The sequence below is a fragment of the Bacillus cereus group sp. TH152-1LC genome (genome assembly GCF_027710505.1).
Lineage (GTDB): Bacteria > Bacillota > Bacilli > Bacillales > Bacillaceae_G > Bacillus_A > Bacillus_A mobilis.
This window is the reverse complement of record NZ_JAQFNK010000005.1, coordinates 1-57,671: the sequence shown is the minus strand read 5'-3', so window position 1 is coordinate 57,671 and position 57,671 is coordinate 1. Positions and strand designations below refer to the sequence as shown.

Sequence of the window (57,671 nt, the reverse complement as noted above, 5' to 3'; positions counted from 1 at the left end):
TAATACGAATACCATCATGTATACCAAATGCAGCACCAGAACGAACAATGTAGCCTTTCTTCATTAATCGTTCGAAAGCCTCATTACCAGGAATACCGAGTTTTAAGAAAATGAAATTTGTTTGAGATGGATAATAGAATACGTTATATTCCTTACAAAATGCGTAATATTGATTTAATCCTTCTTCGTTCTTTTTCACACATTCTTGTAAAAATGCTTGATCTTCTAATGCAGCAAGTGCTACCGATTGGGCTACAGTCGATGTATTAAATGGTAACCTTGCTACTTCTAGCTGTCCGATTAACTTCGCATTACCAACCGCATACCCGATACGGAAAGCAGCTAAACCATATGCTTTTGAAAACGTACGTAAAACCATAAGATTTTCATATTTTTCAAGAAGTGATAATGTTTGTGGATAGTCTTCTGCTCCCGCATATTCATAATATGCTTCGTCCATAATAACGAGCGTTGACTTAGGAACTGATTCTAAAAATGAAAGTAACTTTTGCTTCTCTACATATGTACCTGTTGGATTATTCGGGTTACAAATCCATACAATCTTCGTTTTATCATCTACTTGCTGTAACATCGCATCTAAATCATGAATGCCATCTTTAAGTGGTACTTCACGAACTTCTGCTCCTTCAATAACAGCATGGTGATGGTATTGAGAGAATGTTGGATTCGCCATTACAACATTTGTTCCTTCGTGTAGTAATGCACGGCTAATCATTTGAATGACTTCATCTAATCCACTACCAAATAACAGTTGTTCCGCTTTAACACCTAACTGCTCTGCTACTTTTGTCCGAAGTTCAAATGCATATCCATCTGGATAAAGAGCATATTGACTCGCTAAAGAAGTTAATGCTTCTGTTACGCGTGCTGAGCAACCGAATGGATTTTCGTTCGATGCTAATTTCACAATTTTTGATAATCCATATTCCCTTTTTACTTCTTCAATGTTTTTCCCAGGTACATATGCTCTCAAAGTTAACAATTGCTCTTTCACTCTCATTTTTCTTCCCCCAGTCATTTTATTCAATTCGATTACACTACGGTTGTAATCCCGCACTGTAATCGTTTATCTTAACCGCCACTATTACGAGAATACCTCAAAACAAGCACTTCACACTTCTTAAGCCATATCCTTTTGAAATGCCTCTAACGCAATATGAACAGTCTCATCTGGAATAGATACGACATTCACTACCCCATATTCCTGCATTAACACCATATGAATTGCTCCAGCATTCGCTTTCTTATCTTGTTTCATCAACTGGACGAGGCGCTCTACATTCAAATCACTTGGCATTTTTGGATAACCGTACTTTAAGAACCACTGCTTCATCTCTTCATAGGAAAGATCAACCTTGTACACCTGTTCACTTAAAAACAAGGCAAATAACATTCCAACCGCTACTCCGTCACCGTGAGTAATATTTCCATATCCTAGCTCTTTTTCAAGAGCATGGCCTAACGTATGTCCAAAGTTCAAATGAGCACGTACGCCTTGTTCTGTTTCATCTTGCGCTACAATATTTGCCTTTACAGGAATCGCCTTCGTTAATATATGAATTAACTTTTCATCACGAAGGTCTGCTAATGTTTGCACTTCTTCTCTTAGCCAATGATACAGCTCTACATCACCAATAAGAGCATGTTTTATCACTTCTGCATAACCTGAACGCCATTCTTTTTCAGGAAGAGACTGTAAAAACGGCGTATGATATACAACTGCTTCCGGTTGATGGAATGCACCGATCATATTTTTACCTAACGGATGATTGATCGCTACTTTCCCACCTACTGCACTATCGTGAGCTAATAAAGTCGTTGGAACTTGAATAAAGCGAATTCCACGCATAAACGACGCAGCAACAAAACCAGCTAAATCCCCAATCATTCCGCCTCCAAGTGCAATAATTAAAGAATTTCTATCTAATTTATTTTCAAGAGCTGACGTATGAGCCGCATAGAAGTTTTCAAAAGACTTCTCTTTTTCACCACTCGGTACAACGAATGAAAATACTTTTTGCTCTATTTGCAATGCATCTACAACTGTCTGTAAATGGAAAGATGCAACAGCTTCATCTGAAATGATCATAACGTTTGATACAGATGGTTGCATATTTTGAACGATTGTTTTCAAATGTGACAACGATTCTTGTCCTACGTGTACATCATATTCTTTTGATTTCGTTTGAATATGTATGTTTCCCATTAAAATCCCCTCGCATATTCATTATGTTTCTCAATATTTTCACGAATAAGGTCCATACGATCTAATCCGTATTGTTCTATTAAAGCTGTCGCTAATTCCCAAGCCACAACCGCTTCTGCAACGACACTAGCTGCTGGAACGGCGCAACTGTCTGAGCGTTCAATGCTCGCTGTAAAAGGCTCTTTCGTATCAATATCTACACTTTGAAGAGGTTTATATAGTGTAGGTATCGGTTTCATCACACCGCGCACAACAATTGGCATTCCAGTCGTCATTCCGCCTTCTAAACCACCTGCGTTATTTGTTCTTCGTGTATATCCATGCTCTTCATTCCAAAGAATTTCATCATGAACTTCACTTCCTGGTCTATGCGCTGCTTCAAAACCAATTCCGATCTCGACACCTTTGAAGGCATTAATGCTCATAATTGCGGCTGCTAATTTTGCATCCAGTTTTCGGTCATAATGCACATAGCTACCAACCCCAATTGGCATTCCTTCCACAATCACTTCAACAATCCCACCGATTGAATCACCATTTGCTTTCGCATCATCAATTGCTTTCATCATTTTGTTACCTGCATCTTCATCTAAGCAACGTACAGGTGATGCTTCTGTAATACTTTTTAATTCTTCAATTGAACGATACGTAACTTCCTTAGCCTCAACACCGCCAATTTCAATTACATGGCCCGCCACTTTAATACCAAGTTCTGCTAACACTTTTTTAGCAACCGCACCAGCAGCAACACGCACTGTCGTTTCGCGTGCTGAAGAACGTTCTAGTACATTTCTCATATCTCTATGTCCATATTTAATCGCACCATTTAAATCAGCATGTCCAGGTCTTGGCTTTGTTACTTTTCTTTTCATTTCTTTTTCTTCTTGTTCTGTTAAAGGCTCTGCGCCCATAATTTTTGTCCAATGCGCAAAATCACGATTTTCAACAACAAGTGCAATTGGAGAACCTAATGTCTCTCCGTGTCTAACACCACTTACAATTTGCACTTGATCTGTTTCAATTTGCATGCGTCTACCACGCCCATAACCCTTTTGCCTTCTAGCTAACTCTTCATTTATATCATCCGCTACTAAAGGCAGTCCTGCCGGAACACCTTCTATAATCGTTGTAAGTTGTGGACCATGAGACTCACCAGCTGTAATATATCGCATACGTTATTCCTCTTTTCGTATATGTATTTATCTCGCTATATTAAGCAATGATATTATCTTTCCTTACTCTAAAAATATGAAAGAAATTATATAATACATCAGCCATTCGTTTATTATCCGATAGGCCTTTTACTTTACATATCAATATATCATAACCGCCCTAACTTCGTAACTAAATGAAATAAAAAAAGTGCAAGAAGAATACCCCTATTCTCCTTACACTTTCTACTATTATCACAGTGATTAAAGCGTTTACAAATTATTTCAAAATAATTAGTAAATCCATTCATTCATTAATTTTGAGTAGTCAACTAATTCTTCTTCCTTAAAGAAAATAGCAATCTCACGCTCTGCACTTTCTAACGAATCAGAACCATGGATAATGTTTTTCGCAACAGTTACACCGAAATCTCCACGAATTGTTCCAGGAGCTGCTTCATGTGGTCTTGTTTTACCCATCATGTTACGAGCTGTATCTACTACACCTTCACCTTGCCATACCATTGCGAATACAGGGCCAGATGTAATAAAATCTACTAATTCACCAAAGAAAGGTTTCTCTGTGTGCTCAGCATAGTGTTGTCCAGCAATTTCCGGAGTGACTTGCATTAATTTTGCACCAACTAATTGAAAGCCTTTTTTCTCAAAACGAGCTACGATTTCCCCAATGAAGGCACGTTGTACACCGTCTGGTTTTACCATTAGAAATGTTTTTTCCATAAAAAATCTCTCCACTTCTGAATTATGTATGTAATTGTATATCCCCACACACATATTAACACCCTTATCACAATTGTGCAATAGTTTTGAAATAGAGAGATTATTTTATTTTTTAGAAAAAACACTAAAATTTTCGTTTTCCAATATACTTTGCTACATTTTGTAATGCATACTTCGCTTGTCCACGTGGGAGCGGTTTTATAATTTCTAATGCTTTATGTAAATAACGTTCACTAAATGCAAATGCTTTATCAATAGCGGCACTATTCTTTACAGCCTCAATAATTTCTTTCATTTCATCCGCTGTTGTATTTTCATGTACAGATGTGATTTTCTTACGAAGTACTGGATCTTCCATAGCGTATAGAGCAGGAAGCGTAATATTTCCTTGTAGTAAATCTCCGCCAGCAGGTTTTCCAAGCTTCTCTTCTGTGGACACGAAATCTAAAATATCATCAATAATTTGATACGACATGCCTACAAAATACCCATACCAAAATAGTCGATTTACCGTATCACGATTAGCGCCAGCAGCAATTGCTCCTAGTTGACAACTCGCCGCAATTAATAATGCTGTTTTTCGCTTTATTCTTCTTAAATACGTTCGTAAATTTTGGTCATAATTGTATTTATCTTTAATTTGTTCAATTTCACCTTTACAAACTTCTAAAATGGTATGCGATAGCGCCTGATGCGCCTCTGGAATTTCGATATTTGTTATACATTCAAGAGACTTAGCAAATAGATAGTCCCCTGTATACATTGCAATACGATCTCCCCATTTCGCATTCACAGTTGCACTACCACGTCGTAAAAATGCAGCATCAATAACATCATCGTGAACAAGAGAAGCCATATGAATAAGTTCTAACGCAACAGCTACATGCTTAATTGCATCTAACTTATAATCTCCAAACTTTCCCGCAAGCAATACAAATACAGGACGAATTCGCTTCCCACCAGCTTCAATAAGTTGTAATGCCGCCTCTTCTACTAATGGCTGTTCAGAAGCAACTGTCTTTTTTAATTCTTTTTCTATCACATTAATATCCGATCGTAAAAAAGAGTACATAAGTTGTAACTTCATATTGTTCACCTTAACCTAAAACTTCTTTTTTCTATTTTGATTCTGGTTTTATACCTAAATGCATCGCAGCTACCCCAAAAGTAAACGGCTTCACTTGTACACGTTCAAGTCCAGCTTCTTCAAACATACTAGCCAATTCTTTCATACCTGGGAATGAACTAGCAGATTCTTGCAGCCATGAATATTCTTTATAGCTTTTCGCAAATAACTTTCCAAATAACGGCATGATATATTTAAAGTATAAAATATACCCTTGTCGAAAACCAATCATTGTTGGTTGAGATGTTTCTAAACAAATTACTTTTCCACCTGGTTTGACTACACGCGTCATTTCTTTTAATACGTGCATATAATCCGGTACGTTACGTAAACCAAATCCAATCGTTACATAATCAAATGTGTTATCTTCAAATGGAAGCTCCATTGCATTCCCGTGTAGAAGTTCTACTTGTTTTAATTGTAACGCCTCTACCTTTTGCTTACCAACAGATAACATATTTTCACTGAAGTCTAAACCAACAACCTTACCCTGTTCACCTACCGCTCCAGCTAGCGCAATTGTCCAGTCCGCTGTCCCGCAGCATACATCAAGAGCCTTGTTACCTGGTTTTACATCCATAATGCGCATCGTCTCTTTACGCCACGCTTTATGTCTTTGAAAACTAATTACAGAATTCATCACATCGTATTTATCAGAGATTTTCTCAAATACATCATGTACTCTTTCTTCTTTTGATTGTTGCATGCTCGTACCTTCTTCCAATGTAAAATAGCTTATGTCTTCGATTTATCTCTTAACACAGAGTTTATTTCACTTATATCTGTGTGGTTTTCTAAAAATTGATTTTCTTTCTTTCTGAGTTCCATCATCCATCCATGTATTACTGTTTCTACCTCTGCTTGATCCTTCACAATTCCTTGAACTGCTTGGAAAACAGGTGAATGTCTTTTATCAGCATGCAGTTCACATTCTTTTTGAAGACGGTTCTTTCCTAGTACATACGTTATAAACGGCTTCCAATGCGATAACTGAAAATGATCACATGTTTTTTGCAAGAGTGCAGACTCAATCGTAACTACACTTTCCATTATGTCATCCATCGTTTCATGCGCTTTTTGATATAACATTATTTTGTGTTCATTAATTTCTTTAATTCCTTCAGCAAGCGCACGAATTAAAACAATATCACGATTCATAGACAATAAATAATAATATAACCCGCTATAGTAATCACCAGCAAGTACTGTTAGCTGACGACGTTTATGCGATTCATTTGCTTCTTCCCCTGCTTTATTTGATACTCTTTCATGTGTATCAAGCGCAATTTGCACAAGCATAATGGTTACTACATAATGCTCAATTTGTTCTATATGTAAATTTGCACTTTTTAAAGCACCATATAACAATGCTATTTTTTCTTCATCAATAAATGGTTCTTCAATATAGTTTATAAAATAAGGATGGCGTAATTTCTCCATCAATTTCTCTCTTATACCCGCATACCCTCCGTAGATGTCACACACAAAAATCACCCTTGTTTTCTAATTCATAAAACTTATTATAACACATACATACTATTTTCTATAACCAAAACTTGGCTACTCTTTCCAAACTTCCACCGAACGAAATAACATCTTCCACTCTTTTTAGTAGTCTTTCTATTCTCACTCTGCCTTACTAAAACTATATCATTTATTTACATAAAAAAAAAAAGAAAAGCAGTTTCCTACTTTTCTTTACTTCGATTTAATAAAAGATAAAATTTCACTGCGTGCTGCAGCATCATTTTCTAGCACACCACGTACTGCTGTTGTTACTGTTTTCGCGCCTGGCTTTTTCACACCGCGCATCGTCATGCACATATGTTCCGCTTCTACTACTACCATTACACCATGCGGCTCTAGTACTTCCATAATAGAGTTCGCTACTGTTGATGTAATACGTTCTTGCAGTTGTGGACGACGTGCAATTGTATCTACAGTACGAGCTAATTTACTTAACCCTGTCACTTTTCCGCCTTGCGGAATATATGCAACGTGAGCAACTCCATAGAATGGAACTAAATGATGCTCACACATCGAATAAAACGGTATATCTTTTACTAGTACAAGCTCCTCGTGATCTTCTCCGAACACTTTATGCAAATGTTCTTTCGGATCTTCATGCATTCCTGCGAACACTTCTGCGTACATTTTTGCAACACGCTTTGGTGTATCAAGCACTCCCTCACGATTTGGGTCATCTCCGATTGCCTCTAAAATAAGGCGTACTGCATGTTCAATTTGTTCTAAATTAACTTTTGCCATCCGCTAGCCCTCCCGAAAACCTAAAAGTGATACGAACACATTCTAGCATATTTATGTTTTTAAAAGCAAAAAGAAGAGTTCCCAAAAAGGAAACTCTTCTTCCCTGTTAATATGTAAGGATTATTTAACCGCATCTTTTAACGCTTTACCAGGTTTGAATGCAGGTACTTTACTTGCAGCGATTTCAATCTCCTCACCTGTTTGTGGGTTACGACCTTTACGAGCCGCACGCTCACGAACTTCGAAGTTACCGAATCCGATCAGTTGTACTTTATCACCTTGTTTTAAAGCTTCTAAGATAGAATCAAAAACAGCGTCTACTGCTTTTGTTGCGTCCTTTTTAGAAAGGGAACTTGCTTCTGCAACAGCATTGATTAAATCTGTCTTGTTCATGCCATTCACCTCCTCCCAAAGATAAGACTGTATAATGATCATAAAATGAGTCTTACTTTCATTTGTAGGCAATTTTTGCAAATTCTATACTACAAAGATGTAGATAAATCATTATCAACGCCTATATTATACGATTCTCCTTTATAATTCAATATTTTTAAGGAAATTGTTACTCTTAAAATGTGAAAATCTGATGAAACTTGACAATTTACAACAATATATTAGATAATGACTGTTTATTTTTCTATTCTATACGCGAAAATCAAAAAAATCCCTCTGCGATGAGAGGGATTTTTTTCTTATAATATAATCGCAATTAATCCGCCAGATCCTTCGTTAATAATTCTTTCTAGCGTTTCTTTTAATTTATATCTCGCATTTTCTGGCATTAAAGATAGTTTTGCTTGTATGCCTTCTCGAACAATAGAGCTAAGCGAACGTCCGAATATATCAGAATTCCAAATTGATAATGGGTCATCTTCAAAATCCTGCATTAAATAACGAACTAATTCTTCACTTTGCTTTTCAGTACCAATGATTGGCTCAAACGTTGACTCCACATCTACTTTAATCATATGAATAGATGGCGCTACAGCTTTTAATTTCACACCAAACCTTGAACCGTGACGAATAATTTCTGGCTCATCTAAGCTCATGTCAGCTAGCGCAGGCGCTGCTACACCATATCCTGTTTGCTTTACCATACGCAGGGCATCCGCCACTTGATCGTATTCTATTTTTGCATGAGATAAATCGAGCATAAGCTTCAACAAATGATCTTTCCCTCTAATTTCTACTCCTACTACTTCTTTTAAAATTTGATCATATAATTCATCTGGTGCATATAAATCAATCTCTGCTACGCCTTGCCCCATATCAATGCCAGCTAGGCTTGCTCGATCAATAAATTCATACTGACTAAACTGCCAAACGACGCGGTCCACATCACGAAGACGTTTTATATCCTTTACAGTCTCTTGAACAGCTTCTTGATAGCTTTGGCGTAACCAATGCCCTTCATTTAGCACCATCACCCAGCTCGGAAGGTTAACATTCACTTCTAAAACCGGGAACTCAAATAACGCTTCTCGAAGCACATTATACACATCTGTTTCCCTTAAACTCTCTACACTCATCGCAATGACTGGGATATCATATTCTTCAGATAAACTTTGGCGCAATTGCTCTGTATCTGGATGATACGGCTGTACAGTGTTGATGATCATAATGAAAGGTTTTCCGACTTCTTTTAACTCATTTACTACGCGTTCTTCTGCCTCTATATAATCTCTTCTTGGAATTTCACCAATCGTTCCATCTGTTGTAATGACAACACCAATCGTTGAATGCTCTTGAATTACTTTACGTGTGCCGATTTCTGCAGCTTCATGGAATGGAATAGGCTCTTCATACCAAGGAGTATTAATCATGCGCGGGCCATTCTCATCTTCATAGCCTTTTGCTCCTGGAACCGTATATCCGACGCAATCTACTAATCGAATATTCACTTCAAGACCTTCATCTACTTCGATAGAAACCGCTTGGTTTGGAACAAACTTCGGTTCCGTCGTCATGATTGTACGACCAGCAGCACTTTGAGGCAGTTCATCCTGCGCCCTTTGACGGTCAGACTCATTCTCAATATTAGGAATAACTACAAGTTCCATAAATTTTTTAATGAATGTTGATTTCCCTGTTCGAACAGCTCCTACAACTCCAAAATAAATATCACCGCCTGTGCGTTCCGCAATATCTTTAAAAATATCTACCTTTTCCAAGTGATTCCCTCCCTCAATATTTTTGGGAATAATTCCACGTTTATAGTCAACTAATACCTTCTCTAACGTTGCCTATAATATCTGATATAATATAATGGTATTCTAGAAGTTCGGACAATATATCATATAATTTTGTCCAATTTCATATGACTATTAAAAAATACCTTTTGTTTGCATCGCAAGTTGTGTAACATAAAAAACCTTTCTTCTAGAACTTATTCACTAAAAGAAAGGTTCATGACTTATGATTTTAAAAAAATTGGTTCTCCATTCTTTACCGTATACGGTAAAGAATACGCAGGTACAAATGGAGAATCGTTCGAAAGTATATTCCGAATATCTTCCCCCTCCTTAAATTGACCTTCATTTTTTTTCAACGCTTCATATAAGTCGATTCGATAATCAACATAAATTTCTCCCTTTTCATTGATTACAAAAGGAAGCCCCTTACCAGAATATGGACTTGTCACTTGTGGCACATCTTTATATCCTAGTTTTTTGAAATCTAATTCATACACACCATCTGAAATTACCTTTTTAAAAGGTGGATATTGATGTTCATCCCGATACATCCTAAGCTTTAATGCTAATTCCTGGATTTGTTCAGCCATCCTAACATCAATTAACTTTACTGTCGGGTTTGTTTCAACGTCTATTAATACGTATTGGTACACTCCTCCGCTTTCATACGCATTTCCCGGCGCTTCTTGTATGTAACGCGGCGCAATCTTTTGAAAATCGATTGGATACTTTTGATAAATAGGCGTACTCATATCCCGCGTCTTAATTGGCAATATCCCATCATTTTGCTCCTTAAATGTCGCTACCGCTTTTTGAACAACCTGTAGTTGATCTTCATAAGGAACAGCATTTTGTCTCATATTTTCTTTCGGATACAGACACCCTGTTAAAAGGCTCATACAACAAAATATTAAAATAATATGGACTTTTTTCACTAGCAATCACCTTTTCATACTAATATAACTTGCTCCGTATGTAGCATTTTCGAGACCATCCCCTTTACTGCTGTACAGGTCCACTAAATACAACAAGAAAAATAACAATTCCTGACACAATCATAAGGGTGTACGCTACTAATGCTGTAATCCCTTTCAAAAATTTATTCTTTATTTTGTATCTACTTAATAAAATAAAACTTACTGCAAAAAACATAAATCCAATTGCCCCTAAAGCAAACCACATTTTTAAAAGCCCTTCTGACATATACACACCCCATTTTATTAATCTATTTTTATACTATTTTAACAAATTAAAATCTTTAAACAAATACAAAAAAGAACATTTCACTACAAATTGCAAATATGTAACTTTAATCAACTGGTTTTTTCACAACTTTCACTAATCTAGATAAAAATAAAACCGAAGCGAGTGTATCTCTCGCTTCGGTTGACCAAATATGCCCAAAACAGCTCTATTCCCATACTTTCATGGCTATCATATGCAATCTACAAACTCTTTGTTTCTCATATATTTTATTTTTTAAACATTTTGCTTAACGAGCCAAAATCAGCGGGCATATTATTGTTAATGATCGCTTTTACAATTTGATCCTCTTGTTCTTTCGGCACTTCACGTCCTGCCATAAGAGCCACTTGATGAATCAATTGACGAAGCACAGTCTCATCACGTAAATTCGCGTTTTGCACAGATGATGCTAATTTAAAAATATCTTCTTTATTCACTTTCGCTTCTTTTTCAATGTTATTAAAAATATTATTATCCATTCTTTTCACCCTCTCCTCAAGTTACTCTTCATCCTATGCAAAAATAAAAAAATGGTGAAAATACCCAAAAAAATAAAAAGCGACAGAAGTACAAATGTACTTCTGTCGCTTTTCTTTAAAGTAAGTCTGGTATAGCTTCCACTTCATGTTTTCGAACACGCCCCATCAATGAGCCTACTGCATCTTTCACATTATTCCCATTGAATAGCACATCATATAAAGCAGCTGTAATCGGCATTTCAACTTCCATTTTCTCAGCTAATTCGTGAGCAGCTTTCGTTGTTCTCACACCTTCTACAACCATACCCATACTTTCTAACACTTCTTCTAAAGAGTGCCCTTTTCCAAGCATATTTCCAGCGCGCCAATTTCGGCTATGAACGCTTGTACAAGTTACGATTAAGTCTCCCATTCCAGTTAGACCAGCAAACGTTAACGGATTTCCGCCCATTTTTCTACCTAAACGAGCAATCTCTGTTAAACCACGTGTCATTAATGCTGCTTTCGCATTATCACCTAATCCAAGACCATCAGTTATTCCAGCAGCTAATGCGATAATATTTTTTAACGCACCACCAAGCTCAACTCCAACGATATCTGGATTTGTGTATACACGGAAGTAGCTATTCATAAACAAGTCTTGTACTTCCTCAGCCGCTTCCATACGCTTTGCTGCAGACGTAACCGTCGTCTCTTGACGTAAACCGACTTCTTCAGCATGACTCGGTCCAGACAGCACAACAACGTCTTTAATCAAGTTCTCTGGAATTTCTTCCTCAATCACTTCCGAAATACGTTTTGACGTACCAGGTTCAATTCCTTTACTTGCATGAACCCAAGTAATCGGACCCGCTACATATTTCTTCATATCTTGCAATACTTCTCTATACGCTTTCGTTGGCACTACAAGAAGTACTACATTTACATCTACTAATGCTTCTTCTAAAGAAGAGTAGGCTACGATTGTGCTTGGCAATGTAATTCCTGGAAGGTATCGACTATTCTCATGTTTCGTATTAATCTCATCCATAAGTTCAGATCGATTTCCCCAAATTCGTACATCATGTCCATTGTCAGCCAATACCATCGCTAACGCTGTTCCCCAGCTACCTGCTCCTACTACTGTGATTTTTGTCATAAAATCACATCCTCTCCATTAGTCTCTTGCTCTAGCGATAATGTGAATCGGCGTTCCTACAAAACCGAACGCTTCACGTAAACGATTCTTTAAGAAGCGCTCATATGAGAAGTGCATTAACTCTGTATCGTTTACAAATATAACAAATGTTGGTGGTTTTACCGCAACCTGTGTCGCATAGAAGATTTTCAGACGGCTACCATTATGAGTTGGTGTTGGATTCATCGCTACCGCATCCATAATTACATCATTTAATACGTTCGTTTGAATACGAATGCTATGGCTTTCATTTACTTCATTAATAACTGGTAATAATGTTTGTGTACGTTTTTTCGTTTTTGCAGATAAGAATACAATCGGTGCGTACTCTAAAAATTGGAAATGAGCACGGATGTTTTCTTCAAATGCTTTCATTGTTTTTTCATCTTTTTTCACTGCATCCCATTTGTTTACGACGATAATAACAGCACGTCCTGAATCATGAGCATATCCAGCAATTTTTTTATCCTGTTCAATAATTCCTTCTTCTCCGTCTAAAACGACTAAAACAACGTCAGAACGTTCAATCGCTCTAAGTGCACGAAGTACACTATACTTTTCTGTACTTTCGTATACTTTCCCTTTTTTACGCATACCAGCTGTATCGATGATTACATAATCTTGACCATCTTTACTATATGGCGTATCAACAGCATCACGTGTCGTTCCCGCTATATTACTTACAATTACACGTTCTTGACCAAGAAGTGCATTTACAAGTGATGATTTCCCTACATTTGGACGTCCAATTAAAGAGAAACGGATTGTTTCATCATCGTACGCTTCTTCTTCAATCTTTGGAAAATGATTTGCAGCTTCATCTAACAAATCACCAAGTCCTAAACCGTGTGTACCTGAAATCGGGAATGGCTCGCCAAATCCTAATGCATAAAAATCATAAATATCACTACGCATCTCTGGATTATCAACCTTATTTACCGCAAGTACAATTGGTTTTTTAGAACGATATAAAATTTTAGCAACTTCTTCATCCGCTGCAGTTACACCATCGCGACCATTCGTCATAAAAATGATAACATCTGCTTCATCAATCGCTACTTCCGCTTGTTGACGAATTTGTGTCAAGAACGGCTCGTCTCCAATATCAATTCCACCTGTGTCAATAATGTTAAACTCATGATTTAACCATTCTCCCGCACTATAAATACGGTCTCGCGTTATACCTGGTATATCTTCTACGATTGAAACTCTTTCTCCAACAATTCTATTGAAAATAGTAGATTTTCCTACGTTCGGGCGGCCTACTATTGCTATTACTGGTTTCGGCATATACTTTCATCCTTTCAACTTGCTTCTGTTTATTATGTAAAAAACCCTTCTTTGTGCAAGAAGGGATTTGCATTCCAGAATATTTCTCAACGTATCAAAACACCTCACATTATAACACACGTTGCTAATGTTTCACAATAATATATACATTCTCTTGTAAGCGATGCGCAATACCATCTAAAATTGCCTCTAAATTATTTGCAACAAATTCTAATTCCTCTGTCGATTCACAAGTAAACAAAGGGGCACCACCAGCAAATTTCTCTGGCGCTGTTGTAATAACTGCGAGAATTACACTTTCTAACATCATCCCTTATCTCCCCTTCCTTTCGGGGCTTCCGATGACATATGAACAGCACTTTCTAACGTCGGCACATTTCCTATGACACCTATCGCTTTCTCTGCATCTTGATCTTGTGGCAAGACAAAGATTCCAACCCTACCATCTTCTAAATCACGCTTTGCTAACGGCACAAGCGCCGGCGTACCAGAATCTCTATAAATCCCTAAAGCGACAGAAACATCATGTAAAATAGCTTGTCGTTGTCCTAAGTTTGAGATTGTCACCATCGCATCAATTGATTTCGGCCTTAAAATAAAGCCCATTCCATACTTCATAATTTCCTCTTGCCTCGCTGGCAATCCAATATTCATAATGTAAATATTATCAATATACAGCCCCGCTCCTTCAAAACGAAGTGGAACATGCTCGATATCAACAAGATCATGTAACCTTTTGCCCGACATTAATTTTTTTGCGATAATAAATGCGATGATAGCCATAATTACTCCAGCAATCCATGAACGGAACCCTATATATGCAAACGTCGTTGCAAACGACGTTAACATCGCCAAATAGTTCCGACTTTCAAAAACTAATGCAATCCCTTCAATATATGTATTTCCACGCGGTACGAGCTCATATCCATCTAATTGTTGAAGTGTATTTCTTTCCATATTACGCACATCACGAAACTGCGTTGCTGCCAATGTAAGAAACGTAATAGCAGAAAAATCTTTTTTCAAAATTGACGGAATCGCAATTGCTCCTAAAGCCGCTGCAATTAACCCCATCGCAACGTGAATAATTTTCCCGTGGAGTCTCGTCGGATATTGTCGCGTATCTGTCCGGAGCATTAGCACTCTCGTTACTGTCCCCGCTATTACTCCGCATAAAATGGCCGGTGTATATTCAGTCATGTATTACCCTCGCCTTTCTTTTACGTGTTTTCCCTTTGAACTGTTCCATATATACTGATGCTTTTGCAATCCAAAACAAAATTGCCATAAACAATGTAGAAACGGCGACGATATCAAAAAACGCTAAGCTACCGTAATCGTAAGGGAAGTGTAGTTTCCGAAAAATAAGTGTCACAAACAATTCTCCCTGTAACATTCCTACATAAAGAGAACATAATCGTAATATGCGATCTTCGTGTAGTAAAACCGATGCATACACAAGAGCACTACTTAACAAAAACAGCCTATCCACCACAATCCAAATTGGATCATATACTTCTAACAAATGAAAACTTGTATATAACATTGCAATAATAAGTGCCGAAAGTAAGGTATATAATTTTTTCCAAATAGAATAGAGCGTGATTCCTATAAAAGCAACAATACAAAGCAAAAGCGCATTTACTGATACCGCGAATGAAGCAATCGTTACATGCAACGGAGAGCAAATAATAAAAATCAATATACAGGCGCTTAGCTTCCACCGAATAGAATCCTTTTTCATAAAAAAAGTTACGACAATCCACCCTATCCAAGCTATAAAATAAAAAGTACTCCCTTCCATCATTTCACCTCCTATGTTTTCCATTATGGGAACTTTTTATGAAAGTTAATCCACTTTCTTCGCGCATAGTTTTTTCATATAACAGCAACACTTTTAATAAGGAGGTGCTATTCATTATGGGTAAAGATCGTCAAGAACGAAAACTAAGAGAATCACGCCGCGTTGAATCTGATCGTGACCAATCACTACAATATCCAGGTGCAACTGGACTAGATACACCAGAACAAGCTCGCAAGCAGAATCAGCACTAATGAATACAAAAAGACGGTTTCGATATTGTACGAAACCGTCTTTTACATTTTACTTATATCGAAATAATATTTCATATATAAATCTTTCTAGGATTTTTTACCTCCACCTATTTCCTTTGACAAAATCAAACAATTTCCAATCATTCAGCCGTACAATACCTACAATTTCCAACCTCTATTTCAGTCGAAATTTTCACAAAATAATGTTTATATACATAATAATAATTTTTTTATTTTTATAGAATATTAATTCATCACTCACTTTATATTACTAAAAAAGAGCAGAAAACAAAAAAATCAACCAAACGGTTGATTTTTTATCTTCTACTATAATGCGTCGTATCAATACCACGCTGCGTTAACCAATGATATGTTTCACCCTTTACAACAAGAGGCACAGCCTGTAACTCTTCTATCGTCTTCGCACCAAGAGCTGTCATAATAAATTTCAAATCTGTATGTAAAAGATCAATTTCATCCACTAACTTCTCAATACCATCTTGCATTAAAATACGTAAAAAGTAACCAGCAAACGCAGTTGTATTCGCCCCTAATGCGATTGCTTTCGCTACGTCGAGCGCTGTTTGTATACCCCCAGATGCAATAAAAGAGAGGTTATTATTTGTAGAGGTTGCTTCAATAATCGAGGTTGCTGTTTGTATGCCCCAGTTATTAAAATAAGAAAGCATTCGCTGTCTTCTTTCATTTTCAACAGCAGCAAAATTCGTACCACCTTGTCCGCCAATATCAATTGCCGTTACACCTACGCTCGCTAACTGCTGCACGGTTTCCTTACTCATCCCAAATCCAACTTCTTTTACAATGACAGGAACTTTACTATTTAAAACAATTTTCTCAATGCGCTGAAGTACACCAGTAAAGTCACGGTCTCCTTCTGGCATTGTTAACTCTTGTATGACATTTAAATGAATTTGCAATGCATTCGCTTCAATCATATCAACGGCACGCTCTGCCTGTTCGCTAGTTGCCTCACTACCTAAATTAGCAAAGAAAATACCATTTGGGTTTACTTTTCTAATAATCTTATAAGAAGCAGCTTCACTTTCATCTTTTAACGCCGCCATTTGCGAACCTACAGCCATAGCAAGATTATGATGTTTCGCTACATATGCTAATTGCTCATTAATATGTAACGTTTTCTCTCCTCCACCACCAGTCATCGCATTGATAAAAATCGGCGAACTTAGTGAAAGTTCGCCGATTTTTGTTTCACATGTTATTGTGTCATAACTTGAATTTGGCAAACCTTGATGCACAAAATCAATATCATGAAAGCCATGCGTACGAGACTGACCAGTAGAAAGAGCGTATTCAATATGATCTAATTTACGTTTTGCCCTTACCACTTGTACCCCTCTTTATTTCTTTAATTTTTTCAGTTGTTCACCAATAATATCACTTAATTGGAAAGTAGCAGAATCAGCATTTGGTTCATACTGACTGTAATCTTCAATTACATTATTTTCCTCAAGCGCTTCTTTTATACTTAAAGAAATACGTTTCTCTGCTACATGGACTTCAAGCACTTTCACTTTTACTTCTTGTCCCATTTCCAATACTTCACTTGGATTTTTCACGTGACGATTTGCAATTTGAGATACGTGCACAAGACCTTCAACGCCAGGTAAAACTTCAACGAATGCACCGAATGTAACAAGACGTTTTACTACTCCCTCACGAATATCTCCAGCCTTTAGTTCGCCAGCCACATTTTCCCAAGGTCCTGGTTGAGCTGCTTTAATTGATAAAGAAATACGTTGTGTATCAGCATCAACAGATAACACCTTTACCTTTACCTTTTGCCCTTGCTCTAATACTTCAGAAGGTTGCTCTACACGTTCGTGTGAAATTTGTGAAATATGAACTAAACCGTCCACACCACCAACATTTACGAAAGCACCAAAATCAGTTAATCGTTGTACTGTTCCTTCAACAACGTCGCCTTCTTTTAATGAAGAGATTGCTTCTTTTTTCTTAGAATCTAGCTCTAACTCTACTACTGCTTTATGCGAAAGGATTACACGATTTTTTTCGCGGTCTAATTCAACAATTTTCACGGCTAATTTTTTGCCTTTATAGTCAGTAAAATCTTCTACATAATGTACTTCTACAAGTGAAGCTGGGATAAAACCACGAACACCAAGGTCCACAACTAATCCACCATTCACGATATCTTTTACAGTCACATCAAATACATGACCAGAAGTAAATTTCTCTTGTAATTCTACCCATGCCTTTTCTGCATCAACTGCACGTTTAGATAAGACAAGATCATCCTCTTCTAATTTAATAACCTTTAATTCTAGTGTTTGATCTAATTCTACTACATCGCTTGCTTTTTCAATATGAACGTTAGCTAATTCACTAATTGGAATTACGCCATCTGTTTTGTATCCAACATTTACAAGCACTTGTTTCTCTTCAACCTTCGTTACAGAACCTGTAACAACGTCACCAACTTGTAATTCTTTTGAATCCATAACTTCTTCATTCATTTTCTCTACCATGGAAATACCTCCCTACAGAATTGACAAAGCATTTTTTATGTATATACGAAATGAAAACGAATGTTTTCATTTGCATGTTTAAGAATTTATCATCACATACTCAGTTTTCATACATTTCACTAGAAAATATATTAAACCTATATAAATAGTATACAGCAAAATCATCTTGAAGAAAGTATGTTTTGAAATATAATAGCGAATATATTCTGAAAGTTTTATCCCTCTTTTACTAACTTCTTACAAATCCGATCATTTGTCAAGGAAAGAGGTTCACAATTCACGTATCCTTTACATTTCTATACAAACAAAAAAAGAAAGAGGCTATCCCCTTTCTTTATTTCGCAAACACTCCTGAAACAATACTCATAATTTTTCGGACAACTTCTTCAATTGATAAAGAAGTTGTATCTAATTCCAATGCATCATCAGCTTTTTTTAGAGGAGAAACTTCGCGTTCTGAATCTAATTTATCACGCTGAGCAATTTCTTCTTTTAACTGCTCTAAATTAGAATCGAAACCTTTATTCATATTTTCTAAATGTCTTCTTTCTGCTCTTTCTTCAACAGAAGCAAGCATAAAGATCTTCACTTCAGCATCTGATAACACATGTGTACCAATATCACGGCCATCCATTACAACGCCGCCTTTTTCCGCTAACTCTTGTTGACGACGTACCATTTCTTCACGAACAAGGCGATGTTTCGCTACAATAGATACTCGATTCGTCACATCAGGTGTACGAATTACTTCAGAAACATCTTGTCCATTTAAAAATACAAGTTGTGTATTTTCTCCTTGTTGAAACTCAATATTCACATTTTTTACAACTTCCATTAACTGCTCTTCATTTTCAATGTCCACTTTTTGCTCAAGGGCTGCATATGTAATCGCACGATACATTGCGCCTGTATCAATATAAACGTAAGAAAGTTTCTTCGCTACTACTTTCGCAACTGTACTTTTTCCAGCAGCTGCTGGACCATCTATAGCAATTGAAATTCGTTTATCCATTGTAACACCTCATTTTTTCACTTATAAAACAAAACGAAAAGCAGGCATTCTCCTGCTTCTTCTCATTTGCTTCACGTCATTAAATCCTCAATTATTGTAGCATAATCCTTCATAGAAGAAAATGAAAACTACCTATTCACCTGTAAGGTTTCTACTTTGTTTTTTACCATGACACCTTCATAATAAACAATTTTAGATAAATATTTCACTGATGACTTATGTATAAATAACAATTGCACAACCGAAAGACAAATGAATTGTATTACTAATATACGAATAATAATTTGCTCCACCTTTTTCAACGTAATTGCTCCCTCCTATCCTATATTTACACTTTCCGTTTCGTGGTTTTACACATCGTACATATAGCAGCTAACTTTATTGTCATTTTCGAGGCATACTTTTATACATTTCCATTGTCGAATTTACTCAAAACATGTTATGTTCTAAATGTATTTTTTTACTTGAAAGGGGTATAAGCATTGAAAAGAATCCTAGTTTTACACACAGGTGGAACAATTGCAATGGAGGAAGATAAAGAAACTGGGGTCGTACAACCAGGTGAAAAAAATCCTCTTTTAAAATTTATTCCTGATTTAGAAGGCGATGTTGATTTGATCGTTGAAGACGTGTTCCATCTACCATCTCCTCATATGACACCGAGCGAAATGTTACAATTACAAGTCATCATCGATGAAAGAGTAAAACAAGACAACATTCATGGCGTAGTCATTACGCATGGTACGGATACATTAGAAGAAACAGCCTATTTCTTAGATTTAACAGTACAGGCAACTATTCCAATCGTTGTAACAGGCGCAATGCGTTCTAGTAATGAATTAGGTGCTGATGGTCTATATAACTTCTTATCGGCTGTAAAAGTCGCTAGCTGTAGTGAAGCAGCTGAAAAAGGTGTTCTAGTCGTATTAAACGACGAAATTCATTGCGCTACAAATGTAACGAAAACACATACTAGTAATGTAGCAACATTCCAGAGTCCACAGTATGGACCAATTGGTATGGTAACAAAGCGCGGCGTTGTATTCCATCACGCTTTAGTACATCATGAAACATATTCAGTAAATAAAGTTTCTAAAAACGTAGTTGTTCTAAAAGCATACGCTGGTATGGACGATACATTGTTAGCAGCAATTGAAAACCTTCCAGTAGATGGGATTGTTATTGAAGCACTTGGACAAGGTAATTTACCTCCAAGAACACTTCCTAGTCTAGAACGATTAATAAACAAAGGAATTCCTGTCGTATTAGTTTCTCGTTGTTTCAACGGCATCGTTCAAGATGTATATTCATATGAAGGTGGCGGCAAGCAATTAAAAGATATGGGTATTGTATTCACATACGGTTTAAATGCTCAAAAAGCACGCATTAAATTATTAGTTGCATTAGAGAATACAACTTCTCATGAATCAATCCAAAATATGTTTATGCACGATTAAAAAAGAAGCTGTCGAAGTTTATTTCGACAGCTTCTTTTTACATTTCTCTCGTTGCAATGGTTTGCGCAATCGCATCCCCATGAAATCGACCGTTCTCAATAAATATTTCATTTGCATTATTTCCAGCAGCAATTACACCTGCAATGAAAATATTTTCAGCGTTCGTTTCCATTGTATCCTCTGTATAAATCGGGCGTCCTGTTTCCTCATCAATCCGAACACCCATCCTCGTTAAGAAACTATGATCAGGATGGTAACCAGTCATCGCAAATACAAAATCATTTTGGATTGTATATGCCTCATCATCAACTGTAAACGTTAATGTATGTTCAGTAACTTCTTTCACGTGAGCCCCGAAATGCATTTGAATTGTGCCGCTTCGTACTAATGCCTCAAACTCCGGCAAAATCCACGGCTTAATGCTCGGAGAGTACTCACTTCCGCGATATAAAACTGTTACACGCGCACCGGCTTTAACAAGTTCTAACGCCGCATCTACACTCGAGTTTTTCCCACCTATAACTACTACATCTCGATCAAAATAAGGATGTCCCTCTTTAAAATAGTGAGCTACTTTCTTCAATTCCTCACCTGGAACATTCATATAATTTGGATTGTCATAATATCCAGTTGCTACAACAATATATTTCGCTATATATATTTCTTTACTTCCGTCACGCTTTGTCGTTTCAACTTGAAAAACATCTCCATCCTTTTGAACTTTCTCCACTCGTTCAAAAGCATTTACACGTACAGATTTACGCTTTACTACTTCACGATAATACGCAAGCGCTTGATTTCGAACAGGCTTACGATTTTCTGTAATAAAAGCTACATCACCAATTTCTAATTTTTCACTAGAAGAGAAAAATGTTTGATGTGTTGGATAATTATAAATCGCATTTACAATGTTTCCTTTTTCAATTACTAACGGGTTTATCCCTACCTTTTGCAACGAAATTGCTGCTGCTAATCCGCACGGACCGCCTCCAATTATGATAGCTGTTTCTTTCTCCATACTCAGCTCACTCCTAGTCTTCTACCAATACGCTATTTATAAAAACAAGAAAAAACCTACTTACAGCAGTAGGCACCTATCTTTATTGTATTCATTTTTCATATATTTGTCATCTAAACGAAACGTACATCCGATAGACATCTGCTAAAAACTGCTGAAATTTAATACCTTGTTTCCCTAATACATTTTCAGGATCAATCTTTCTAGCTGGGTCAAGTGTTTTATGTGATACGATATCTTTTTTCGGATTCAAGCCGAAGTTTTGACATAAATACGCATGATACCACGTAAAACGGGTATATGCTTCCCAAAAGTTAACATCACCGCCATAACAAAGTTCCACTCCAATGGCAGCCTTATTGGCATCATAACCATATAAGTCATTATCTGTCGACACACCATATCGAACATGATAGGCTACTTCATTTATAGGAACAATTTCCAATATTGTTTTATCATCTATAAATGTATGTGCCGAAGCTTTCGGTTGTATTTCATTAAAGTAATCCCGATTCCCTATCGCATTGCTACCAGGGTTCCCCGTATCATGACTTACAATAAATCTTACTTTAGAAAGAGGAATTCCCGGTCGTGAACTTCCATACCCAATATAGTTACGCTCTATAGGAAACATCGCCATTACTACCAACTCCCACTTCAGAAGATTACCTTACTTCTTTATATATGTATTCGGTAGCAATGTCCTTATCGCATATTTCTTATGCGAAGAGAAAATCGAAAATATTTGATGTGAACACCATAAATAATAAAATACTTACAGCAACTCCATAAAAACCGTAAAACCAAACACAATCTTCTTTCGTATCTAAACCGAAAAATTTATTTACTGATTGTAATAATGTGCCACGCTTACTTTGTTTGTTTCTTAATACTTCCACTCGTTCTACAACATCTGCTGGCATCATAAATCTTTGGTCTACTGTCATTTTCATCATTTATCTCTCCTTAAAATCATTTCCGTTTTGTTTATCTAAGGAAAGTATAGCACGTTTGTTCGTACAGAACAAGAGTTCTTTTGATTTTTTATTTTATTTTTCAACAAACCAAGTAAGTATTGAGATTACAAAGGCGATAATAGGCCCTACTACAACCACACCAAATATTAAAAACAGCAGTCCTTCCCCGAACACCCGAACGATACTTGTTTTTAAGGCTTTCATCGTTCTTGCGAGTTCTCCCTCTAACCTCTTAACTTTCTCTTCTAATTGTTCTACTCGTTCCATCATTTCATTTTCCATATACACCACCTCATCCTTATACTTCAACAAAAAAACGTGATTCCCTCGAAAGGAATCACGTTTTCTCATAATATAATATTATACCCAACCTCTGAAGCGACTTGCTTCAGCCATTTTACGAACACCAACCATATACGCCGCTAAGCGCATGTTCACTTTACGAACTTGTGCTGTTTCATAAATAGAATCAAATGATCTTACCATTACTTTTTCTAAACGTTGTTCTACTTCTTCTTCAGTCCAGTAGTAACCTTGGTTATTTTGTACCCACTCAAAGTACGATACTGTTACACCACCAGCACTTGCTAATACGTCCGGAACAAGTAAAATGCCGCGATCTGTTAAAATTTTAGTTGCTTCTAATGTTGTTGGACCATTTGCAGCTTCAACAACGATTTTCGCTTTAATATTGTTAGCATTTTCTTCTGTAATTTGGTTCTCAATTGCAGCTGGAACTAAAATGTCGCAATCCAGTTCTAACAATTCTTTGTTTGAAATTGTATTATTAAATAGTTTTGTTACTGTACCGAAGCTATCACGACGGTCTAATAAATAATCAATATCTAATCCGTTTGGATCATGCAATGCACCGTAAGCATCCGAGATTGCAATAACTTTCGCGCCTGCATCATGCATAAATTTAGCTAAGAAGCTTCCAGCATTACCGAATCCTTGAACAACAACGCGCGCACCTTTAATATCAATGTCGCGTTTTTTTGCAGCTTCACGAATACAAATTGTTACACCTTTCGCTGTTGCTGTTTCACGTCCATGTGATCCACCTAATACAAGTGGCTTACCTGTAATAAATCCTGGTGAATTAAATTCATCGATACGGCTATACTCATCCATCATCCATGCCATAATCTGAGAGTTTGTGAATACATCTGGAGCTGGAATGTCTTTTGTCGGTCCTACGATTTGGCTAATTGCTCGTACATAACCGCGGCTTAATCTTTCTAACTCACGGAATGACATTTCACGTGGGTCACAAATAATTCCACCTTTACCTCCACCGTATGGTAAATCAACAATACCACACTTTAAACTCATCCAGATTGAAAGTGCTTTCACTTCATTTTCTGTCACATTCGGATGGAAGCGAATTCCACCTTTCGTTGGACCAACAGCATCATTATGTTGTGCACGATATCCAGTAAATATTTTAACAGTCCCATCATCCATACGAACTGGTATTTTCACTGTCATCATACGAATTGGTTCTTTTAATAATTCATATACTTCGTTTGGATAACCCAATTTTTCTAATGCTTCACTAATAACAATTTGTGTCGAATTCAATAATTCAAAATGTTGTTCCCTTTGTTGTTGTGTTTTTGTTTGAGTTCCCTTTTCGGCTACCATAGTAAGTAAACCCCCTGTAATTTCACTTGTTTAGTAAACCTTCATTGCCTAGTATACACCGTTAAATTTGGAATGCAATAGAAAACGCTAACAAATATATACAAACTATTTTCTGTTGCAAGCGTTTTCACTATCATTATAGTCCTTTTATCACTTTTAGAAAAGTAAAATACTTAAATATTTAAATATTTTTTATTTTACTTATATATAACACCTTAAGAAGATACTTTTAAGTAAAGTAAAGAACGCCTAAGTATTTATGACTCCCGCTATACCATCGATCGTTTTGACATTTCCAGACCAATATTTTAGATTTTTCCAAATAAAAAACAAAACCTAAGCTTTGTTATATTAGCTAAGGTTTTGTTTTTTCACAAAGTAATTGTGTATTTGTTCAATTGCTTGCGAAGCCATTAATTCTTTACCATACTCCATTAGACGATAAATAGTTGCTGTAGACGGATTACCATATTCCGCTAAAATAGCTATAAAATCTGCCTTCAGTAATTGAATTTGCTCCTCTTCTTCTATCCAAAGATAGAAACGACCATCCCACGTATATAGTTTTCCGCCAGTTACATCAAGGTTATATAAACGATTCGACAGGTTAATTACGTCATCTAGTGTAGCAAACTCATAAAGTATATGCTCGCTTTCATCTAGAGTCACTTGCATTTCAATAAACTCGTCACGGAACTCATCATCTGTATCCACATCTTGATGTTCTTTCGTTACAATTACGACCATTCCTTGCGCTTGTAGAGAAAATACTTCAACTGCAATCGGACCATCCGCTTCAAATCCTAGTTCCTTGTTTGCTTCCTGCATCATATCACGAAATAATTGCTGTACTTTCGGTGCATTTCTCCACAAATCTTCTTTCGTTAATCCTCGTTCAGATAAATCATCAAATGTTAAGAAAATTTTTATCTTATTGTAATTTAATCGTTCCAGCCTCATCTCATACCCTCCCTACGTAACCAATGAATATAATTTTTATTATATGAAATAGAAAATAGATGGTTCTTTTCGAACAACTATTCTAACATTTTTAACCAATCATCCCATTCTTCTTTCGTATCACCAATTAGGCGTGTTTGAATGTTCAACTGATCTCGAGCACCTATTTCTCCTATAAAACCAACCGAAAGGTTCTCACTTTTTTCTTGCAACAAATTCATGTCGTTCATCGCGTTCTTAAATTCTCGTCCGTCATCAAAAGAGACTACTACATATGTAGGTTGTATTTGCTCAACAGCTAACAAAATACCTTCTTCCGCTAAACTTGACCTAATATATATCACCTCATATCCCTTTAAGCGTAAATACGTTGAGAAAACAAACCCTTTCAACATATTATTTTCTAACACGACAACTTTGTGTATAGAAGAAAATGTCGATGCATTATGATACACCATTCCTAGACGAGTTTGTAAAAATGATACGACATATTGGAATTGCACCAATGTAACTTCATTATTATTTTTTAACGTTAACAATTTATTTGACACTTGAAGAACAATACTTGCTATAACTTTTTCTGTTGCATAAATACTAAAAGCCTCGTTTAACAATGCAGAAGTTGTAATTTCATCAAATTTTAACAAAGCATGTAGTAAGTCGTCCACTAAAACAACTTCTCTATCGTAATGTATTTCTTTTTGAACACTATGCTGCAAACGATTCCCTTCTAATAATTGAACTGCTTGTCCAATCATCATGCCGGAAGAAACTTTGTCCATTAACCATTTCAAAATTTGAATATGCTCTTCTGTATATAATCGATGCCCCGCATGATTCCGCTTTGGGGCAATAATTTGATATCGTCTCTCCCATGCACGAAGCGTACTCGGCTGAATTCCAATTATATTCGAAACAGCTTTTATGTTATATTTCCCGTTTAGAGTTGGCATCATTTCCCTCCGCATAACGTAATAATATGTGTTTGAGCAGGTGCTCGGAAGCGAAGTGGAATCAACGTTGTTCCATATCCATTACTAACAAAAAGAGTCATATTTGAATGCTTATATACGCCACCTTTTAAATGTTTTTTAGATGGGAATAATCGAATCTGTCCCCCATGTGTATGTCCACTTAAAACAAGTGAAATTTGTTCTTCTCCAGACATGTTACTTATGATATCAGGGTTATGGCTAATTAATATGCGAAAACCATCTTCTTTGCAATCAGCCAACGCCAAATCTAAACGATCACGTTTCAAACCAACATCATCTACACCAAGTAAACAAATTTTTTCTCCTCGTTCAGACTCAAATACAACTCTTGTATTATCTAAAACTTTCACATTATTTTCTAATAACAAAGCATCTAATTCATGATATTCAATCTCATAATCATTATTTCCCCATACAAAATATACAGGAGCTATCGCTCTTAACTTTTGTATATTCGCAGAGATTTTCGATAAAGGGACGCCTCTTTCCGCTAAATCACCACCAATAATTACAAGGTCTACCTTTCCTTTTACTTGTTCAATTAACGAACTTGAAATGACCCTTCTATGAATATCAGAAATAAAAAACACCTTTACTTCTTGAAAACTTTCCGGAAATTCTTCAAATATTAAAGTATGTTCTAACACAGTATTACGCATCGCTTCTGTATACATTACAAGAAGAAATATAATACCAATACATATGAGAGTACTTAATAAGATAATCCATATCATATATTTTTGACTCCCCTCCTCATAAAGAGAATCCTCAATTTTTATAGTAGGTATGTTACTAGCTATCCTGCTTTGCGGAATTATCTTTTATCGGAATTTTTAATTCTTGACCTATTTTCACTTCATCTTTTTGTAAATCATTATACTTTTTAATCACTTCGATCCCAGTTTCATCTGAAAAATATTGCTTCGCTATACTTTCTAAAGTTTCTCCCTCTTTCACCGTATGCGTTACTACTTTCTCAGATGGTGCCCCGGATTCAGATTTAGCTGAATCAAAGAAAATGACCTCAAACGCACTTTTCCCAGCGTTATTACCATCACTTTTCACCTGAATATATTTATCTGTATACCATAAGATACTAATTGGTAGTAATATGAATAGAAATGTTAAAACTCGGACGAAAATATGATTCATTTTAAACTTTTCTTTTTTCTCTTTATTTCTATGAATTTCACTACGCGGCGGTAAACCTTCTTTTTCTTCCACTCGCTCAACTTCTAATTCCTCTTCAAAATCAGGAATTCGTTTTCTCATGTTGTTCACCACCACCTTCCATTTATTTTCTTAATTGGAGTCCCATTATAAAATCAACAAGAAAGTGTGCAAAGATTGTTATAAACAAATTTCCTGTCCATTGAAATACATAACCAAAGACAAAACTAATGAAACAGACGAAACAAAACAAAAATGGTTTTTTTATATACCGAATATGTAACACTGCAAATACTAAACTCGCTATTACAATTCCAAAGTGCGTCTGCACTACACCTCTAAATAGAAATTCTTCTGCAAAACCGATAATGAACGTAATAACGAGTAGATGCATAACTGACATTCCTTGGAACATTCTATCGTTAATACCACCATCATCAAACCAAGACTCTGGAAATACTCGCATTGCAACATAATCTAATAACACAATACCAATTGCTAATAAGCCACCTATTATAAGTATAGACACCGGTTCCCATTTCCACAGACTATACACCGATTTTATATCTCGGAATAATATATATGCTAGTAAACAACCGATACCGATAATAATGAACTGTGTGATATACAGGTTCAGCCTTATTTCTTTCGGACTCATATCTTCAATATTATGCCTTTGAATGTTCATCATTCCCCCATCTTTTCTAGACCGAAAAGCTTTTGTAACTCTGTTTCCCAATTATAGTCGAAATCCGATTGTTGCGCTTGTCTTTTTTTATAATCTGTTTTTGTAATACCACAATAGTCACAGCAATTTTTTAACTCGTTCTCTTTTCTATAACCGAATTGTTGCAGCAAATATTCACGTCTACATCCTTTCACTTGTATCCATGATTTCATGTTTTCTAGCTCACTATATTTATTACGCAGCCTTATTTCTACTTCAGCTATTAATCTGTTCATAATTCCATCTGACAAGCTCTCTAATTTTAATTTTCGCTGTTGTATGATTCCAAGCTGCTCAAGATGATAACGGATGAAACGCCAATATTGTTCATTAAATCTTGCTGCATTATAACAAATTTCTTCTACCTCTTCTATTGGTAATTCTTTCGTTTGAAACATTCTTTCTTGTAGTAAAGAAAATAAAAACTGTATTTGCGACTGACTTGGCAATTCATCCTCAATTATTGAAATTGGCAAATCGTGATCTAACGGACTACATAGTAAGATAGCTATACTCGGTTCACCATCTCTTCCAGCTCTTCCGATTTCTTGTAAATAGGAAGCTATATTAGTCGGATAATGGAAATGAATAATATAGCTCGTATTCGACTTATTTACTCCCATACCAAAAGCACTTGTACATATTACAAGCTGCAACTGGTCATTCATAAACTGTTGTTGAATTAACATACGCTCTTCATGTTCCATACCACCATGATAAAATGCGACACCAGTCACGCCTTTTCCTCTTAAATATTCCGTTAAACGTTCTGTCCACGCTCTACTTGAACAATATACAATTCCTGGCCCTTGTAAATACATCACCTGGTCCAAAAGCGCTTCTTTCTTCTCCTCTATCGTCTCCACAAATTGTACTTCCATTGCAATATTTGGACGATCAATAGAGTATACATGCTGCGTCACTTTCTTCAAATCTAAACTCTCCGCTATATCTCGTAGCACATCTTTCGTCGCTGTTGCCGTTAATGCTAGCACCGTAGGAGACCCGATATTCCCAATGACTACATTTAGTTTTTTATAGTCTGGTCTAAAATCATAACCCCATTGCGAAATACAATGAGCCTCATCCACAACAAATAATGAAATATGAACTCTCTTCAATTCTCTTATTAACACTTCCGACTGCAACATCTCTGGTGATACAAAAATAAATTTATATGAAGCTAATTTTTTCATCGCTTCTCTTTTTTCATGTAATGTCCGAAAACTATTAAATGCAATCACTCGGTTTTTCACAACATATTTTAATTGTGTAACCTGATCTTCCATCAAAGATAATAATGGTGATACAACAAGTACTGTTCCTTCTTGCATTAGCCCTGGAAGTTGATAGCACATAGACTTCCCTCTTCCAGTCGGGAGCATTGCTATAACATCTTTTCCTTCTAATAAATCTGTAATTACCCCTTTTTGCCCTGGACGAAATTCAGAATATCCAAACCATCTATATAAATATTCCTCAAGCTTCATTCATACCCTCCATCTGCGCCAATACAAGACGGACCTCAAAATAAGAAATCCCCTCTCCAACCGCTTGTTTCAACTCACGCAACTTACGTGTTTGTAATGCCTCAATTACTTTTGTTACTTTATCTATTTTATCTTTTTCCATAAACATCTCGATTGAAAACTCTTTTTCCCGTAAAGCAATTTCAACAAAATGATCTTCTATCGTTGCAACCTTTAAATTTCTAATTGTCGCTATTTCTTCTAAAGAACGTCCTTGTCTCCAAAAATTATATGTTTTTTTCGTTGATAAACTAAATAATTCAGCTCTCTCATTTGGGTAAGATATAATTTCAGCTAACAGCGGAAATTCATTTTCTTTATCGCGAACTTCTTGTATAAAGAAGTGAATTGTACCCCAAAATAAAAAGTACACCCGAAATATATCTTGTTTCGTAATTTCCGCTAATTGCTGCAATGTACAACCGATACGTTCATATCCTGTTAATCGATATGTTACAATTGTCGCTTCTACCACATCACCTTTTCCTAAAAGATTATGTATTTCTTTCCATAATCTTTTCGCCAATTCCCTTCTCCTATACGGTATACCTGTTAAAAAACGTTTCACCCACACCGTTATTTCTGTATCTTGTTGAATGGGAATAAACTTCGTATTATTCTGTTGTAAATTAGATATAGTTTGAATAATTAATGATACTCTTTTCCAAAATGTTTCACCTAATTCTCCATAGTGCAAACCATGTAAATGCGCGGGAAAAGCATACACTTCCTCCCATGTTTGCAACTGCATTTTACCTTTAGATGTTAACAAATATGTATTTTCATGTATTTCTTGAATCAAATCCGCTTGCAACAACTTTGCAACTTCACGATCATAATCTGTTCTATTTAACGATTTATATATTGCAAACAAAAAAGAAATTCGGAACATATTTCCATCTTGTAACGTTTGTGAAGATCGTTTTCCTTTTAATAAATAATAAATAGAAGAAACGGTCCTTTCACCATTCAATTGTTTTAAACAATACAACACAGTATATTGTAGTTGCATTACCGCTTCCACCTTTCAATCTAACTTAGTTACTTTTTAATATGATTGCACAATTAAACTTATCATATCGGCACTATGTACTTGTATATAGTATATTGTACCAAACGAAATAACATTTACGTATTTTGAAAATCTTGTGACATAATGCAAAAATTAGTTGACACTCTAATTGATAAGGATTATCATTATAATTTTATGTTGAAAAGTTTTAAAAACCGTTTTACAATAAGGTTATAATTTTTATGGCGAGCTTTTCACATACATATTATCAGGAGGGAAAAAAGATGGCAAAATATACAATCGTTGATAAAGATACTTGTATCGCATGTGGTGCTTGCGGCGCTGCTGCACCAGACATTTATGATTATGATGATGAAGGTATTGCATTTGTAACGTTAGACGATAACCAAGGTATCGTTGAAATTCCAGATGTATTAATTGAAGATATGATGGATGCATTCGAAGGTTGTCCAACTGACTCAATTAAAGTTGCTGACGAATCATTTGACGGCGACTCTTTAAAATTCGAATAGTCTTTTATTAACTTCAAAAAATATCCCTCATTAATATGAGGGATATTTTTTGTTTTCTATTTTCATTCTACTTAAAAAACCATTAGTAGTTCCATACTACTAATGGTTTTTTTATATTTTATGCATTTTTCATTTTTGCAAACACCCATACTTTCAGGCGTGAGAATAATGCTACAAATACAATTGTCACAACAATTCCTTTAATCAAATTAAATGGTAAGATTGCCGTTACAACCGTTGTTCTTATAGCCTCGCTAGACATAGCTGGTGAATTTAAAAACCAAGTGTAAGCTGGGAATATAATGATGTAATTTAATACACTCATGATGAGCGCCATTGTAATTGTCCCGAGCATTAATCCTGTCGTTAAACTCTTAACAGTACGATACTTTCTAAATAAGAAAGCTGCCGGTCCAATAAATAAACATCCTGCAATAAAGTTAGCAATTTCTCCAACTGGTACTCCCGTTAAACTCCCTTGAATCCCGTAATGTAAAATATTCTTTATCGCCTCTACAATTATTCCTGCAACTGGCCCGAAAATAATCGCAGCAATTAAAGCAGGTACATCACTAAAATCAATTTTCAAAAATGGCGGAAGCCCTGGAAACGGGAAATCCAACATCATCAGTAAATATGCAATACTACTTAGCATCGCTACACTCACCATCTGCACTACACTGTTTTTTTGTTTCATCTTTCTCTCTCCTTTTCCATCGATCTTCTCATGGAAAGTGGAAAGGTTCTGCTATGCCTACTTTTTCATAGAACGAAAAAACCCTTTGTGTTTTACACAAAGGGAGAATTTAAGGCACATCAAACAGACGTTCAAATCCATATCTTTTTTGAACGCTTGAACCTCCATCTTCTCCCATCCAGACTGTACTGTCGGCTTTGGAATCACACCAAATCCTGCCTTAGCGGCTCGCGGGCTTAGAACAAAATCACATATAGTTCATCACCGCCGGTCGGGATTTTCACCCTGCCCCGAAGATAGACCGATATTCTATTTTCCACTTCATTATACAACAACATGATCGTGTTGTGAACAAAAAAAGTGTAACTTATTAAAAATAAGTTATTAATTTTATATAACCGAAAGCAATCACTTTATTTTACAATACACTCCATATTTTTTAGTATTAGGCATTTCTCCTATGAATCCACTAGTCATATATAGTTAAAAGTGATAAGATGTTGAATTGTTAAGATAAGAACATTTTCTGGATTATGGAGGAAATGTCATGAAGAAAGAAAAGAGACACTCTATTCGAGAAGCAATGAAAAAAAACTTAAGAAAAGAATACTTTTACTTAAAAAAAGAATTACTTTTCCACTGTCCAATTGATTTAGGCACATTCTCAAGCGAGACATACTATGCTGCTTTTGATGAAGATGGCATCAGCATTTATCAGTATGATAAAAAAACAGAGAGTAAATTAAAATTATGTGAGCGTCATCCGTGGAAGAGTTGGAATAAAGTGAAGATTGATCACTACTTGACAACTTCACAATTTATTTTTCAAGGGGAGCGAAACTGGATATTATCCCTTTTCCAAAAAGGGAAAGAAGCTCAAAAAATAATTGAAGAGCATACATCTTTGCAAACTGAAGTTGTTTCCCGCTCTTTCTTAAAAAAGCTTCCAGGGTTCCGTTCTAATGCACCGCTGAATAAATACATCGGCAGCATTTGCTACACTGCACTTATTGCATTTTTATTAAAATGGATGATTCCATTTCAAGCACCACAAATTGCCCTGTACTCCATTTCAATCGGTTGTATGCTTCTTGGTCTACTTTGTTTGACAATCGGTTTAATTGAACCAACAATTGTACTGTTTCGGACAAACGAAAAAACAAGAACAAAAGTATTTTACTTATATAGCTACTTAGCTATTTCTGGATTTATATGTGTCTTTATTTTTTGGTAAAAGAAGAGCTAGTTAAACTAGCTCTTCTTTACTTTACGTATAATTGTTGATTTGGATAAATCTGATCTTGCTGCAGTCCATTTTTTTCTTTAACTTCCTTAACTGACATACTAAATTTCCGTGCAATACTAACCAAAGTGTCCCCTTTTTGGACGACATATAAGGATGAGGAAACGACTTCATTTCTCTGTTCATGTAAAACAAGTAATGGGTTCATCGCATTCTTTTTCGCCATCGTCCATCTTCCTTGATGAACTTCTAAATGTAAGTGTGCACCTCTCGATTCTCCTGTATTTCCTACTTCTCCAATTATTTCTCCTTTTGAAATATAATCCCCTTGAACTACATATCTCTTATTTAAATGTGCATACACGGCCTCATATTCTCCATGTTTAATAAATACAACGTTTCCATAACTACTTGAATAATAAGACTTTGTTACCTTACCTTCTTGAATAGCTGCCACAGGCGTACCAATCGGTGCCGCTATATCTATACCGTAGTGTTTTCCATGCCTTGTCCCAAAATAATCACTTATCTGCCCTTCAACAGGCCATGTCCATTGTTTTCCCTCTGCGTACACATGTAATTGAGATAAAAACAATACTGTCAATAACATGACGCCACATTTTAACACTTTCATATACATCCTCCGTTTTCTAATTAACACCATACCTTCTCTATTTTGGTATATTACAGAAAAAAGTATACAAAAAAAAGAAAGTGAATCACTCCACTTCCTTCTCTTTTTTATCACGAAAAACGATTGCACTGCGATTATACTCCACATCTTTTACTTGTAATCGAGCATTTATTACTCTAGCTACCGCAAACAAATAATCAGATAATCTATTTACATACTTTAGAACAACTTCATTTGTTTCCCCTTCTTTTTGCAAGGACACTATACAGCGTTCTGCTCGCCTTACAACTGTACGTGCCATATGAATAGCAGCTGCCGCTTCGCTTCCACCTGGTAAAATAAAACGCTCTAACGGCGGTGCTTCTTCTATATACAAATCAATCCTTCTTTCTAAACTTTCAACCATTTCAATCGTTACTTTATAAGGAATTTTCCCCTCTACTATCGCCAAGTCTCCCCCGCAATCAAATAGTTCATGTTGAATATTTTCAAGTTCATTGTAAATATCTCCGAAAGTCCCGCCTTGTAGCTTCGTCATTACATATCCAATATGAGAATTCGCCTCATCTATCGTGCCATATGCTTCCACTCTGATATTATCTTTATCCACTCTGCCGCCTATTACACTTGTTGTCCCTTTATCTCCTGTTTTCGTGTATAATTTCATCACTTTACGACACCCCTCTTATTATTCTTCATTCAACTAAGATAGAAAAAAAGTTCTACTATTATTTATTTAATTGATTTTACAAAAAAATAAAAAACAGTAGAACTTTATTCATTATCAACTTTAAAAACACATATCTAAATTATACGATTCGGTAAATATACAGAGAATGTAGTTCCCTCTCCAACAACACTTGAAACAGCAATTTTGCCATCATGGCCTTGTACAATATTTTTTGCAATCGCAAGCCCGAGCCCTGTTCCAACTTTTTTTCCACGTGTTCTTGCTTTATCAGCTTTGTAGAAACGATCGAATAAAAATGGAATATCTTCTTCTGGAATGCCAGCACCCGAATCTTGTACTTCAAAAATAAGACCATTATTTTTCGTATCAATTACAAGCGTTACATGTCCACCTGCATTCGTATGACGAATTGCGTTATCAATTAAATTCGTCAATACTTGTTCCATACGATCTGCATCAAACGGGTATTGCTCAATTGGATTTTGGAAATCAACCGTTAATGCGACTTCTTTATCCTTTGCAATCCCTTGGAATTTACGACCTATTTTTTCAACGAAAGGATGAATATCAACTTCACCTATATGTAACTCTACATTACCACTTTCCATACGCGCTAAATCTAATAATTCATTTACAAGTTTACCTAAACGAACGGATTCATCATAAATGATTTGAACAAACTCATTAATTTCTTCTTTCGTTTGCACAATATCATCTAAAATCGCTTCACTATACCCTTGAAGCATGACCATCGGTGTACGGAGTTCATGTGATACGTTCGCAATAAAGTCTTGACGCATCTTCTCAAGACGGCGTTCTTCCGTCATATCACGTAATACAGCTACCGCCCCGCGAATTTTCGTTTGGTTGTAAAGCGGCGTCATAAGAACTACATAGTTCCCTTTTTGTAAGTTAATTTCAACCACTTGTTGTTGTTCACTTTCTACAACGAGATGGAATAGTTTAACAAGTTCAGAAGGTAGCTTTTTACTTAGTTCTACTTCTTTTTCTTCTTGCCAAACTTGTAAGAAATGTTCAGCCGGTGGATTGATTACAACAACTTCTCCTTCTTGATTTAACGTAATAACACCATCAGCCATACTACTCAAAATGCTAGTTAACTGCTCTTTTTCTTGCTGCAGAGCATTCATATTAAACTTCAACTGTTTTCCCATTTGATTTAAGGCTGTTGCAAGCTCACCAATCTCGTCCTGAGATACCATAGGAGCTTTCGCATCAAACTTCCCACGCGCCACCTCAAAAGCAACCTCACGCATTTTACGTAGCGGTGCTGTAATTCGAGTAGATAAGAAAAATGCAAAGAAAGTTGTTAAAACAATCGCAATCCCTGCTGATAAGAAAATAAAATCAGTCGTTCTCTCCATACCTTGTTGTGGAACTTGTAAAGATTCATATACAAACACAGCACTTTGATTTTTGGACTGCACTGGTTTCCCAACAATCATAATATCATTTTCAGTGTTTATATTTTTCCTACTATTAGAAGCTTTTCTAATATTATTCTTAATTTCCTTTTTATCTGTAAAAACAGCTGCTAACTCTTTATCATTTTTTAAATCATCTATTGTAAGAGTGACTAATCCTTCTTGCTTAGGAGAAGAAGAAATTTCCTTACCATCTTCTACAATAATAATTCTTGAGAGTTTATCAGAGAATTTGTAAGCAACATTCTCAATCGTTTTTACATCGGCACCCTCTTCAATTAATTGCGTAACACTTGTTGCAACTTTTTGAAGCTTATCTTGACTCATATCAACATAATATGTTCTAAAGTACTGTGAAAGTAAAATCGCAACAAATCCAAGTACAAACGAAACGAGAAGTAATATGGTCATCCATAACTTCCCTACTACACTTCTCCAAAGCATCAGTCGCTCACAACCTCAAACTTGTAACCTACACCCCAAACAGTAACAATCATCTTCGCAGCATCTGGTGATTTTTTGCTTAACTTCTCACGTAAACGCTTTACATGCGTATCAACTGTACGTAAATCTCCGAAGAATTCATATTGCCATACTTCTTTTAGCAATTGCTCACGATCAAATACTTTATCAGGCGCTTTTGCCAAGAATAATAGTAGTTCATACTCTTTCGGTGTTAAGTTCACTTCATTACCATCTGCTGTAACACGGTGTGCATCATTATCAATTGTTAAATGAGGGAACACAGTAACATCTTTTGTCGTTGTATCTTGTGTAAAGAATGTTGTTGGTACAGAACGGCGTAAGACCGCTTTCACACGAAGCACTACTTCACGTGGGCTAAATGGTTTCACAATATAATCATCAGTTCCTACCTCAAACCCTTGTACTCGATTTACCTCTTCACCTTTTGCTGTCAACATAATAATTGGCGTCGCTTTCTTCTCACGAACCCCTTTACAAACTTCAATACCATCTTTACCAGGCATCATAAGGTCTAATAGGATCAAATCGTAATCATTTTGTAACGCCATTTCTAAAGCTGTATCACCATTGTCTGCTTCTTCAATTGTGTATTGTTCTCTTTCTAAATACATTTTCAACAAACGACGAATACGATCCTCATCGTCTACAATTAAAATTCTTGATTCATTTTCCATTTCTACCCGTTGCGTATTTTTACCACAACGGTTTACACCTACCCTTCTACACTAGTATGTTGCGCTATTCTCGTTTATTTAAGCAATCTTCTAAATGTTTCACTTCCCATATTATGCTTCACAAGAATAATAAAGTTTGTTCAATTTTTTTCCAAAACTATGTATTTTTTTTGAACAGTATATAATGTCCTCGACATCATTTTACAAAATCAACCGCTACTTTGTCATGTTTTTCTCAAAAAAGAAGAAAAGTTGACAAAAATAAAATAGGAAAGTGACATTCACTCTCCTATTTTATTTCTCTATGCGTATGAATGTAAACCCGCGATAATTAAGTTTACTACAATAAAGTTAAACATAATGATTGCAAAACCAATTACCGCTAACCACGCTGACTTCTCTCCATGCCACCCTTTTGATAAACGTAAATGTAATACCGCCGCATAAAAGAGCCAAGTAATAAGCGCCCAAACTTCTTTTGGATCCCAGCCCCAAAAACGCGTCCACGCTATTTGTGCCCAAATCATCGCAAAAATTAATGCACCTAATGTGAAAACTGGGAATCCAATTGCAATAGATCGATATCCGATTTCATCTAGTAAATCACTATTCGTATTCTTCACTAACGGCTGAAGCGCCGCTGATACTCGTTTCCGTAAAACAAGTCTTAATACGATATAAAGTAACGCTCCTACTAACACAGACCAAATTACAGTATTTAATTTTTTCGCATTTACAATCGCTGGAACTTCAACTGTCGGTTCCAATTTATTTTCTGTCAATAACTTTCCTTCATGCGGTCCAACTAAAGCAGGAAGATTGTACTTCATCTCCACTTGTTGTTCATTTTTATCAATCCATTGAAACTTCGCTTCATATTTCATACTAGAAAATACCGTTGTTACTCCAATAAATCCAACTGTACAAACAAGTGTGAACACGACCGCTTCTAACCAAAATGTTCGTTTACTTCTCGTTGATTGATCTACATTCTTCAATAAATACATAACGCCCGTAATAAAACTAATTGCTAATATTGCTTGTCCTGCTGCTGCAGTTGTCACGTGAATATGTAACCAATTACTTTTTAAAGAAGGAATAAGCGGAGATATTTCCCGTGGAAACATACTTGCATAGGCAATTAATAAAAGTGCCACTGGTAATGCAAAGAGTCCGATTATACTGACGCGATACATAAAATACATGACAATAAATGCTCCGACAAGCATCATGCCGAAAAATGTACCGAATTCAAAAAAGTTACTAACTGGTGCATGTCCTGATGCAATCCATCTTGTAACAAAATATACCGTTTGCGCAATAAACCCTAAAATTGTAATCGTTATTCCTATATTTGCCCATTTATGACCTTTTTCTTTAATTGCTCCCCCGAAAAATAAAGTTGCAATTAAATATAAAATAAATGCGGTAAAGAGAAAGTTACTACTTATTTGCACCATATCGTTTCCCCACCTTAACTAGTTTTTTTATCTACTACTTTATCGCTTGGCTGCGGAATTGCTGTACCTTCTAGTACTCTTTCAATATCTTTCTTTAAACCGAACCAATTTTTATTCGTATGTCCTGCAATCCACCATTCATCATTAACGCGTTGTATCCAAATACGGCGATGATTCCAATACATCCCTTGAATGACACCAACCATAAATATAAATCCTCCAATACCGAGAATCCAAAGCGTTAAATCTTTCCTTACAGTAAGTGCTGTTGCATTTTGCATTTCCACACCTGCAAACGACATTTTATATTTGTTATTCCCATCAGGTTCTATATTTTGCTGAATACCAACAAAACTCACTTCACCATCTGGTGTTTCAGGCGTAAACATTTTAAACACAAATGCAGGGTTATTTGGTAATTTCGTTTTTGTATTTGGTCTTCCACTCTCATCAAAATAAAAATCAGGGAAATAGCTTAATAGTTCTAAAGAATAACCGTTTCCTAAATCATATTTTTCTGTAGGATTCGTTAAATCGACTTTAATCGGTCCCCACTTTTGATTATTTTCTTTGTTTTGCAAATGGAATGACATGCTTTTAAATTCACTTTCTTTGTAATCCACTTGATAAACAGCAAATTGATCAAATTTCATTGGCTCATTTACTCGAATTTCCGCTTCTTTTACTTTTTCTAATTTTGGTTTTTGTCCTGCTATATTTTCACCGACCGCTTTATACAATACAGCATTTGTTTGGAAGTTTTTCGCAATCATCTTATCGCCTACACGATCAATCGCTTCATCAAAAACTTCCTTGTCCTTACTTTTATCATAAACTTCCTTTATAAACTTCTCGTTTTTTAAATAGTATTGCCCATCCGTTCCAGGTATTTCTTTCGTTTCACCATCACGTAACCAAAGCGCTTCATCTACGTACATACTCGGTAAAAAACGGAGCATTGCACCGAATAAAAAGATAATGAGACCGATATGATTCACATATGGACCCCAGCGTGAAAACCGTCCCTTTTCAGCTAAAATGTTACCGTCTTCCACTTTCACATTATAGTTCGTTTTCTTTAAATTGATTTGAACTCTTTCCAAATCACCATCTTGCGGTGTACCAGTGCCGTACAATCTTTGTCTCTTTAAAAAGCTAGGGTGTCTTTTCACCCCTTGCTTCTTTAAAGCTTTATAAAGTGGAATGACACGATCTAAGCTACATATCACAAGTGAAATACCAATTGAAGCAATTAAAATCATATACCACCATGAACCGTATAAATTATTAAATCCTAATTGATAGTATAATTGCCCTAAAAATCCATATTCTTGCTTATAGTATTCAGCGGGTGCAATCCCTGGAGTTATGTACATTTCTTGTGGAAAAATAGTTCCTATCGCTGATGCAGCTAAAGTGATTACAATGAGCCATACACCCACTTTTACAGAAGAGAAAAAGCTCCAAATTTTATCGACTATCGTTTTTGTTTGCGTGAGAGATCTCCGAGCACTCCCCTCATAGCGCATATCCAATAGTTTTATATTTTCATTGCTTTCAAATGGTTTCCCACATGCTTCACAAAAAACAGTTCCTATCGGATTAACGTGTCCACATTCACATTTAATTTCTTTCAACACTCTCACCGCCCCTGTATCTATATGTACTATTGTATATTCTAACCTCGAGTTACCGCAATACTCAGAATTTTTAAACCAGAGGCGCTATAGGTAAGCACCTCTTATGTAAAGGCTTTCTTTATTACGGAGTAATTTTCTTTAAATATCCTTCTAACTGTTCTTTCGTTTGTTCACCTATAATTTTCTCCACTACTTTTCCATCTTTATCAATCAAGAAGCTTGTCGGTAATGGCCCTACGCTATATGTCCCTATGATTTTTGTTCCTTTATCAATAGCGACTGGGAATTTCAAATCATATTGTTTCACAAAATTCTTAACAGCAATTTCTGTTTCATCTGCATCTAACGCAATAATTTCAACGCCTTTTTCTTTATACTTTGGATATAATTCATTCATATAAGGCATTTCTTTCTCGCAAGGTTTACACCAAGTGCCCCAAAAGTTTAAAAACACACCTTTTCCCTTTAAATCTTTTAGTTCAATTTTCTTTCCTTCTAAATCTGTCACAACAAAGTTAGGTGCTTCTTTTCCGATTTGCATTTTCTCCTTATCAGCAAAGAACCCTTGATAAAGGGTAAATCCTACAGCACCGCTTAAAATGAGCAGAATAATAACGCGAAATAATAAGCGATTTTTCTTCATATTGTCTCCCCTCTCTTCGACGAGTGATAAATATATGTATGTTTTAATAAATCACCAGCGGAGCATTCCACTGGTGAAAGTTTCACACTATCGATTAGCGCGGCTTTGTAGAAGCCAATGCACGTAATTGTTTCACCTCATGTGGTGACAATTTTCTCGCATCACCAGGGCGCAAGCTACCCACTTCTAAAAAGGCGTAGCGTTCACGCTTTAGTTTCACTACTTTACAATCTAGCGCTTCAAACATGCGACGTACTTGACGATTACGTCCTTCATGAATCGTTAATTGTACAATCGCAGTCTCTTTACGCTTGTCCCAAGAAATAATTTTCACTTGTGCTGGTGCTGTTTTTCCATCTTCTAATGCAACACCTCGTTCTAACATGCGAATTTTCTCACCTGTTAATGGCCCTTTAATTTTTGCAACGTACGTTTTTTCAACTTTATATCTCGGATGCATTAATACATTTGCAAATTCCCCATCATTTGTCATTAATAATACGCCAGACGTATCATAATCTAAGCGGCCGATTGGGAATAAACGTTGTCTAATTTCAGGGAAAAAGTCTGTTACAACACTTCTTCCTTTATCATCTGATACACTTGAAATTACGCCAGTTGGTTTATATAGTAAAAAATAAACAGGTTCTTCTTTTTCAAGAGGGATGTTATTTACTTCTACTTTATCTTGAGGAGTGACTTTCGTTCCTAACTCCTTCACTATTTTTCCGTTAACTTTCACTTTTCCTTGCTGAATTAATTCCTCAGCCTTTCTTCTCGATGCAATACCTGCTTGTGCAATCACTTTTTGTAATCGTTCCATTTCTTTTTTTCACCTCGAATTTATCTTACCTTACATTAGAAAGACTTGGCAACCGCATACACTTGACGGCTGTTCGCTTCATCTTACTTAAACAACATAGCGATGATAATAAACATATAAAGGGCAAATCATGTTTTTACCTTTTATTATTGTCCATATTCTTCATATTGCTCACAATAAAAGTTCATCATTTTGTCAAAAACACCGCATAAAAAAACCACTATTAAGCAACACCTTAATAGTGGTCGTATACGTATTATAAGCGAAATAGCATAAAAAATGAATAGCCTTACTTAAACATTAAAGAAACAAACACAATTGAACATATAATTCCGATTAAATCGGCAAAAAGTCCTACTTTTAATGCATCTCCCATTTTTCTAATTCCAACAGCTCCGAAGTATACTGTTAAAATATAAAAAGTCGTATCTGTACTCCCTTGCATCGTAGAAGCCAATCTTCCAATAAACGAGTCTGGCCCATATGTGGCAATTAAATCGGTCGTAATACTTAAACCAGCAGAGCCCGAAATAGGGCGTATAAGTGCTAGTGGAACAATTTCTGCTGGGACATGAATTAAATCTAACATCGGCTTCATTACTGATATCATTGCATCTAATGCACCTGAAGCTCGAAATATTGAAATAGATACAAGCATCCCAACCATAAACGGTAAAATGGAGATTGCAATTTGAATTCCTTCTTTTCCTCCCTCAACGAACGATTCATACGTTGGTACTTTCTTTATCGTGCCATATAAAAGGATAAAACCAATTACACAAGGGATTACCCATAATGATATCGTATTGACAATACTCATTTCTTCCGCCCCTTCCTACTCCTTCTTCGGTAAAAATAGCGGTCAATCCAAATCGCTCCAATCATAGAGAGTACTTGTGCAATGAATGTTACCCCTACAATTTCAGTAGGATTCGCTGATTCATACGTCATTCGAATCGAAATGACAGTAGTAGGAATTAAAGTAATCGCTGATGTATTTAACGCGAGAAACGTTACCATAGAACGGCTCGCCGAATCCTTCCCTCCATTTAATTCTTTCAATTGTTCCATCGCTTTAATACCAAGAGGGGTCGCTGCATTCCCTAATCCAAAAAAGTTTGCCATCATATTCGATAAAATAAATCCCATTGACGGATGATCTTTCGGTATTTCTGGAAATAATCTTTTTACGATCGGCATAAAAAGTGTCACTAACTTTTTTAACAACCCTGCTTCCTCTGCAATTTTCATTAAACCAAGCCAAAATACTAAAACACTAATGAGTCCTATACAAATTGTTACGGCGTCTTTTGCTCCGTCAAATACAGCTTTATTTATTGCTTCCATCGTTCCATTTATCATGGCATATACGATCCCTATGACTGCCATCGCTACCCATACGAGATTAACCATCGCTCCCAACACCTATCATATGAGAAAAAATTTCTTTCACATTATTCCAGTACATTCCCGTTGTAGCTACTAACTTTCGTTTACTATAAAATAAATTCCGTTCTCCAACTTTCTCATTGCCAACATAAATTTCTGTCTTCCCAACCTTTACGCCGTCCTTAAGTTTTGCACTTTTATCGAGTTCAACTTTTAATACGACATCCTTTCTTTCTTGCTCAGTTAATGGCACCGCAAAACTATTTTTCGTATAAACATGATTGGCATATTTCTTTTCAGTTATTTCAGTAAGAGCTCCTTGTCCTACAACGTTCGTTTGCTTGAAACGTTCAAAACCTTTATCAAATAAATTCATATGGTCATCCCAATCGCTAGAAGCGCTCAAAGTTACGACAATTAGATCTAGTCCATCTTTTGATGCTGTTGTAACAAGCGTCCGTCCTGCTTTCTTCGTAAAACCTGTTTTTCCTCCTGTCGCAAATTCATAATAAGACGTCACGAGTTTATGTTTGTTTTTCCACGGATAATCCCACGAATCTGATTTATACGTTTTTGTCCCAAAAATCTTCTTAAAGGTTTCATTCCCCATTGCATACTTCGTTAAAAGTGCCATATCATAAGCCGACGAATAATGGGATCCATCTCCATCCAAACCATGTGGGTTTGAAAAGTGAGTATCTTTCATGCCAATTTGTTTCGCCTTTTCATTCATTAAATATACGAACCCTTCTATACTCCCTCCTACATTTTCAGCAATTACTTGTGCTGCATCATTACCAGATCTAAGCATGAGTCCGTATACTAAATCCTCTAACTTCACTTTCTGTCCAGGTTTTAAATAAATTGCTGAGCCTTCCACTCTCACCGCTTCATTACTAACCGGTACCATTTCTTTCATTTTTCCTGATTCAGCAGCTAACAAGGCAGTCATAATTTTTGTTATACTAGCAATTTTTTGCGGCTCATGTTCTGCTTTTCCGTATAATACACGACCTGACTGTTGTTCCATTAATACAGCATTTCGAGCACTGACATTACTGTTCATCTTTGCATATGTAGGAATTGGCATAACGCTTGCATACATAATAAGAAGCGTGATTATTACACAAATTCGTCTCATATTTCCCCCCACGTCCTTTTGGCACTTTTTGTACAAGTGTATGCTTGGCCTTTTAAAATATGAACGAAATCTCCTTCTCCTTCCAATAAAAAAGACGCAGAAAACCTGCGTCTAATACGGTGTCCATTCAATTTGTTTCGCACTTTCAAATCTTTTTTCGACATCAGGCCAATTTACAACATTCCACCAGTTTTTAATATATTCATCTTTTCGATTTTGGTATTGTAAATAATACGCATGTTCCCACACGTCTAGTACGAGGAGCGGTATCGTATCCCATTGTGTAAATAATTGATGAAGTGTACTCTGTAAAATTTCTAATCTTCCAGATCGTGGCACCCATACGAGAATCGCCCATCCTGATCCTTCCACTTTAGAAGCTGCTTCTGTGAAATGTTTTTGAAAACGTAAAAAACTCCCAAAATCTTGTTCGATCTGTTGTGAAAGAGCCCCTCTTGGACTTCCGCCACCATCTTTTTTCATGTTATTCCAAAATATCGTGTGTAAGTAATGACCTGATCCATGAAAAGCGGCTTCTCTTTCCCAATGCTTAATTAAATCAAATTGATTCGTTTTTCTCGCTTCTTCCATCATCTTCTCTGCCTTATTTAATCCTTCCACGTAACTGCGATGATGTTTATCATGGTGTAACATCATAATTTCTCTAGAAATATAAGGTTCTAACGCATTATACGGATAAGGTAATGGTGGAAGTGTATGCCCTCCAATTGGAACAGCTCGTTCACTATCCCCTCTTTCATATAGTTCATATTCCTCTTCTCCTTGCACGAATACTTCCTGCAAATGATGCTGAATATGTTCTACATCATCACTTATTTCATACATAAATTCTGCATCTGTATCATACTCATGCTCTTTCATACGATCTAATAACGTTTGAATTTTATAAGCAAGCATATGGACATCGTACACTTCCATTGCACGGCTATCTAATACGTGAAGAACACTTTCACACCAGCTTTCTACTTCATGAAAGTAATCTGTAAATACACCTTGCTGACTCATGTTACACCTCCTTAATGCTATCCCCCTAAATATATTCAAAGGAAATCCCTTATATAACTTTACAAAAGGAAAAGAAGCTAAGTCCTCTTAGCTTCTTTTTCGCAATTAATATTTGTGTAACATCTTTGTTTGGTAATCCGTCTCATAATATTCTAGTTCTTCACGCATCAATTGAAATTTACCTTCTAAACTCTTCATCACTTGCTCTATAGACGCTGGTGGCGTTTGCTGAAAAACGATAGAATTTTTTCCCGTATAGGCGGACCGACTATTTTCATACCAATGATCACTCTTTGGTGAGAAAAACTCTGCAATTACTTGATGATAAATTTTATATAAAATTTTTTCTGCTGCTGTTTTTCGAAATGGTTGGCTATTTAACAAAACAAAACATGCATCATGTCCTTCTTCACAAAAGACAAGAAGACGTCTCATTGATGCTAATAACCCTTTATAATATTGCTCGTTCCCTGCTGGTGTTTCTTCTAATAAAGAAGGTAACGTATGATAATTTACATAATTGGTTATCAATGTAATAACATCTTCTAAAAACATAGAAACTTGTTCTGTTTGATTTTCAACCATCAGATTAGACATTTTTTCCCTCTCCTTTGCCATTTCACGCTATTTCTACTCTTTTATTTTTATGTAATTCAGCCAATATTTCTTGTACTTTCACCACTGTTCCCTCATCAAAATATTGTTGGAATTCTTCTATATTATTTACATACAAACGTTTTTGCATGCGATGCTCATTCTCTTTCAGTAAACAACATATCGCTACAATATCCCGTAAATATATGTCTTGTTCTTCTACTTTATATACTGGATTTCCTTCAAAAGGAGTAATTTCTTGTAAAACTTCTTCAAAATATCGAACGTATAAAACAGAAAAAGTTCTCTCTTTATTATCTAATATATATGTCACTTCAGATCTATTAAAGAAATCTTCTGATGTATTAGGCTTTGCTTTCTCTAACTCATATCCCGCATAACCTATTATAATCATCTACTTCCCCTCTCTTCCTTCTTTCAATTCATTTTAACTTAATTTTCTGACAAACGAAATACTCTTTTAAATATAACCCTTATAAAAAATAGCTTCCCTATACAGGAATTTACCTTTTTATTTTTCTTGAAGTTTGTCATAATAATATTATTGTCTCAGTTTTCTTATACAAGGAGAGTTGTATTTATGTCGTTTTCATGGAAACGTTTCTTACAAATCGGGAAATTTATCTTCCCATTTGTTGTATTAACAATTGTATTCTTTCAAGCAAAAAAAGAATTAGCAGGCATTTCTTTTTTAGAAGCAATCAATTCAATTAAAAACATTCCAACCGGCGGAGTCTTTTTAGCAATTACACTTGGTGCATTTGCTGTATCAACAATGTTCTTTTATGACTATGTTATGCTTCGTTATTTAAAAGCTGATATACCAGTTCAAAAGATTTTCCGTATCTCATGGATTGCTAATACTTTAAATGGATTTATTGGGTTTGGTGGTCTCGTTGGGGCTGGTGTACGCACAATGCTTTATCGTCCATACATAAAAGAAAATGGCAAGCTTATTAAAAGTATCGCCTGGATGACAACTGCTTTTATTAACGGATTAGCCATTCTTTCATTCCTCGGTCTTATTGGAATATTAGACACAAGTTTTATTTTGCATGAAAAACCGTGGCTATGGCCTGTTCTTATCTTTTTCGCTCTTTTCGTCCCTATATATATTGGCTTTTCTAAACTTAAAAATAGAAAAACAAACCAAACCGAAGGACAAGAAGAAGCAGAAGAGAAAAACCCAACTGTTTTATACTCATTAGTTTCATTAGTCGAGTGGGTATCTGCTGGTATTGTTATGTACGTCATATTAATATTATTTGGCATTGATATCGAATTTCAAAAGTTTTTAGGTGTGTATGTAATTGCTGCTTTAGCTGGCGTTGTGAGTCTTGTGCCTGGTGGCCTTGGTTCATTTGATCTTGTCTTTTTAACTGGACTCGGACAGTATGGCATTGATACAGGCGTACTACTACCTGCTATGTTATTATATCGCCTCGTCTATTACATTTTACCTTTCTGCCTTGGTCTTATTTTTGCAGCTTTTGAAATGACAGGCGTGGCCATTAAAAAGTTTGAAGATAAACCTTTTATTGCGCCTGCATTAGAAACAACTGGTGTTATATGGACTTTGCAGCGTGATTTTCTAGGAAAATTAGGTTCATGGGCATCTGCTGCCTTAACAGTATTTGCTGGACTAATGGTTATTTTATCGACCATTCTACCAACGAGTATAAACAGAGCACACGCCTTACATATTCTAGCTCCAAAACCTCTTATTCAATTTTCTTTTAGCCTATCACTAACATTTGGTATTCTCCTGCTAATCCTTTCACGAGGCATATATTATGGAACAAAACGTTCTTACTATATGACGATTATTTCTTTAATCGGAGCAGCAATCTTTAATACGCTAAAAGGAATTGATATTGAAGAAACGTTTATTTTATTAATCGTACTCGCTGTATTATATATGCTTCGTAAAAGATTTGTACGCGAGAAAATAGAAGTCTCACTTTCTGATATGGTAAAAGTTTTTATATTCCTACTTATAACTTTATATTTATATAAAAACTTAGGTGTTTTATTTGCAGGTGCAAAAGAAGCCTTTAAACCTGATTTTGTCGTTCGTAATATTACACAAGTGAAACGAAGTGCATTAGCAGCTGCCTTTTTCGTTCCTACTTTTTTACTGATTGGCTCACTCATTGCCAACCGTTATCGAAATGAATTTCCCGGGCAACCAGCGAATGATAAAAGATTGCAAAACTTCTTAGATGAACATAATGGAAATGTACTTAGTCATTTGGGATTTTTAGGAGATAAACAATTCTTCTTCAGTAGTGATGGGAAAGCGCTCCTTCTCTTCTCTATAACGGGAAAACGTCTTGTTGTGCTAGGTGATCCAATTGGGGATCCTTCCTCCTATCGTACTGTGTTACAAGAATTTTTAGCTGAGGCTGATCGATTTGGATACATTTGTGTATTCTACCAAATCGAAAGTAAATGGATGAGTTTATATCATGATTTTGGTTATAACTTCTTTAAGCTTGGTGAAGAAGCTGTCGTTGATTTAAACACATTTACAATAACAGGAAAAAAACGTGCCGGTATGCGAGCGACCTTCAACCGTTTTGAAAGAGAAGGCTATACATTCTCTATTCACCAGCCACCATTCTCAGATGAACTTTATGAAGAGTTAAAAAAAGTTTCAGAGGCATGGCTCGGCGGTAAAAAAGAGAAAGGCTTTTCACTCGGATACTTTGATCGTGAATATATTAGCCGAGCACCTATCGCTACATTATCTGATGCGGATGGAAAAATCATCGCATTTACAACCTTTATGCCGGTATATCAAGACGGATCATTGTCTGTTGATTTAATGCGCTATTATCCAGATGCACCTAGCGGCATTATGGATGCAATTTTCATTCACCTATTCCAGTGGGCCAAAGAAAATGAATACCATTCCTTTAATATTGGTATGGCACCACTTTCAAATGTAGGTTTATCAACACAATCTTTCTGGTCTGAACGGGTTGCTGCTGCCATCTTTAATAATGTTCGTTATACGTATAGTTTCAGCGGACTACGTCATTTTAAAGAAAAATATAAACCAGCATGGAGTGGTAAATATTTAGCATTTAGAAAGAATCATTCTTTACCAATTACAATGCTCTCTGTAACAAAATTAATAGGAAAACGAAAAAACAGCTAAACATTTAGCTGTTTTTTCGTTTTTGAACTTGTACAATAAATTCTTTTTCATATTTCTTACCATTTATATAGAAATCTCCCCATATTTTATACGTTCCTTCTACAGGAAATGTAATACGATATTGTAATTGCTCGTCTGTATCAACAGGTATTGCATATAAAAAGTTTTCTCTCGTTTCGTCCACGATATAGAGTGCCTCTACTTCTCCTCTCTCGGAATGTAATTTCAATTTTTCACCCTTTTTCGCTTGGAATTGAAATGTTAACGTCGCTGGTTCATTCGGATGCAAGGCACCAAATAATAGAGAAATTTCATACTCCCCTATTTTTTTTGTAAGCACACTATCGATTGGAAATTTTACTTTTTTCTTATTTTTCTCCTCTATTTCTCTCCCAAAATCTTTCTTCGCAAATGATTCCACAGACTTATTTTTGTCTTCATATAAAAATATTGTATATCCTTCATCTTTCGCTATTCTGGAAGAAACCTTATATGATCCATTCCCTGCAAATGTAGGTTTCATTTGTTGTACATGTTTTAATTGTCCGTCTACAATAACTGCCCGAATTTGATCATTCACACCACGAACTTCGTTATTTTTATTATTTAGTAATTGAAACGAAATATCTGCTTTCTCATTTCCTTTTCCATTTGACACATCCCATTTTACTTCCTGAACATCACCTACAGTCTCTGTAGTTTCCTGATACTTCTTTATGTAAAATCCGCCTACTACAATAAAAAGCAAAGCAACAAGTCCAATGACAAGATTTTTCAAAACATCACCTACCATTTTTATTGTCTCTGTTCATACAAAACTTCTTACATATATATTCTAGATTATGATTTATGAAATCCTCCTGCTTTGCACATATTACAAATAATTAAAAGATTTTAATTGAAAGGATTGATAGTGTATAATGCAAATGATATTGATTTCTATCAATACATTATAAGGAGGACTTTTCATGAGTGTACATATTGAAGCAAAACAAGGCGAAATTGCTGAATCTATTCTATTACCTGGTGATCCATTACGTGCAAAATATATCGCTGAAACATTTCTAGAGGACGTTACTTGCTATAATAACGTTCGTGGTATGTTAGGTTTCACTGGAACTTATAAAGGAAAACGCGTATCTGTTCAAGGTACAGGTATGGGTGTTCCTTCTATTTCTATTTATGTAAACGAATTAATCCAAAGCTACGGAGTTAAAAATTTAATTCGCGTTGGAACTTGCGGTGCGATTCAAAAAGACGTAAAAGTACGTGACGTTATTATTGCAATGACAGCTTGTACGGATTCTAATATGAACCGTTTAACATTCCCAGGTTTTGATTTTGCACCAGCTGCAAACTTTGACCTTTTAAAGAAAGCTTACGATGCTGGAACTGAAAAAGGCTTACAGATTCGTGTTGGTAACGTTTTAACAGCAGATGTATTTTACCGCGAAAGCATGGACATGGTTAAAAAGCTTGGAGATTATGGTGTACTGGCAGTAGAAATGGAAACAACTGCTCTTTACACATTAGCAGCGAAATACGGTGTAAATGCGTTATCTGTATTAACAGTAAGTGACCACATCTTCACTGGTGAAGAAACAACATCTGAAGAGCGTCAAACTACATTTAACGAAATGATTGAAATCGCTTTAGATGCAGCAATTCAACAATAATACATTAAAGAACTCGTCATACGTCTGTCGAGTTCTTTTTATGTGACCTTTTATAAAAAACTACTTTCGGAAGAGACAGATTTTCTCCTCTACTTTTTGGCAACGTTTGTTATAATAAAGAAATCATTTACAGTATTTCTCACAAGAGGTGACGCAGTGAAAAACAGAAGTATCGTCTTTAAATTATTTTTATTAACATCAACATTATTTACAATCATATTCCTCCTTTTTTTTCTAGGACAATCTCTATTTTTAGAGAAATTTTATATTAATAAAAAGGTAAAAACCGTTCAAACTGCTTTCGAGAAGTTCGTAGATAATTACGAAAAAAGTGGTAAAACTTATGAAGAAATTCGAAAACTAAAACAAGAATTTCATGATAAAACAAATGCTGAAATGCAGTTTTTAAATGCGAACGGCATTATTAAAAGCGACAATAATTTTTACATTGATGTAATTAACCCTAAAAATAATAAAGCATATTCCATTCCACTCAATAATCTTTTAACGCCCGAAGAATATAATAAATTTGAAAACTTAGGATTGAAAAAAGATGGAGTGATAAACGTCGTCGGTTTTGTACAAGATTCCACCATAACACCAATAGAATTGACCACAAACTATAATCGATGGCAAAACGAATATATCAACTCAGATTTTCAATCCATTAATGGCAACCCTGCTAAAAATAGACTTACAAGTCGATCCAAAACTGTAACTCAAATTGAGTTTACTGGTATTGTATCTAAGTTACAGCTTCCATCCAAAGCTGATGTTCGTCTTGCAAATGATCTTGAAACATTACAAGCCGTTCAATATTTTGCAGAAATTATTAGAGATGGCACTACTAGCCCACAGCAATTGAGCCATTTCCTACTAGATAGCGGAGAAAATATAAAGAATAGTATCTTTGTAAAACCTATTATGGAAAATGGAAAGATTACAGAATACGCTTTTGCCGTAGCATCCTTGCAACCTGTTAATGAAGCAATGCTCGTTTTAAAGGATTATTATGTCTATGCCTTAATCATCGTATTTCTCGTAATTATTTTGTTATCCTTCTACTACTCAAAAATCATTGTGAAACCATTAATTAAAATGAATCGTGTTACAAAAAAAATGGCCAATTTTGATTTTAGCGAGAAATTACCTGTGACAGCAGACGATGAAATTGGTGGGCTTTCCGGCAGTATTAATACGTTATCTGTAAATTTAAAAGACCGAATCGATCGATTAAATGTTGCCAATACAAAATTACAACAAGATATTGAACGTGAACGTCAATTAGAGAAAACGCGAAAAGAATTCATTTCTGGTGTATCACACGAATTAAAAACACCACTCAGTGTAATTAGAAGTTTCGCAGAAGGAATTAAAGATGGCGTTAGTAAAGATACGACGTATTACACAGACGTTATCTTAGAAGAAACCGAAAACATGAACAGACTTATTGTTGAAATGTTAGAGTTAGCAAAATTAGAATCAGGTACGTACAAACTAGATATGACGACATTCTCAATCGGTGAATTAATTCAACAAGTCTATACAAAGTTATTATTTAGCATGGAAGAAAAGCATTTACAAGTGAACATAGATGTAGACTCTTCTATATTTGTGAAAGCGAATCGTAGTCGTATTGAGCAAGTGGTTGTAAACTTACTTAGCAATGCAATTCGCTATACGCCAGATGGAGAAAAAATACAAGTCTCTGTTATAGCAATGGAAGATACAGTAAAAGTCGAAATCGAAAACACAGGAAACCCTATCCCAGAAGACAGTCTTGAAAAAATTTGGGATCGTTTCTACCGTTTAGATGCATCTCGTAGCCGTCATACTGGTGGTACTGGTCTCGGATTATCTATTGTAAAAAACATTTTAGACCTCCACCATGCCGAGTACGGTGTATATAACACGAATAATAGTGTTGTATTCTACTTTAATTTACAAAAAGTAAAAGAAGTCAAATAATTTGTCTTAATTTCACTAGGAGTTCACATGAAATTCACACTCTCCCTTTATAGTAAGAAACAAGTTAATCCTTTCCTTTACACACATAAAAGAGGAGAGTGCGTGAAATGAAACAAGCAGGACAACCTATTCAAAATGAAAAACAATTAGAAACTATCAAAAATATACTTTTACAATCTTCGAAACGTGATGGCTTATTATTCGTATTAGCTGTAAATTCTGGCTTAAAAGTAAGTGAAATCTTACAATTAAAAGTTAGTGATGTAATCGATGAAAATGAAAATGAAAATGTTCGCCATTCCATTTTATTTTACAATGAAAAAGTAAAGAAACATAAATGGTTTGCTGTAAATGAAGACTTACAGCACGCGATCGAAGACTACATGAAAGAACGTAAAACTTGGAAACGTAATGAACCATTATTAAAGTCTCAAAAAGGAACAAAATCTATTACGAGACAACATGCATGGTACATTTTAAACAAAGCTGCAAAAGAAGTTGGATTAGAAGGGATTAGCTCACATACACTTCGAAAAACTTGGGGATATTGTGCATACAAATCAGGTGTTGATATCGCATTTTTACAACACTTCTTTGATCACAGTACTCCATCAAAAACTTTAAAGTATATCGGTATTGCTTAATAACTCTTATACATAAAAAAGGTTACCATTTTATAAATGGTAACCTTTTTTATGTTTCACACTCTCTTTTCTTGTCTCTCCTATATTGTAGTGGTACTCTAATAATAAGGGGGAGAAATTATGAACACATTAACAATTGAATTACCGAAAGAAACGGCTGAAAAACTTGATTTATTAAAACAAGCTTACGAAAAGAAAACAGGTGCTTCCATTTCTGAGAGTACTCTTGTTCAAACACTTATCTCAAAAGAGTTTATCCAAGCGATAACTCCTTTTGATTTACAACAATTCGTTACTGGAAAAGAACAGCATTAATTGCTGTTCTTTTTTTGATACTTTATCAGGAGTTTACTAGCATTCTCCTCCGAAAAACTTCTTTGCTTCTGCCTAACTTTTTATCAGGAATCTTCCTACCCGTTACTGTCTCATAAAAAGTTTTTTATTTATTTTTCGGAAAACCATTGACAATGATAATGATAACCATTATCATTTATTATGAAGCCAACAATTGATGAATCAACCAAACGCTCAGTAACATTGTTACCCCTCTTTTTCATATAGAAAGGCACTGTACATTCCCCCTGTTTGTACAGTGCCTTTCTTGTTTATTATCATTCAAACAAATTTAATTGCTCAGGCTTCGGCTCACCATATGTAATGTTCATCATTTTCATAAGCTGTTTCGCATTATCCGCTGCATCTCCGCCCGAATTATTGTTAAATAGTACATATATGCCCTTTGTCTTCTTTTTCAATTGCTCTAGTCTTTCTATCCATTCTTCTAATTCTTTATTGTTATAGCGATATAAGCAACGAACCGCTCTCCAATTTTCACCTTTATCCAGCCAGCCATGAACATTTCGTCCATGAAAACGTATTAACACCATCTCTGCATTCATTACTTCTAAAACGAGCGGTACCGAACCTATCCCCGCCTGTGGCTCGTCACAAATTGTATGAATCCATTTCTCCTGTTCCAAAAACCGTAAAGTCTTATCTCTCATTTCTGGATAAAACCATGTTTGATTTCGAAATTCTATGGCACACGGCAAACCTTCCATTTTTTCTTTCGTATATCGAAGAAAATCTACATTTTTCTTTTTACAATCAAACCATGGTGGATATTGAAATAAAATCGTTTTTAATTTATTAGCTTCTATTAAAGGAAGAATAGATTGTTTATACACATCAAACATCTCGTCGAATGTAGAAAACGGAATTTCACCTTTCATATGTCCCGTCATCCCTTGATATGCTTTTACGACAAAAGAAAAATCTTTCGGTGTCTCCGTTGCCCATTTTGTATAGTTTCGCGCAGGTTGCATCGCATAAAATGAACTATCCACTTCCACAATAGGAAAATGCTCACTATATGTTCGTAATTTATTTCTATTTTCATAGGGATCTATATATAAAGAATCATGATCTCCCCACCCTGTCACTCCAATGAAAAGCAAATATATCCCTCCTTTTTAACTTCACCTTCTATCCACTCTACTCACTTCCCGAACACTTCGACTAATCAATTTCATTAAGTAGCCCCTTCTTTAAGAGTATCCGTATAAAAATATGATATACTAGATGGAAGAATTTTTAAATTGAGGGGTTATTTATTTATGCTTCCAAACGATGATACTGTATCTCATGAAAAGCGAATAGAAGAATTAGAAAATAAAGTACGTTTTTATGAAGAACTTGTGAATCAATTACCACATCATTTCACATACAAAAATCCACATATTGGTTTACAAATAAAGAAAACGAGAACAACTCATTCTATACAAGACATACAAAAAGAGAATAAAGAGGCTGATTTTCAACTTACTTGCGATTCATTATTTTTATTTGAGCAACTTGAAACATACTTTGTTCATATTTTTGATGCTTTTTCACATCATGTTACCTTTGTTGATAGTAAAGGAAATATAACTTTATGTAATCAAGCTGCAGCAGATGATTTTGGTGTAGTACGAAATGATATAATCGGGAAACCAATTCAACAATTATTAAAATTGCCAGAAGAAAAAATTAAAGCTCTTGAAACATTAAGAACGGGAACTGAATTATATAATGAAGAAGTTTTAGACAAAAATTATGGCATTTTAAATAACCGAATTATTCGTGATTATAACGGAGAGATTTTTAGAGTTATAAGTGTCTTTCATTATTTAAACACAGAACGTGATGCAGAAAAATTTTCGTTAGCAGGGCGAATTGCAGCTGGGATTGCACATGAAGTACGTAATCCTCTTACAACCGTGCGGGGTTATTTACAATTTTTACAAGAAAGTGTTTCTCCATCTAATAAAGAATTATTTAAAAACTTACTCATTCCTGAATTAGACCGGGCAAATAGTATTATTACAAAATTTTTAGCTATTTCAAAAACACGCGAATTTACAAGAGAACCGTTTCCTATTAACACATTTTTACGTGAGTATATTCAACAGTTACTAGCTAGTGAAGTCTTTTTACATAACATTTCAATTGATTATAATTTTTCTACCGAATTAGATAATGTATTAGTCCATATTGATCGTCATGAACTTGTGCAAGTTTTTTTAAACCTATTTCAGAACGCTGTCGATGCTCAAGGTGAAAAAAAACTTTCTATCCAAATTACTAGTTATCGCCTAGATAATTTTGTTCGTATTACTTTCACTGATAATGGAATTGGTATTCCACCAGCCATTCAAGAATATATCTTTGATCCATTCTTCTCAACAAAAGATTCAGGAACAGGACTGGGTTTGTCAGTAACGAAGAAAATTATTCAAAATCATAACGGTACATTAAAAATGACCAGTAATCAAGATGGTACAACTTTCACTATTTCAATTCCAATTTTACCTAAAACGACCCTTGAAAGATTAAATGAATACAAATGAGGTATTCCTCCACAAAAAGCATGCCAATTGTTATATACTCTCAACAATTGGCATGCTTTTTTATATTGAACTAATTTTCTTTCAGTTCTATAACTCTTTCTCCATAACTTAATTGTTTTTGCTTGATAGGCAAACTTCTTATTTTTTTAGAAATAGTAGTTTGTCCATCGCGAATTTAGTACAATTTTCATTTTAATATATAGTAACGACTATTGATTCTATGAAAGAAAGGAATGAAAAGATGAACAATAAAAATAAAGGAAAAGTATTTTATGGTAATGATTGTTGCGAAGTCAGAGCTTGTAGTTATATTAACATCTCCAAGTCCGAACTTACAGAATTCGTTAAACTTCTTCAAGCTCTTGGTCAAGCTATTCAAGCTGTCTTCCAAAACCCTTCTCAAAATAATATCGATAACTTGATTGTTGCCCTAAATAACCTACAAAAATTCCTCAATTGCTTAGATTTGTCTCCAGCACAAAAACAAATTGGAAATTCGATTATCGCTAACCTATTAACTATTTTAAAAACAAAACCTTTCTCATGCGGAGCATTGTATGTTGAGCTACAAAGCTTGCTTAATTATTTATTGTATATCGCTAAGTTATTCAAAGTAGATTGTTGTACGATCGACAAACTAGTTAAACTCATAACAGAGATCCAAACTATCCTAGTTCAATACGGATCAGGTTGCCTTGGAGGAGGAGGCGCAACAGGTGCTACTGGTGCTACCGGGCCTCAAGGTGCTACTGGACCTCAAGGACCAGCGGGCGCTCAAGGTGCTACTGGTGCTCAAGGGCCTCAAGGTGCTCAGGGACCAGCTGGTGCTCAAGGCGCTACTGGACCTCAGGGCGCTCAAGGTATTCAAGGACCAGCGGGCGCTCAAGGTGCTACCGGTGCTCAAGGACCGGCCGGCGCTCAAGGTGCTACTGGTGCTCAAGGACCGGCTGGTGCTCAAGGACCGGCTGGCGCTCAAGGTGCTACTGGTGCTCAAGGACCAGTGGGTGCTCAAGGTGCTACTGGTGCTCAAGGACCGGCTGGTGCTCAAGGTGCTACTGGTGCTCAAGGACCGGCTGGCGCTCAAGGTGCTACTGGTGCTCAAGGTGCTACTGGTGCTCAAGGACCGGCTGGCGCTCAAGGTGCTACTGGTGCTCAAGGACCGGCTGGCGCTCAAGGTGCTACTGGTGCTCAAGGACCGGCTGGCGCTCA

62 protein-coding genes and 1 riboswitch (1 of these 63 running past the window's edge) are annotated in these 57,671 nt (G+C 35.7%); of the genes, 11 read left to right on the top strand and 51 right to left on the bottom strand.

The features are described 5' to 3' along the window. From hisC to PDL00_RS14525, 18 genes are all read right to left on the bottom strand, one after another. A protein-coding gene (hisC, locus tag PDL00_RS14610; protein WP_242251117.1) for a histidinol-phosphate transaminase crosses the window boundary here: on the bottom strand, positions 1-1,021 show its 5' portion. It extends 92 nt beyond the left edge of the window; the window shows 1,021 of its 1,113 coding nt (coding positions 1-1,021); the start codon lies at positions 1,019-1,021; the stop codon falls past the left edge of the window. 120 nt (positions 1,022-1,141) lie between these two features. Then, complete coding sequence (gene aroB, locus PDL00_RS14605) at positions 1,142-2,227, bottom strand: 3-dehydroquinate synthase (protein ID WP_242251106.1); 1,086 nt, start codon at positions 2,225-2,227, stop codon at positions 1,142-1,144. Then, positions 2,227-3,399, bottom strand: a complete 1,173-nt coding sequence (gene aroC, locus PDL00_RS14600; protein WP_270729745.1) for a chorismate synthase — start codon at positions 3,397-3,399, stop codon at positions 2,227-2,229. Before aroC ends, aroB begins: the two co-directional genes overlap by 1 nt. Before the next feature lie 273 nt (positions 3,400-3,672). Beyond that, positions 3,673-4,119, bottom strand: coding sequence for a nucleoside-diphosphate kinase (ndk, locus tag PDL00_RS14595; RefSeq protein ID WP_000415885.1), 447 nt, complete (start codon positions 4,117-4,119; stop codon positions 3,673-3,675). A gap of 124 nt (positions 4,120-4,243) precedes the next feature. After that, positions 4,244-5,206, bottom strand: a complete 963-nt coding sequence (gene hepT / locus PDL00_RS14590) for a heptaprenyl diphosphate synthase component II (RefSeq protein ID WP_016088641.1) — start codon at positions 5,204-5,206, stop codon at positions 4,244-4,246. A gap of 31 nt (positions 5,207-5,237) precedes the next feature. Further along, entirely contained in the window at positions 5,238-5,951 is a 714-nt protein-coding gene (gene menG / locus PDL00_RS14585; protein ID WP_242251102.1) for a 2-heptaprenyl-1,4-naphthoquinone methyltransferase, read from the bottom strand. Positions 5,952-5,980: 29 nt separating this feature from the next. Continuing rightward, on the bottom strand, positions 5,981-6,730 hold the full coding sequence (locus PDL00_RS14580) for a heptaprenyl diphosphate synthase component 1 (RefSeq protein WP_242251100.1): 750 nt from the start codon (positions 6,728-6,730) through the stop codon (positions 5,981-5,983). A 213-nt stretch (positions 6,731-6,943) separates the two neighbouring features. Then, a complete protein-coding gene (gene folE / locus PDL00_RS14575) occupies positions 6,944-7,513 on the bottom strand; it encodes a GTP cyclohydrolase I FolE (RefSeq protein WP_001151477.1) in 570 nt (189 codons plus the stop codon). A gap of 120 nt (positions 7,514-7,633) precedes the next feature. Beyond that, positions 7,634-7,906, bottom strand: a complete 273-nt coding sequence (locus PDL00_RS14570; protein WP_001043860.1) for an HU family DNA-binding protein — start codon at positions 7,904-7,906, stop codon at positions 7,634-7,636. Positions 7,907-8,205: 299 nt separating this feature from the next. After that, on the bottom strand, positions 8,206-9,684 hold the full coding sequence (spoIVA, locus tag PDL00_RS14565) for a stage IV sporulation protein A (RefSeq protein ID WP_000416519.1): 1,479 nt from the start codon (positions 9,682-9,684) through the stop codon (positions 8,206-8,208). A gap of 242 nt (positions 9,685-9,926) precedes the next feature. Further along, complete coding sequence (locus tag PDL00_RS14560; RefSeq protein WP_262740717.1) at positions 9,927-10,640, bottom strand: hypothetical protein; 714 nt, start codon at positions 10,638-10,640, stop codon at positions 9,927-9,929. Between the two features lie 64 nt (positions 10,641-10,704). Continuing rightward, positions 10,705-10,908, bottom strand: coding sequence for a DUF2768 domain-containing protein (locus PDL00_RS14555; RefSeq protein ID WP_001289002.1), 204 nt, complete (start codon positions 10,906-10,908; stop codon positions 10,705-10,707). A gap of 269 nt (positions 10,909-11,177) precedes the next feature. Then, the gene (locus PDL00_RS14550) at positions 11,178-11,429 is read right to left on the bottom strand and encodes a stage VI sporulation protein F (protein ID WP_000369753.1); all 252 of its coding nucleotides are present in this window, start codon (positions 11,427-11,429) and stop codon (positions 11,178-11,180) included. A 115-nt stretch (positions 11,430-11,544) separates the two neighbouring features. After that, the gene (locus tag PDL00_RS14545) at positions 11,545-12,567 is read right to left on the bottom strand and encodes an NAD(P)H-dependent glycerol-3-phosphate dehydrogenase (protein ID WP_000161774.1); all 1,023 of its coding nucleotides are present in this window, start codon (positions 12,565-12,567) and stop codon (positions 11,545-11,547) included. A gap of 18 nt (positions 12,568-12,585) precedes the next feature. After that, the gene (gene der / locus PDL00_RS14540) at positions 12,586-13,896 is read right to left on the bottom strand and encodes a ribosome biogenesis GTPase Der (protein ID WP_001125888.1); all 1,311 of its coding nucleotides are present in this window, start codon (positions 13,894-13,896) and stop codon (positions 12,586-12,588) included. A 124-nt stretch (positions 13,897-14,020) separates the two neighbouring features. Beyond that, the gene (locus PDL00_RS14535; protein WP_061677809.1) at positions 14,021-14,206 is read right to left on the bottom strand and encodes a capping complex subunit for YIEGIA; all 186 of its coding nucleotides are present in this window, start codon (positions 14,204-14,206) and stop codon (positions 14,021-14,023) included. Next, positions 14,203-15,096, bottom strand: coding sequence for a YIEGIA family protein (locus PDL00_RS14530; RefSeq protein WP_061677810.1), 894 nt, complete (start codon positions 15,094-15,096; stop codon positions 14,203-14,205). Before PDL00_RS14530 ends, PDL00_RS14535 begins: the two co-directional genes overlap by 4 nt. Continuing rightward, positions 15,089-15,700 carry a YphA family membrane protein gene (locus PDL00_RS14525; protein ID WP_242251094.1) on the bottom strand — a complete coding sequence of 204 codons (612 nt, stop codon included), beginning with the start codon at positions 15,698-15,700 and terminating at the stop codon, positions 15,089-15,091. The genes PDL00_RS14530 and PDL00_RS14525 overlap by 8 nt, the downstream gene beginning before the upstream one ends. 116 nt (positions 15,701-15,816) lie before the next feature. On the opposite strand from PDL00_RS14525, the gene PDL00_RS14520 reads away from it, so the two are divergent. Continuing rightward, a complete protein-coding gene (locus PDL00_RS14520) occupies positions 15,817-15,951 on the top strand; it encodes a YpzI family protein (RefSeq protein WP_000513900.1) in 135 nt (44 codons plus the stop codon). Between the two features lie 317 nt (positions 15,952-16,268). On the opposite strand, the gene PDL00_RS14515 is transcribed toward PDL00_RS14520, so the two are convergent. The 4 genes from PDL00_RS14515 to PDL00_RS14500 form a co-directional block, all read right to left on the bottom strand. Beyond that, positions 16,269-17,318 (bottom strand): type 2 isopentenyl-diphosphate Delta-isomerase, encoded by a 1,050-nt coding sequence (locus PDL00_RS14515; RefSeq protein ID WP_242251092.1) that lies wholly within the window; start codon positions 17,316-17,318, stop codon positions 16,269-16,271. Between the two features lie 12 nt (positions 17,319-17,330). Continuing rightward, complete coding sequence (gene rpsA / locus PDL00_RS14510) at positions 17,331-18,479, bottom strand: 30S ribosomal protein S1 (protein WP_242251090.1); 1,149 nt, start codon at positions 18,477-18,479, stop codon at positions 17,331-17,333. A 334-nt stretch (positions 18,480-18,813) separates the two neighbouring features. Beyond that, on the bottom strand, positions 18,814-19,491 hold the full coding sequence (gene cmk / locus PDL00_RS14505; protein ID WP_242251088.1) for a (d)CMP kinase: 678 nt from the start codon (positions 19,489-19,491) through the stop codon (positions 18,814-18,816). 128 nt (positions 19,492-19,619) lie between these two features. Next, positions 19,620-19,793, bottom strand: coding sequence for a YpfB family protein (locus PDL00_RS14500; RefSeq protein ID WP_088029087.1), 174 nt, complete (start codon positions 19,791-19,793; stop codon positions 19,620-19,622). A gap of 180 nt (positions 19,794-19,973) precedes the next feature. Between PDL00_RS14500 and ansA the strand changes: the two genes are divergently transcribed. Continuing rightward, entirely contained in the window at positions 19,974-20,948 is a 975-nt protein-coding gene (gene ansA / locus PDL00_RS14495; protein WP_071721983.1) for an asparaginase, read from the top strand. Between the two features lie 37 nt (positions 20,949-20,985). Here ansA and PDL00_RS14490 read toward each other — a convergent pair whose 3' ends face one another. The 12 genes from PDL00_RS14490 to PDL00_RS14435 all read right to left on the bottom strand — a co-directional run bounded on the left by PDL00_RS14490 (position 20,986) and on the right by PDL00_RS14435 (position 30,983). Beyond that, the gene (locus tag PDL00_RS14490; RefSeq protein WP_242251080.1) at positions 20,986-21,966 is read right to left on the bottom strand and encodes a YpdA family putative bacillithiol disulfide reductase; all 981 of its coding nucleotides are present in this window, start codon (positions 21,964-21,966) and stop codon (positions 20,986-20,988) included. Positions 21,967-22,075: 109 nt separating this feature from the next. Then, the gene (locus tag PDL00_RS14485) at positions 22,076-22,606 is read right to left on the bottom strand and encodes a peptidoglycan recognition protein family protein (RefSeq protein WP_001240651.1); all 531 of its coding nucleotides are present in this window, start codon (positions 22,604-22,606) and stop codon (positions 22,076-22,078) included. 79 nt (positions 22,607-22,685) lie between these two features. Then, on the bottom strand, positions 22,686-22,922 hold the full coding sequence (locus PDL00_RS14480) for a DUF3961 domain-containing protein (RefSeq protein WP_001983018.1): 237 nt from the start codon (positions 22,920-22,922) through the stop codon (positions 22,686-22,688). Positions 22,923-23,015: 93 nt separating this feature from the next. Next, positions 23,016-23,225, bottom strand: coding sequence for a hypothetical protein (locus PDL00_RS14475; protein ID WP_270729729.1), 210 nt, complete (start codon positions 23,223-23,225; stop codon positions 23,016-23,018). Positions 23,226-23,303: 78 nt separating this feature from the next. After that, positions 23,304-24,590 carry an NAD-specific glutamate dehydrogenase gene (gene gudB / locus PDL00_RS14470; protein WP_000225171.1) on the bottom strand — a complete coding sequence of 429 codons (1,287 nt, stop codon included), beginning with the start codon at positions 24,588-24,590 and terminating at the stop codon, positions 23,304-23,306. 351 nt (positions 24,591-24,941) lie between these two features. Continuing rightward, positions 24,942-25,550, bottom strand: coding sequence for a genetic competence negative regulator (locus PDL00_RS14465; protein WP_242251066.1), 609 nt, complete (start codon positions 25,548-25,550; stop codon positions 24,942-24,944). A 77-nt stretch (positions 25,551-25,627) separates the two neighbouring features. Continuing rightward, on the bottom strand, positions 25,628-26,503 hold the full coding sequence (locus tag PDL00_RS14460; RefSeq protein WP_242251064.1) for a MerR family transcriptional regulator: 876 nt from the start codon (positions 26,501-26,503) through the stop codon (positions 25,628-25,630). Beyond that, a complete protein-coding gene (locus PDL00_RS14455) occupies positions 26,503-27,279 on the bottom strand; it encodes a metallophosphoesterase (RefSeq protein ID WP_270729726.1) in 777 nt (258 codons plus the stop codon). Before PDL00_RS14455 ends, PDL00_RS14460 begins: the two co-directional genes overlap by 1 nt. Positions 27,280-27,337: 58 nt before the next feature. Then, entirely contained in the window at positions 27,338-27,817 is a 480-nt protein-coding gene (locus tag PDL00_RS14450) for a LysM peptidoglycan-binding domain-containing protein (protein WP_242251060.1), read from the bottom strand. Between the two features lie 22 nt (positions 27,818-27,839). Continuing rightward, positions 27,840-28,403, bottom strand: coding sequence for a CPBP family intramembrane glutamic endopeptidase (locus PDL00_RS14445; protein WP_073517756.1), 564 nt, complete (start codon positions 28,401-28,403; stop codon positions 27,840-27,842). Beyond that, positions 28,403-29,932, bottom strand: coding sequence for a RecQ family ATP-dependent DNA helicase (locus tag PDL00_RS14440; RefSeq protein WP_270729722.1), 1,530 nt, complete (start codon positions 29,930-29,932; stop codon positions 28,403-28,405). Before PDL00_RS14440 ends, PDL00_RS14445 begins: the two co-directional genes overlap by 1 nt. Further along, the gene (locus tag PDL00_RS14435; protein ID WP_270729721.1) at positions 29,922-30,983 is read right to left on the bottom strand and encodes a helix-turn-helix domain-containing protein; all 1,062 of its coding nucleotides are present in this window, start codon (positions 30,981-30,983) and stop codon (positions 29,922-29,924) included. The genes PDL00_RS14440 and PDL00_RS14435 overlap by 11 nt, the downstream gene beginning before the upstream one ends. Positions 30,984-31,267: 284 nt before the next feature. Here PDL00_RS14435 and PDL00_RS14430 point away from each other — a divergent pair, with 284 nt between their 5' ends. Next, positions 31,268-31,516: a ferredoxin gene (locus tag PDL00_RS14430; protein WP_001151994.1), complete on the top strand. Its 249-nt coding sequence runs from the start codon at positions 31,268-31,270 to the stop codon at positions 31,514-31,516. A gap of 118 nt (positions 31,517-31,634) precedes the next feature. Here PDL00_RS14430 and PDL00_RS14425 read toward each other — a convergent pair whose 3' ends face one another. Next, a complete protein-coding gene (locus PDL00_RS14425) occupies positions 31,635-32,213 on the bottom strand; it encodes an ECF transporter S component (protein WP_000810851.1) in 579 nt (192 codons plus the stop codon). A gap of 162 nt (positions 32,214-32,375) precedes the next feature. Further along, a riboswitch (FMN riboswitch) is annotated at positions 32,376-32,515 on the bottom strand. Positions 32,516-32,760: 245 nt separating this feature from the next. Between PDL00_RS14425 and PDL00_RS14420 the strand changes: the two genes are divergently transcribed. After that, complete coding sequence (locus PDL00_RS14420) at positions 32,761-33,447, top strand: hypothetical protein (protein ID WP_061677822.1); 687 nt, start codon at positions 32,761-32,763, stop codon at positions 33,445-33,447. A 28-nt stretch (positions 33,448-33,475) separates the two neighbouring features. On the opposite strand, the gene PDL00_RS14415 is transcribed toward PDL00_RS14420, so the two are convergent. From PDL00_RS14415 to PDL00_RS14350, 14 genes are all read right to left on the bottom strand, one after another. After that, a complete protein-coding gene (locus PDL00_RS14415; protein ID WP_242251053.1) occupies positions 33,476-34,090 on the bottom strand; it encodes a peptidoglycan DD-metalloendopeptidase family protein in 615 nt (204 codons plus the stop codon). Between the two features lie 85 nt (positions 34,091-34,175). Beyond that, a complete protein-coding gene (locus PDL00_RS14410) occupies positions 34,176-34,757 on the bottom strand; it encodes a cob(I)yrinic acid a,c-diamide adenosyltransferase (RefSeq protein WP_242251138.1) in 582 nt (193 codons plus the stop codon). Positions 34,758-34,894: 137 nt separating this feature from the next. Next, positions 34,895-36,670 (bottom strand): sensor histidine kinase ResE, encoded by a 1,776-nt coding sequence (gene resE / locus PDL00_RS14405; protein ID WP_270729716.1) that lies wholly within the window; start codon positions 36,668-36,670, stop codon positions 34,895-34,897. Next, the gene (resD, locus tag PDL00_RS14400) at positions 36,670-37,386 is read right to left on the bottom strand and encodes a DNA-binding response regulator ResD (protein ID WP_098343591.1); all 717 of its coding nucleotides are present in this window, start codon (positions 37,384-37,386) and stop codon (positions 36,670-36,672) included. The genes resE and resD overlap by 1 nt, the downstream gene beginning before the upstream one ends. 302 nt (positions 37,387-37,688) lie before the next feature. Further along, complete coding sequence (gene resC, locus PDL00_RS14395; protein WP_242251039.1) at positions 37,689-38,846, bottom strand: cytochrome c biogenesis protein ResC; 1,158 nt, start codon at positions 38,844-38,846, stop codon at positions 37,689-37,691. Positions 38,847-38,860: 14 nt separating this feature from the next. After that, complete coding sequence (gene resB, locus PDL00_RS14390) at positions 38,861-40,486, bottom strand: cytochrome c biogenesis protein ResB (protein WP_242251037.1); 1,626 nt, start codon at positions 40,484-40,486, stop codon at positions 38,861-38,863. Between the two features lie 121 nt (positions 40,487-40,607). Beyond that, a complete protein-coding gene (resA, locus tag PDL00_RS14385) occupies positions 40,608-41,129 on the bottom strand; it encodes a thiol-disulfide oxidoreductase ResA (RefSeq protein ID WP_001978271.1) in 522 nt (173 codons plus the stop codon). A 94-nt stretch (positions 41,130-41,223) separates the two neighbouring features. Next, complete coding sequence (rluB, locus tag PDL00_RS14380) at positions 41,224-41,952, bottom strand: 23S rRNA pseudouridine(2605) synthase RluB (RefSeq protein WP_270729711.1); 729 nt, start codon at positions 41,950-41,952, stop codon at positions 41,224-41,226. 289 nt (positions 41,953-42,241) lie between these two features. Beyond that, positions 42,242-42,772: a spore maturation protein SpmB gene (spmB, locus tag PDL00_RS14375; RefSeq protein ID WP_000029511.1), complete on the bottom strand. Its 531-nt coding sequence runs from the start codon at positions 42,770-42,772 to the stop codon at positions 42,242-42,244. After that, the gene (spmA, locus tag PDL00_RS14370) at positions 42,769-43,365 is read right to left on the bottom strand and encodes a spore maturation protein SpmA (protein WP_046955232.1); all 597 of its coding nucleotides are present in this window, start codon (positions 43,363-43,365) and stop codon (positions 42,769-42,771) included. The genes spmB and spmA overlap by 4 nt, the downstream gene beginning before the upstream one ends. Next, positions 43,358-44,482, bottom strand: coding sequence for a D-alanyl-D-alanine carboxypeptidase DacB (gene dacB, locus PDL00_RS14365; RefSeq protein WP_270729709.1), 1,125 nt, complete (start codon positions 44,480-44,482; stop codon positions 43,358-43,360). Before dacB ends, spmA begins: the two co-directional genes overlap by 8 nt. A 111-nt stretch (positions 44,483-44,593) precedes the next feature. Further along, the gene (locus tag PDL00_RS14360) at positions 44,594-45,508 is read right to left on the bottom strand and encodes a superoxide dismutase (RefSeq protein ID WP_000082672.1); all 915 of its coding nucleotides are present in this window, start codon (positions 45,506-45,508) and stop codon (positions 44,594-44,596) included. Between the two features lie 105 nt (positions 45,509-45,613). Continuing rightward, positions 45,614-46,105, bottom strand: a complete 492-nt coding sequence (locus PDL00_RS14355) for a YpuI family protein (RefSeq protein ID WP_016133998.1) — start codon at positions 46,103-46,105, stop codon at positions 45,614-45,616. Positions 46,106-46,127: 22 nt separating this feature from the next. Then, positions 46,128-46,517, bottom strand: a complete 390-nt coding sequence (locus PDL00_RS14350; RefSeq protein WP_242251032.1) for a hypothetical protein — start codon at positions 46,515-46,517, stop codon at positions 46,128-46,130. 186 nt (positions 46,518-46,703) lie between these two features. Between PDL00_RS14350 and mprF the strand changes: the two genes are divergently transcribed. Continuing rightward, positions 46,704-49,286, top strand: a complete 2,583-nt coding sequence (gene mprF / locus PDL00_RS14345) for a bifunctional lysylphosphatidylglycerol flippase/synthetase MprF (protein ID WP_270729706.1) — start codon at positions 46,704-46,706, stop codon at positions 49,284-49,286. A gap of 4 nt (positions 49,287-49,290) precedes the next feature. Here mprF and PDL00_RS14340 read toward each other — a convergent pair whose 3' ends face one another. Then, positions 49,291-50,079, bottom strand: coding sequence for a hypothetical protein (locus PDL00_RS14340; RefSeq protein WP_270729705.1), 789 nt, complete (start codon positions 50,077-50,079; stop codon positions 49,291-49,293). A 175-nt stretch (positions 50,080-50,254) separates the two neighbouring features. On the opposite strand from PDL00_RS14340, the gene deoD reads away from it, so the two are divergent. The 4 genes from deoD (at position 50,255) to PDL00_RS14320 (ending at position 53,889) form a co-directional block, all read left to right on the top strand. Further along, entirely contained in the window at positions 50,255-50,962 is a 708-nt protein-coding gene (gene deoD / locus PDL00_RS14335) for a purine-nucleoside phosphorylase (protein WP_242251025.1), read from the top strand. Positions 50,963-51,118: 156 nt separating this feature from the next. Continuing rightward, entirely contained in the window at positions 51,119-52,930 is a 1,812-nt protein-coding gene (locus tag PDL00_RS14330; RefSeq protein WP_242251015.1) for a sensor histidine kinase, read from the top strand. A 107-nt stretch (positions 52,931-53,037) separates the two neighbouring features. Then, positions 53,038-53,574 carry a tyrosine-type recombinase/integrase gene (locus PDL00_RS14325; protein ID WP_270729703.1) on the top strand — a complete coding sequence of 179 codons (537 nt, stop codon included), beginning with the start codon at positions 53,038-53,040 and terminating at the stop codon, positions 53,572-53,574. A 120-nt stretch (positions 53,575-53,694) separates the two neighbouring features. Further along, on the top strand, positions 53,695-53,889 hold the full coding sequence (locus tag PDL00_RS14320) for a DUF3924 domain-containing protein (RefSeq protein WP_001094861.1): 195 nt from the start codon (positions 53,695-53,697) through the stop codon (positions 53,887-53,889). 296 nt (positions 53,890-54,185) lie between these two features. Here PDL00_RS14320 and PDL00_RS14315 read toward each other — a convergent pair whose 3' ends face one another. Further along, positions 54,186-55,031 (bottom strand): DUF72 domain-containing protein, encoded by an 846-nt coding sequence (locus PDL00_RS14315; RefSeq protein ID WP_270729702.1) that lies wholly within the window; start codon positions 55,029-55,031, stop codon positions 54,186-54,188. Between the two features lie 159 nt (positions 55,032-55,190). Here PDL00_RS14315 and PDL00_RS14310 point away from each other — a divergent pair, with 159 nt between their 5' ends. Further along, on the top strand, positions 55,191-56,462 hold the full coding sequence (locus PDL00_RS14310) for an ATP-binding protein (protein WP_270729701.1): 1,272 nt from the start codon (positions 55,191-55,193) through the stop codon (positions 56,460-56,462). A gap of 241 nt (positions 56,463-56,703) precedes the next feature. Then, positions 56,704-57,671 (top strand): collagen-like repeat preface domain-containing protein (locus PDL00_RS14305; protein WP_270729699.1); only part of this gene is annotated, 968 nt, incomplete at its 3' end.

What these genes read in the sequence shown, in the direction of transcription:
- rluB (WP_270729711.1), bottom strand. Translation starts at nt 41,952, where the DNA reads ATGGAACGATTACAAAAAGTGATTGCACAAGCAGGTATTGCATCGAGA.
- resA (WP_001978271.1), bottom strand. Translation starts at nt 41,129, where the DNA reads ATGAAGAAAAATCGCTTATTATTTCGCGTTATTATTCTGCTCATTTTA.
- cmk (WP_242251088.1), bottom strand. Translation starts at nt 19,491, where the DNA reads ATGGATAAACGAATTTCAATTGCTATAGATGGTCCAGCAGCTGCTGGA.
- PDL00_RS14355 (WP_016133998.1), bottom strand. Translation starts at nt 46,105, where the DNA reads ATGTCTAATCTGATGGTTGAAAATCAAACAGAACAAGTTTCTATGTTT.
- PDL00_RS14475 (WP_270729729.1), bottom strand. Translation starts at nt 23,225, where the DNA reads ATGGAAAATGAAATGATGGAACGAGTAGAACAATTAGAAGAGAAAGTT.
- gudB (WP_000225171.1), bottom strand. Translation starts at nt 24,590, where the DNA reads ATGGTAGCCGAAAAGGGAACTCAAACAAAAACACAACAACAAAGGGAA.
- resD (WP_098343591.1), bottom strand. Translation starts at nt 37,386, where the DNA reads ATGGAAAATGAATCAAGAATTTTAATTGTAGACGATGAGGATCGTATT.
- PDL00_RS14320 (WP_001094861.1), top strand. Translation starts at nt 53,695, where the DNA reads ATGAACACATTAACAATTGAATTACCGAAAGAAACGGCTGAAAAACTT.
- aroB (WP_242251106.1), bottom strand. Translation starts at nt 2,227, where the DNA reads ATGGGAAACATACATATTCAAACGAAATCAAAAGAATATGATGTACAC.
- rpsA (WP_242251090.1), bottom strand. Translation starts at nt 18,479, where the DNA reads ATGGTAGAGAAAATGAATGAAGAAGTTATGGATTCAAAAGAATTACAA.
- PDL00_RS14340 (WP_270729705.1), bottom strand. Translation starts at nt 50,079, where the DNA reads ATGGTAGGTGATGTTTTGAAAAATCTTGTCATTGGACTTGTTGCTTTG.
- PDL00_RS14485 (WP_001240651.1), bottom strand. Translation starts at nt 22,606, where the DNA reads ATGGCGATGTTTCCTATAGAGCGTAACTATATTGGGTATGGAAGTTCA.
- PDL00_RS14460 (WP_242251064.1), bottom strand. Translation starts at nt 26,503, where the DNA reads ATGCCAACTCTAAACGGGAAATATAACATAAAAGCTGTTTCGAATATA.
- hepT (WP_016088641.1), bottom strand. Translation starts at nt 5,206, where the DNA reads ATGAAGTTACAACTTATGTACTCTTTTTTACGATCGGATATTAATGTG.
- PDL00_RS14555 (WP_001289002.1), bottom strand. Translation starts at nt 10,908, where the DNA reads ATGTCAGAAGGGCTTTTAAAAATGTGGTTTGCTTTAGGGGCAATTGGA.
- PDL00_RS14520 (WP_000513900.1), top strand. Translation starts at nt 15,817, where the DNA reads ATGGGTAAAGATCGTCAAGAACGAAAACTAAGAGAATCACGCCGCGTT.
- PDL00_RS14490 (WP_242251080.1), bottom strand. Translation starts at nt 21,966, where the DNA reads ATGGAGAAAGAAACAGCTATCATAATTGGAGGCGGTCCGTGCGGATTA.
- folE (WP_001151477.1), bottom strand. Translation starts at nt 7,513, where the DNA reads ATGGCAAAAGTTAATTTAGAACAAATTGAACATGCAGTACGCCTTATT.
- aroC (WP_270729745.1), bottom strand. Translation starts at nt 3,399, where the DNA reads ATGCGATATATTACAGCTGGTGAGTCTCATGGTCCACAACTTACAACG.
- PDL00_RS14455 (WP_270729726.1), bottom strand. Translation starts at nt 27,279, where the DNA reads ATGATATGGATTATCTTATTAAGTACTCTCATATGTATTGGTATTATA.
- PDL00_RS14440 (WP_270729722.1), bottom strand. Translation starts at nt 29,932, where the DNA reads ATGAAGCTTGAGGAATATTTATATAGATGGTTTGGATATTCTGAATTT.
- PDL00_RS14465 (WP_242251066.1), bottom strand. Translation starts at nt 25,550, where the DNA reads ATGAGGCTGGAACGATTAAATTACAATAAGATAAAAATTTTCTTAACA.
- PDL00_RS14310 (WP_270729701.1), top strand. Translation starts at nt 55,191, where the DNA reads ATGCTTCCAAACGATGATACTGTATCTCATGAAAAGCGAATAGAAGAA.
- PDL00_RS14480 (WP_001983018.1), bottom strand. Translation starts at nt 22,922, where the DNA reads ATGATGAAAATGACAGTAGACCAAAGATTTATGATGCCAGCAGATGTT.
- spmA (WP_046955232.1), bottom strand. Translation starts at nt 43,365, where the DNA reads ATGGTTAATCTCGTATGGGTAGCGATGGCAGTCATAGGGATCGTATAT.
- der (WP_001125888.1), bottom strand. Translation starts at nt 13,896, where the DNA reads ATGCCGAAACCAGTAATAGCAATAGTAGGCCGCCCGAACGTAGGAAAA.
- PDL00_RS14325 (WP_270729703.1), top strand. Translation starts at nt 53,038, where the DNA reads ATGAAACAAGCAGGACAACCTATTCAAAATGAAAAACAATTAGAAACT.
- PDL00_RS14545 (WP_000161774.1), bottom strand. Translation starts at nt 12,567, where the DNA reads ATGACAAAAATCACAGTAGTAGGAGCAGGTAGCTGGGGAACAGCGTTA.
- mprF (WP_270729706.1), top strand. Translation starts at nt 46,704, where the DNA reads ATGTCGTTTTCATGGAAACGTTTCTTACAAATCGGGAAATTTATCTTC.
- PDL00_RS14450 (WP_242251060.1), bottom strand. Translation starts at nt 27,817, where the DNA reads ATGAGAAAACGAATTCCTGATTTTGAAGAGGAATTAGAAGTTGAGCGA.
- resC (WP_242251039.1), bottom strand. Translation starts at nt 38,846, where the DNA reads ATGGTGCAAATAAGTAGTAACTTTCTCTTTACCGCATTTATTTTATAT.
- PDL00_RS14350 (WP_242251032.1), bottom strand. Translation starts at nt 46,517, where the DNA reads ATGATTATAATAGGTTATGCGGGATATGAGTTAGAGAAAGCAAAGCCT.
- deoD (WP_242251025.1), top strand. Translation starts at nt 50,255, where the DNA reads ATGAGTGTACATATTGAAGCAAAACAAGGCGAAATTGCTGAATCTATT.
- PDL00_RS14530 (WP_061677810.1), bottom strand. Translation starts at nt 15,096, where the DNA reads ATGACTGAATATACACCGGCCATTTTATGCGGAGTAATAGCGGGGACA.
- PDL00_RS14550 (WP_000369753.1), bottom strand. Translation starts at nt 11,429, where the DNA reads ATGGATAATAATATTTTTAATAACATTGAAAAAGAAGCGAAAGTGAAT.
- PDL00_RS14410 (WP_242251138.1), bottom strand. Translation starts at nt 34,757, where the DNA reads ATGAAATTATACACGAAAACAGGAGATAAAGGGACAACAAGTGTAATA.
- resE (WP_270729716.1), bottom strand. Translation starts at nt 36,670, where the DNA reads ATGCTTTGGAGAAGTGTAGTAGGGAAGTTATGGATGACCATATTACTT.
- PDL00_RS14525 (WP_242251094.1), bottom strand. Translation starts at nt 15,700, where the DNA reads ATGGAAGGGAGTACTTTTTATTTTATAGCTTGGATAGGGTGGATTGTC.
- PDL00_RS14360 (WP_000082672.1), bottom strand. Translation starts at nt 45,508, where the DNA reads ATGAGTCAGCAAGGTGTATTTACAGATTACTTTCATGAAGTAGAAAGC.
- ndk (WP_000415885.1), bottom strand. Translation starts at nt 4,119, where the DNA reads ATGGAAAAAACATTTCTAATGGTAAAACCAGACGGTGTACAACGTGCC.
- dacB (WP_270729709.1), bottom strand. Translation starts at nt 44,482, where the DNA reads ATGAGACGAATTTGTGTAATAATCACGCTTCTTATTATGTATGCAAGC.
- PDL00_RS14415 (WP_242251053.1), bottom strand. Translation starts at nt 34,090, where the DNA reads ATGAAAGTGTTAAAATGTGGCGTCATGTTATTGACAGTATTGTTTTTA.
- PDL00_RS14445 (WP_073517756.1), bottom strand. Translation starts at nt 28,403, where the DNA reads ATGAACATTCAAAGGCATAATATTGAAGATATGAGTCCGAAAGAAATA.
- PDL00_RS14535 (WP_061677809.1), bottom strand. Translation starts at nt 14,206, where the DNA reads ATGATGTTAGAAAGTGTAATTCTCGCAGTTATTACAACAGCGCCAGAG.
- PDL00_RS14570 (WP_001043860.1), bottom strand. Translation starts at nt 7,906, where the DNA reads ATGAACAAGACAGATTTAATCAATGCTGTTGCAGAAGCAAGTTCCCTT.
- spmB (WP_000029511.1), bottom strand. Translation starts at nt 42,772, where the DNA reads ATGAGTATTGTCAATACGATATCATTATGGGTAATCCCTTGTGTAATT.
- PDL00_RS14420 (WP_061677822.1), top strand. Translation starts at nt 32,761, where the DNA reads ATGAAGAAAGAAAAGAGACACTCTATTCGAGAAGCAATGAAAAAAAAC.
- menG (WP_242251102.1), bottom strand. Translation starts at nt 5,951, where the DNA reads ATGCAACAATCAAAAGAAGAAAGAGTACATGATGTATTTGAGAAAATC.
- PDL00_RS14435 (WP_270729721.1), bottom strand. Translation starts at nt 30,983, where the DNA reads ATGCAACTACAATATACTGTGTTGTATTGTTTAAAACAATTGAATGGT.
- PDL00_RS14430 (WP_001151994.1), top strand. Translation starts at nt 31,268, where the DNA reads ATGGCAAAATATACAATCGTTGATAAAGATACTTGTATCGCATGTGGT.
- PDL00_RS14425 (WP_000810851.1), bottom strand. Translation starts at nt 32,213, where the DNA reads ATGAAACAAAAAAACAGTGTAGTGCAGATGGTGAGTGTAGCGATGCTA.